This window comes from Variovorax sp. DXTD-1, assembly GCF_003984625.1.
Lineage (GTDB): Bacteria > Pseudomonadota > Gammaproteobacteria > Burkholderiales > Burkholderiaceae_C > Variovorax.
In genome coordinates this window covers 171,117-224,662 of sequence record NZ_RWKH01000002.1, presented here as the reverse complement: position 1 = coordinate 224,662, position 53,546 = coordinate 171,117, and the positions used below count along the sequence as shown (strand labels likewise).

General features: G+C 65.8%; 68 protein-coding genes (2 of these 68 cut by a window edge). 40 read left to right on the top strand and 28 right to left on the bottom strand.

What is annotated here, in order from left to right:
- The 15 genes from EJI00_RS03155 to EJI00_RS03090 all read right to left on the bottom strand — a co-directional run.
- A protein-coding gene (locus EJI00_RS03155) for a hypothetical protein (RefSeq protein ID WP_126746008.1) crosses the window boundary here: on the bottom strand, positions 1 to 98 show its start. Its footprint begins 1,603 nt before the window's first position; only the first 98 of its 1,701 coding nucleotides appear in the window; the start codon lies at positions 96 to 98; its stop codon lies beyond the left edge, outside the window.
- A complete protein-coding gene (locus EJI00_RS03150; RefSeq protein WP_126746007.1) occupies positions 91 to 351 on the bottom strand; it encodes a hypothetical protein in 261 nt (86 codons plus the stop codon). Before EJI00_RS03150 ends, EJI00_RS03155 begins: the two co-directional genes overlap by 8 nt.
- Complete coding sequence (locus EJI00_RS03145; protein WP_126746006.1) at positions 348 to 659, bottom strand: hypothetical protein; 312 nt, start codon at positions 657 to 659, stop codon at positions 348 to 350. The genes EJI00_RS03150 and EJI00_RS03145 overlap by 4 nt, the downstream gene beginning before the upstream one ends.
- A gap of 77 nt (positions 660 to 736) precedes the next feature.
- The gene (locus EJI00_RS03140) at positions 737 to 1,417 is read right to left on the bottom strand and encodes a hypothetical protein (protein ID WP_126746005.1); all 681 of its coding nucleotides are present in this window, start codon (positions 1,415 to 1,417) and stop codon (positions 737 to 739) included.
- A 31-nt stretch (positions 1,418 to 1,448) separates the two neighbouring features.
- The gene (locus tag EJI00_RS03135; RefSeq protein ID WP_126746004.1) at positions 1,449 to 1,991 is read right to left on the bottom strand and encodes a hypothetical protein; all 543 of its coding nucleotides are present in this window, start codon (positions 1,989 to 1,991) and stop codon (positions 1,449 to 1,451) included.
- A gap of 130 nt (positions 1,992 to 2,121) precedes the next feature.
- Positions 2,122 to 2,982 carry a hypothetical protein gene (locus EJI00_RS03130; protein ID WP_126746003.1) on the bottom strand — a complete coding sequence of 287 codons (861 nt, stop codon included), beginning with the start codon at positions 2,980 to 2,982 and terminating at the stop codon, positions 2,122 to 2,124.
- 9 nt (positions 2,983 to 2,991) lie between these two features.
- Positions 2,992 to 3,612 carry a hypothetical protein gene (locus tag EJI00_RS03125; RefSeq protein ID WP_126746002.1) on the bottom strand — a complete coding sequence of 207 codons (621 nt, stop codon included), beginning with the start codon at positions 3,610 to 3,612 and terminating at the stop codon, positions 2,992 to 2,994.
- The gene (locus tag EJI00_RS03120; RefSeq protein WP_126746001.1) at positions 3,612 to 4,616 is read right to left on the bottom strand and encodes a hypothetical protein; all 1,005 of its coding nucleotides are present in this window, start codon (positions 4,614 to 4,616) and stop codon (positions 3,612 to 3,614) included. Before EJI00_RS03120 ends, EJI00_RS03125 begins: the two co-directional genes overlap by 1 nt.
- A gap of 31 nt (positions 4,617 to 4,647) precedes the next feature.
- Complete coding sequence (locus EJI00_RS03115; protein ID WP_126746000.1) at positions 4,648 to 4,836, bottom strand: hypothetical protein; 189 nt, start codon at positions 4,834 to 4,836, stop codon at positions 4,648 to 4,650.
- Complete coding sequence (locus EJI00_RS25010) at positions 4,833 to 5,006, bottom strand: hypothetical protein (RefSeq protein WP_185868048.1); 174 nt, start codon at positions 5,004 to 5,006, stop codon at positions 4,833 to 4,835. The genes EJI00_RS03115 and EJI00_RS25010 overlap by 4 nt, the downstream gene beginning before the upstream one ends.
- Before the next feature lie 112 nt (positions 5,007 to 5,118).
- Entirely contained in the window at positions 5,119 to 5,388 is a 270-nt protein-coding gene (locus tag EJI00_RS03110) for a hypothetical protein (protein WP_126745999.1), read from the bottom strand.
- The gene (locus EJI00_RS03105) at positions 5,385 to 5,780 is read right to left on the bottom strand and encodes a hypothetical protein (protein ID WP_126745998.1); all 396 of its coding nucleotides are present in this window, start codon (positions 5,778 to 5,780) and stop codon (positions 5,385 to 5,387) included. Before EJI00_RS03105 ends, EJI00_RS03110 begins: the two co-directional genes overlap by 4 nt.
- 165 nt (positions 5,781 to 5,945) lie before the next feature.
- A complete protein-coding gene (locus tag EJI00_RS03100; RefSeq protein WP_126745997.1) occupies positions 5,946 to 6,173 on the bottom strand; it encodes a hypothetical protein in 228 nt (75 codons plus the stop codon).
- Positions 6,174 to 6,223: 50 nt separating this feature from the next.
- Positions 6,224 to 6,637 (bottom strand): hypothetical protein, encoded by a 414-nt coding sequence (locus EJI00_RS03095; RefSeq protein WP_126745996.1) that lies wholly within the window; start codon positions 6,635 to 6,637, stop codon positions 6,224 to 6,226.
- 174 nt (positions 6,638 to 6,811) lie between these two features.
- Complete coding sequence (locus tag EJI00_RS03090) at positions 6,812 to 7,348, bottom strand: helix-turn-helix transcriptional regulator (RefSeq protein ID WP_126745995.1); 537 nt, start codon at positions 7,346 to 7,348, stop codon at positions 6,812 to 6,814.
- Here EJI00_RS03090 and EJI00_RS03085 point away from each other — a divergent pair.
- Both EJI00_RS03085 and EJI00_RS03080 read left to right on the top strand, forming a co-directional pair.
- A complete protein-coding gene (locus tag EJI00_RS03085; RefSeq protein ID WP_126745994.1) occupies positions 7,347 to 7,598 on the top strand; it encodes a transcriptional regulator in 252 nt (83 codons plus the stop codon). The two genes, EJI00_RS03090 and EJI00_RS03085, sit on opposite strands and share 2 nt — an antisense overlap.
- Positions 7,599 to 7,601: 3 nt before the next feature.
- The gene (locus tag EJI00_RS03080) at positions 7,602 to 7,826 is read left to right on the top strand and encodes a hypothetical protein (RefSeq protein WP_126745993.1); all 225 of its coding nucleotides are present in this window, start codon (positions 7,602 to 7,604) and stop codon (positions 7,824 to 7,826) included.
- Positions 7,827 to 8,209: 383 nt separating this feature from the next.
- Here EJI00_RS03080 and EJI00_RS03075 read toward each other — a convergent pair whose 3' ends face one another.
- Positions 8,210 to 8,428: a hypothetical protein gene (locus EJI00_RS03075; protein WP_126745992.1), complete on the bottom strand. Its 219-nt coding sequence runs from the start codon at positions 8,426 to 8,428 to the stop codon at positions 8,210 to 8,212.
- 285 nt (positions 8,429 to 8,713) lie between these two features.
- Between EJI00_RS03075 and EJI00_RS03070 the strand changes: the two genes are divergently transcribed.
- From EJI00_RS03070 to EJI00_RS02900, 36 genes are all read left to right on the top strand, one after another.
- A complete protein-coding gene (locus tag EJI00_RS03070; protein ID WP_126745991.1) occupies positions 8,714 to 9,082 on the top strand; it encodes a hypothetical protein in 369 nt (122 codons plus the stop codon).
- Entirely contained in the window at positions 9,079 to 10,104 is a 1,026-nt protein-coding gene (locus tag EJI00_RS03065) for a DUF1376 domain-containing protein (protein ID WP_126745990.1), read from the top strand. Before EJI00_RS03070 ends, EJI00_RS03065 begins: the two co-directional genes overlap by 4 nt.
- On the top strand, positions 10,079 to 10,585 hold the full coding sequence (locus EJI00_RS03060; RefSeq protein ID WP_126745989.1) for a hypothetical protein: 507 nt from the start codon (positions 10,079 to 10,081) through the stop codon (positions 10,583 to 10,585). The genes EJI00_RS03065 and EJI00_RS03060 overlap by 26 nt, the downstream gene beginning before the upstream one ends.
- Positions 10,582 to 11,019 carry a hypothetical protein gene (locus EJI00_RS03055; RefSeq protein WP_126745988.1) on the top strand — a complete coding sequence of 146 codons (438 nt, stop codon included), beginning with the start codon at positions 10,582 to 10,584 and terminating at the stop codon, positions 11,017 to 11,019. Before EJI00_RS03060 ends, EJI00_RS03055 begins: the two co-directional genes overlap by 4 nt.
- Positions 11,016 to 11,543 carry a hypothetical protein gene (locus tag EJI00_RS03050; protein WP_126745987.1) on the top strand — a complete coding sequence of 176 codons (528 nt, stop codon included), beginning with the start codon at positions 11,016 to 11,018 and terminating at the stop codon, positions 11,541 to 11,543. The genes EJI00_RS03055 and EJI00_RS03050 overlap by 4 nt, the downstream gene beginning before the upstream one ends.
- Positions 11,540 to 11,995, top strand: a complete 456-nt coding sequence (locus EJI00_RS03045; protein WP_126745986.1) for a RusA family crossover junction endodeoxyribonuclease — start codon at positions 11,540 to 11,542, stop codon at positions 11,993 to 11,995. Before EJI00_RS03050 ends, EJI00_RS03045 begins: the two co-directional genes overlap by 4 nt.
- A complete protein-coding gene (locus EJI00_RS03040; protein ID WP_260590435.1) occupies positions 11,992 to 12,666 on the top strand; it encodes a site-specific DNA-methyltransferase in 675 nt (224 codons plus the stop codon). The genes EJI00_RS03045 and EJI00_RS03040 overlap by 4 nt, the downstream gene beginning before the upstream one ends.
- Entirely contained in the window at positions 12,663 to 12,839 is a 177-nt protein-coding gene (locus EJI00_RS25005) for a hypothetical protein (protein WP_185868047.1), read from the top strand. The genes EJI00_RS03040 and EJI00_RS25005 overlap by 4 nt, the downstream gene beginning before the upstream one ends.
- Complete coding sequence (locus EJI00_RS03035) at positions 12,836 to 13,387, top strand: hypothetical protein (protein ID WP_126745985.1); 552 nt, start codon at positions 12,836 to 12,838, stop codon at positions 13,385 to 13,387. Before EJI00_RS25005 ends, EJI00_RS03035 begins: the two co-directional genes overlap by 4 nt.
- Before the next feature lie 39 nt (positions 13,388 to 13,426).
- A complete protein-coding gene (locus EJI00_RS03030; protein ID WP_126745984.1) occupies positions 13,427 to 13,984 on the top strand; it encodes a hypothetical protein in 558 nt (185 codons plus the stop codon).
- The gene (locus EJI00_RS03025; protein WP_260590434.1) at positions 13,977 to 15,413 is read left to right on the top strand and encodes a terminase large subunit; all 1,437 of its coding nucleotides are present in this window, start codon (positions 13,977 to 13,979) and stop codon (positions 15,411 to 15,413) included. The genes EJI00_RS03030 and EJI00_RS03025 overlap by 8 nt, the downstream gene beginning before the upstream one ends.
- A gap of 1 nt (position 15,414) precedes the next feature.
- Complete coding sequence (locus EJI00_RS03020) at positions 15,415 to 17,583, top strand: hypothetical protein (protein WP_185868046.1); 2,169 nt, start codon at positions 15,415 to 15,417, stop codon at positions 17,581 to 17,583.
- Positions 17,580 to 17,792, top strand: a complete 213-nt coding sequence (locus EJI00_RS03015) for a hypothetical protein (RefSeq protein WP_126745982.1) — start codon at positions 17,580 to 17,582, stop codon at positions 17,790 to 17,792. Before EJI00_RS03020 ends, EJI00_RS03015 begins: the two co-directional genes overlap by 4 nt.
- A gap of 31 nt (positions 17,793 to 17,823) precedes the next feature.
- Positions 17,824 to 18,639: a hypothetical protein gene (locus tag EJI00_RS03010; protein WP_126745981.1), complete on the top strand. Its 816-nt coding sequence runs from the start codon at positions 17,824 to 17,826 to the stop codon at positions 18,637 to 18,639.
- 17 nt (positions 18,640 to 18,656) lie between these two features.
- Complete coding sequence (locus EJI00_RS03005; RefSeq protein WP_126745980.1) at positions 18,657 to 19,700, top strand: N4-gp56 family major capsid protein; 1,044 nt, start codon at positions 18,657 to 18,659, stop codon at positions 19,698 to 19,700.
- A gap of 46 nt (positions 19,701 to 19,746) precedes the next feature.
- The gene (locus EJI00_RS03000) at positions 19,747 to 20,103 is read left to right on the top strand and encodes a hypothetical protein (protein ID WP_126745979.1); all 357 of its coding nucleotides are present in this window, start codon (positions 19,747 to 19,749) and stop codon (positions 20,101 to 20,103) included.
- A gap of 59 nt (positions 20,104 to 20,162) precedes the next feature.
- Positions 20,163 to 20,609: a hypothetical protein gene (locus tag EJI00_RS02995; protein ID WP_126745978.1), complete on the top strand. Its 447-nt coding sequence runs from the start codon at positions 20,163 to 20,165 to the stop codon at positions 20,607 to 20,609.
- Position 20,610: 1 nt separating this feature from the next.
- Positions 20,611 to 21,267, top strand: coding sequence for a DUF6682 family protein (locus tag EJI00_RS02990; RefSeq protein WP_126745977.1), 657 nt, complete (start codon positions 20,611 to 20,613; stop codon positions 21,265 to 21,267).
- Between the two features lie 51 nt (positions 21,268 to 21,318).
- The gene (locus EJI00_RS02985; protein WP_126745976.1) at positions 21,319 to 22,560 is read left to right on the top strand and encodes a hypothetical protein; all 1,242 of its coding nucleotides are present in this window, start codon (positions 21,319 to 21,321) and stop codon (positions 22,558 to 22,560) included.
- The gene (locus EJI00_RS02980; RefSeq protein WP_126745975.1) at positions 22,557 to 23,060 is read left to right on the top strand and encodes a hypothetical protein; all 504 of its coding nucleotides are present in this window, start codon (positions 22,557 to 22,559) and stop codon (positions 23,058 to 23,060) included. The genes EJI00_RS02985 and EJI00_RS02980 overlap by 4 nt, the downstream gene beginning before the upstream one ends.
- A 14-nt stretch (positions 23,061 to 23,074) precedes the next feature.
- Complete coding sequence (locus EJI00_RS02975) at positions 23,075 to 23,515, top strand: hypothetical protein (protein ID WP_126745974.1); 441 nt, start codon at positions 23,075 to 23,077, stop codon at positions 23,513 to 23,515.
- A 10-nt stretch (positions 23,516 to 23,525) separates the two neighbouring features.
- Positions 23,526 to 23,939, top strand: a complete 414-nt coding sequence (locus tag EJI00_RS02970; RefSeq protein WP_126745973.1) for a hypothetical protein — start codon at positions 23,526 to 23,528, stop codon at positions 23,937 to 23,939.
- A gap of 52 nt (positions 23,940 to 23,991) precedes the next feature.
- Entirely contained in the window at positions 23,992 to 25,542 is a 1,551-nt protein-coding gene (locus EJI00_RS02965; protein WP_126745972.1) for a hypothetical protein, read from the top strand.
- A gap of 7 nt (positions 25,543 to 25,549) precedes the next feature.
- Positions 25,550 to 27,370 carry a hypothetical protein gene (locus EJI00_RS02960; RefSeq protein ID WP_126745971.1) on the top strand — a complete coding sequence of 607 codons (1,821 nt, stop codon included), beginning with the start codon at positions 25,550 to 25,552 and terminating at the stop codon, positions 27,368 to 27,370.
- Complete coding sequence (locus tag EJI00_RS02955; protein ID WP_126745970.1) at positions 27,367 to 28,401, top strand: hypothetical protein; 1,035 nt, start codon at positions 27,367 to 27,369, stop codon at positions 28,399 to 28,401. The genes EJI00_RS02960 and EJI00_RS02955 overlap by 4 nt, the downstream gene beginning before the upstream one ends.
- A 53-nt stretch (positions 28,402 to 28,454) precedes the next feature.
- Positions 28,455 to 28,808 carry a hypothetical protein gene (locus tag EJI00_RS02950; RefSeq protein ID WP_126745969.1) on the top strand — a complete coding sequence of 118 codons (354 nt, stop codon included), beginning with the start codon at positions 28,455 to 28,457 and terminating at the stop codon, positions 28,806 to 28,808.
- Positions 28,805 to 29,392, top strand: coding sequence for a hypothetical protein (locus tag EJI00_RS02945; protein WP_126745968.1), 588 nt, complete (start codon positions 28,805 to 28,807; stop codon positions 29,390 to 29,392). The genes EJI00_RS02950 and EJI00_RS02945 overlap by 4 nt, the downstream gene beginning before the upstream one ends.
- Before the next feature lie 95 nt (positions 29,393 to 29,487).
- On the top strand, positions 29,488 to 29,952 hold the full coding sequence (locus tag EJI00_RS02940) for an HNH endonuclease signature motif containing protein (protein WP_221885021.1): 465 nt from the start codon (positions 29,488 to 29,490) through the stop codon (positions 29,950 to 29,952).
- A gap of 9 nt (positions 29,953 to 29,961) precedes the next feature.
- Positions 29,962 to 30,564 (top strand): hypothetical protein, encoded by a 603-nt coding sequence (locus tag EJI00_RS02935; RefSeq protein WP_260590433.1) that lies wholly within the window; start codon positions 29,962 to 29,964, stop codon positions 30,562 to 30,564.
- Positions 30,565 to 31,491 (top strand): tail fiber domain-containing protein, encoded by a 927-nt coding sequence (locus EJI00_RS02930; RefSeq protein WP_126745966.1) that lies wholly within the window; start codon positions 30,565 to 30,567, stop codon positions 31,489 to 31,491.
- Positions 31,492 to 31,863 carry a hypothetical protein gene (locus EJI00_RS02925; protein WP_126745965.1) on the top strand — a complete coding sequence of 124 codons (372 nt, stop codon included), beginning with the start codon at positions 31,492 to 31,494 and terminating at the stop codon, positions 31,861 to 31,863.
- Positions 31,860 to 32,393, top strand: coding sequence for a lysozyme (locus tag EJI00_RS02920; RefSeq protein ID WP_126745964.1), 534 nt, complete (start codon positions 31,860 to 31,862; stop codon positions 32,391 to 32,393). The genes EJI00_RS02925 and EJI00_RS02920 overlap by 4 nt, the downstream gene beginning before the upstream one ends.
- Positions 32,390 to 32,968 carry a hypothetical protein gene (locus EJI00_RS02915; protein WP_126745963.1) on the top strand — a complete coding sequence of 193 codons (579 nt, stop codon included), beginning with the start codon at positions 32,390 to 32,392 and terminating at the stop codon, positions 32,966 to 32,968. Before EJI00_RS02920 ends, EJI00_RS02915 begins: the two co-directional genes overlap by 4 nt.
- 104 nt (positions 32,969 to 33,072) lie before the next feature.
- The gene (locus EJI00_RS02910) at positions 33,073 to 33,654 is read left to right on the top strand and encodes a hypothetical protein (RefSeq protein WP_126745962.1); all 582 of its coding nucleotides are present in this window, start codon (positions 33,073 to 33,075) and stop codon (positions 33,652 to 33,654) included.
- Positions 33,655 to 34,165: 511 nt separating this feature from the next.
- Entirely contained in the window at positions 34,166 to 35,269 is a 1,104-nt protein-coding gene (locus EJI00_RS02905) for a hypothetical protein (protein ID WP_126745961.1), read from the top strand.
- Between the two features lie 119 nt (positions 35,270 to 35,388).
- A complete protein-coding gene (locus EJI00_RS02900; protein ID WP_126745960.1) occupies positions 35,389 to 37,173 on the top strand; it encodes a hypothetical protein in 1,785 nt (594 codons plus the stop codon).
- Here EJI00_RS02900 and EJI00_RS25315 read toward each other — a convergent pair.
- Positions 37,121 to 37,246 carry a hypothetical protein gene (locus tag EJI00_RS25315; protein WP_260590432.1) on the bottom strand — a complete coding sequence of 42 codons (126 nt, stop codon included), beginning with the start codon at positions 37,244 to 37,246 and terminating at the stop codon, positions 37,121 to 37,123. The two genes, EJI00_RS02900 and EJI00_RS25315, sit on opposite strands and share 53 nt — an antisense overlap.
- Before the next feature lie 62 nt (positions 37,247 to 37,308).
- Here EJI00_RS25315 and EJI00_RS02895 point away from each other — a divergent pair, with 62 nt between their 5' ends.
- Positions 37,309 to 37,545: a hypothetical protein gene (locus tag EJI00_RS02895; protein ID WP_126745959.1), complete on the top strand. Its 237-nt coding sequence runs from the start codon at positions 37,309 to 37,311 to the stop codon at positions 37,543 to 37,545.
- 382 nt (positions 37,546 to 37,927) lie between these two features.
- Here EJI00_RS02895 and EJI00_RS02890 read toward each other — a convergent pair whose 3' ends face one another.
- The 11 genes from EJI00_RS02890 to EJI00_RS02840 form a co-directional block, all read right to left on the bottom strand.
- Positions 37,928 to 38,647, bottom strand: coding sequence for a helix-turn-helix domain-containing protein (locus EJI00_RS02890; RefSeq protein WP_126745958.1), 720 nt, complete (start codon positions 38,645 to 38,647; stop codon positions 37,928 to 37,930).
- Between the two features lie 370 nt (positions 38,648 to 39,017).
- The gene (locus EJI00_RS02885) at positions 39,018 to 39,521 is read right to left on the bottom strand and encodes a hypothetical protein (RefSeq protein WP_126745957.1); all 504 of its coding nucleotides are present in this window, start codon (positions 39,519 to 39,521) and stop codon (positions 39,018 to 39,020) included.
- A 27-nt stretch (positions 39,522 to 39,548) separates the two neighbouring features.
- On the bottom strand, positions 39,549 to 41,570 hold the full coding sequence (locus tag EJI00_RS02880; protein WP_126745956.1) for an ABC-F family ATP-binding cassette domain-containing protein: 2,022 nt from the start codon (positions 41,568 to 41,570) through the stop codon (positions 39,549 to 39,551).
- Positions 41,571 to 41,708: 138 nt separating this feature from the next.
- The gene (prmB, locus tag EJI00_RS02875) at positions 41,709 to 42,590 is read right to left on the bottom strand and encodes a 50S ribosomal protein L3 N(5)-glutamine methyltransferase (RefSeq protein WP_126745955.1); all 882 of its coding nucleotides are present in this window, start codon (positions 42,588 to 42,590) and stop codon (positions 41,709 to 41,711) included.
- Complete coding sequence (dapE, locus tag EJI00_RS02870) at positions 42,587 to 43,762, bottom strand: succinyl-diaminopimelate desuccinylase (RefSeq protein WP_126745954.1); 1,176 nt, start codon at positions 43,760 to 43,762, stop codon at positions 42,587 to 42,589. The genes prmB and dapE overlap by 4 nt, the downstream gene beginning before the upstream one ends.
- A gap of 27 nt (positions 43,763 to 43,789) precedes the next feature.
- Positions 43,790 to 44,938, bottom strand: a complete 1,149-nt coding sequence (locus EJI00_RS02865; protein ID WP_126745953.1) for a PilT/PilU family type 4a pilus ATPase — start codon at positions 44,936 to 44,938, stop codon at positions 43,790 to 43,792.
- Between the two features lie 58 nt (positions 44,939 to 44,996).
- On the bottom strand, positions 44,997 to 45,830 hold the full coding sequence (gene dapD / locus EJI00_RS02860; protein WP_126745952.1) for a 2,3,4,5-tetrahydropyridine-2,6-dicarboxylate N-succinyltransferase: 834 nt from the start codon (positions 45,828 to 45,830) through the stop codon (positions 44,997 to 44,999).
- 43 nt (positions 45,831 to 45,873) lie between these two features.
- Positions 45,874 to 47,094, bottom strand: a complete 1,221-nt coding sequence (gene dapC / locus EJI00_RS02855) for a succinyldiaminopimelate transaminase (RefSeq protein ID WP_126745951.1) — start codon at positions 47,092 to 47,094, stop codon at positions 45,874 to 45,876.
- A 44-nt stretch (positions 47,095 to 47,138) separates the two neighbouring features.
- Complete coding sequence (locus EJI00_RS02850; protein WP_126745950.1) at positions 47,139 to 47,786, bottom strand: LysE family translocator; 648 nt, start codon at positions 47,784 to 47,786, stop codon at positions 47,139 to 47,141.
- 23 nt (positions 47,787 to 47,809) lie between these two features.
- A complete protein-coding gene (gene argA / locus EJI00_RS02845; RefSeq protein ID WP_126745949.1) occupies positions 47,810 to 49,156 on the bottom strand; it encodes an amino-acid N-acetyltransferase in 1,347 nt (448 codons plus the stop codon).
- 40 nt (positions 49,157 to 49,196) lie between these two features.
- Positions 49,197 to 51,191 carry an AAA family ATPase gene (locus tag EJI00_RS02840; protein ID WP_126745948.1) on the bottom strand — a complete coding sequence of 665 codons (1,995 nt, stop codon included), beginning with the start codon at positions 51,189 to 51,191 and terminating at the stop codon, positions 49,197 to 49,199.
- A gap of 475 nt (positions 51,192 to 51,666) precedes the next feature.
- On the opposite strand from EJI00_RS02840, the gene hrpA reads away from it, so the two are divergent.
- Positions 51,667 to 53,546, top strand: partial view of an ATP-dependent RNA helicase HrpA gene (gene hrpA / locus EJI00_RS02835; protein ID WP_260590441.1) — the 5' end (the start) only. The gene runs 1,909 nt beyond the window's last position; only the first 1,880 of its 3,789 coding nucleotides appear in the window; its start codon is at positions 51,667 to 51,669; its stop codon lies off the right edge, out of view.

The window sequence follows — 53,546 nt, the reverse complement described above, 5'->3', positions numbered from 1 at the left end:
TCCGACAGGGTGTTTTTTGGCTCTTCAAGGATGCGCTCCAGAGATGCACGCATCGCTGCGCGCTCATCCAAGCAGCCACGGTTCAGTTCTTCAGTCATATTGAACCTCTTCGATAAAGCGCCGAGCAAGCGTCACGAGTCCTTTTTTCGTGTAGCCACGGTCGATAACCCGCGTGACTTCGTAGCCGTTCTGAATCAGCGACAGCGATGTGTTCTTCTCTTCGGAGTAGACCGACACGTAGCCGAGGGGCGTGCGCACGTAGCCTGTGATGTAGCGGTATTCGTCAGTCTTCGTTTCGGTCAGGCCGTAGCCGTCCGCGCCATGAACCCTGTAGGCGTTTTGGCGGCTCACGATGGCTCCCCCGTAGCGGCAGTAGCGGCGATGGCTGCGGGTGTGTCGGTGAGCACGCGCAGGTACACGTCATGCGGCCTGCCGAAAGACATGGTGTTGCCGTAGGGCTCATCCGTCTCCTTGCCGAGCCATGGGCACTTGGCCTCACAGCAGACCCACAGCGGGCCGAAGTGGTCGTCGTTGATCGCGCCGGCCATGCTGAGCTTTCCGCAGTCGCCGAAGCAATGCTTCTGGATCAGCGGTTCCTGCGTCTTCTCCATCGCGATCAGGCCCCAGACCTTTGTCGGCTCGCCGTCTGCTGCCCACATGCTGCACGCTGACCGCCTTTCGCTGCCGGGCGCGCAACTGCACCGCTCGCCTGCATTGCAATGTCCGGCGCTCATAGTCAGTCCTTGTCCGCGGTGCCAACGAACGCCGATTCCGGCGTCTGCTCGCCGGGTCCGTCGCCAGGAAACGGCCATGCGCCCTCGGGCTCCCCGCTGGTGGCCGCCTTAGGCTTCTTGCCGCGGCGCGCGGCCGGTGGCGGCGCCGGTTCGTCTTCGATGTCGCTCTGCTCGACATCCGGCAGCGCGATCAGCAGCTGCACGTCGCGCGACTTGAACGTCGCGATCTTCCCGAACTCGGCCTCGCTCACGTCATTGATTTCGCACTTCCACTGCCAGGTGGTCGTGCCGCCTTCCTTGGGCGTGATGTGCAGCGCGTCGACCTTCACATCGCCGAGCACGATGTTCGACTTGCCGCCGAGCCCAAAGTCGAAGGTCAGCGTGCAGCCGGTCTGCTCACCAAGCCACGAGAAACGGCCGATCTTCTGGCCGATCTGCGTCAGGTTGGGCAGGTCGCTCACGGGCTCCACGCCGTCGAGCGCCTTCTGGGCATCGCCGCCGGCCTGCTTGGTGTACAGCATGCCGCGCAGGAAGCCGTCCAGCATCGTGAGGGCGCTGTTCGGCAGCTCGGCGGTGAAGGCCAGGGCCACGCCGGGATTGCTGTCTGGCGGCCGGTTCTTCATCGAGAGGATGTCGATGTCGACCAGCTTGCACTTGGTCGCGGTGGGCAGTTCGAAGTTCATGGGTCAGGGCTCCGGTGGTTGAGGGAAGGGGTTAGTAGGGCTTCTGGACCTGGCCCTGGTCCTGCAGGCTCTTCACGCGAAAGAGGTCGTTCAGCATCTGGTCCATGACCGTGCCCATCTGGTTGCGCAGGCCGTCCTTGAGGTGGCCGGCGATGTTGATGGCGTGCTTCTTCATTTCCTCTGAAAAGTTCTCGGCGCAGATCTGCGTCATCAAGAACTCCGCGCGGGTGGTGTGCGTGTAGCTGCTGTCCGTGGGCTTTCCCGATCGGGGGTCAACACGATCCGACCAGTAGCCACTGACCAGCTTGTCCAGCTGCTTGCGAATGCTGGTCTTCTCACCCTCGGGCTGCCCCCAGCTGTTGACGCGCTGGTACTCAAGGTCGAAGCCGTTCTTCACCGCAGCGTCGACGGCGTCTTGCAGCTGTTGCTCGGCGCGAGCAACGAAGATTGCATCGACTCTGCGCTTCACCTCCGCTTGGATGAGTCCGCTCAGATCGTCGTCTTGGCTCAAGATTTCGTCGGCCGCCTGCTTGACGATGGCAGCTTTGACGTCTTCTTCATTGATGTTCAGCATTTCGGATCTCCGATGTGGGTGTGGAAAAGAGTTGCGATTGACGAATAAAAAAGGGCGAGGCTTTCGCCGCTGGCCGGAATAGGAGGGGAGGAGGGAGACGAACAGCCGGCCAGGCACGCCCGGAAAGTGGTTAGGCCGCGCGCACCGATAGCGCGCTCTCGGCCAGGACGGTGACGCCCGGGTACAGCACGCCGGCCTTCTTGAAGGCGCGGGCCTGCTGGCCCAGAAAGGTGGTGTTCGCCTGAACGGCCTCGATGGGCGCCTTGCCCTCGGCGATGGCCTGCACGAGCAGCTGCAGGCTCTCGACCTGCGCGGTATAGGTCATGCGACCCGAGACACCGGCAACGCGCGGCACCAGCGCAATCGAGGGTGGTGCAACGGTCACAACAGAGGCTTCCTGTGCCATGGTGCTGGCCAGGGCCTGCGCCGTTTCGGCAGCCGCGGCATTGGCTTCGGCCTGCTGCTGCAGTTCCTCGGCCTTCTTGGCATCGCCGGCGGCGGCCGCGGCGGCGGCTTCACGCGCCTGGCGCTCGGCGGCTTGCTGGGCCTCCAGTGCCTTGGCGGCCGCGGCGCGCTCTGCAGCCTCCAGGCGCTGGCGCTCTTCGCGGGCAACGCGCTCACGCTCGGCGCGCTCGGCAGCGGCAATGCGCTCCTGCTCGTTTTTCCAGCGGTTGAGCGCCTTGCGCATGGCGCTGTCGGCCTGCTCGATCGCATCCTCGGCCGGCTTGAACCACGCCAGGGCGTTCTTCCATGCCTTGTGGATCGGCCCGGCCACGTCGCTGCGCGCCTGCTCGATCTGCTTCTTCAGCGTGGCAATCTGCACCAGCCGCTCGCCGGCCAGCTCGGCCATGGCGGGCGAGTCCACCTCATAGTCGGCGGCCTCGATGCGCATGGTGTTGGCGCGCTGTACGAAGATCGGCAGCATGGTCGCGTCGAAGGCGACGGCGCCCTTCAGGGTGGCGGGAACGGTTTCGGTCGCGGTATCGGTCATGGTGGGCTTTCAGAACTGCGGTTTGATGGAATGCCGGCTGCACCACGTGCGCAGCGCCAGCAGGGCGGAGAACGTTGCAAAGTCGTCTGCATCGCGGTATTCCTTGCAGACGTAGGAGCCGTCGCCCTTGAGCTGCACGGCATAGCGGCGCTGGCTGGCGCCGTTGAGTGGGTCGTCGGCACGGGCGTAGGCGGCCAACTGCGGGCCCACCGACGGGTAAAGGTTGGTGCTGGTCTTGATGTCGACGACGGCCGCGTGGCGGCGGTGCTCGGGCTCACCTGGTGCGACCAATGTGCCCTTGCGGTCCAGCGTGCCGGCGTAGCGAAGCGTCGGGTGGTACACGCGCTGCTCGATCAGCTTCCACTGCACGCGCCACTCGGCGCAGAACTTGCGCCATGCATCGACGTAGGGCAGCAGCGCCGGGTCAACGTCGTAGTGCTGCAGGTCTTCGCCGGTGTCGACCAGCTCGCACACGTAGTGCACGGCGGTGCCGAACTTCGAAGCCCGGCGCATCACATCCGGATCCACGGCTGCGAAGTCGCTGAGCGGTGCCAGGATCGTGGTCACGCCCGGCACCGGCTTGCCGTCCCAGTAGTAGCGATGCGCCTCGGCGTCGAAGGTCAGCAACATCACGCAGCCTTCGGCAGGAGGTCTTTGATTGCCACGAAGCCGTCGGCGGTCAGGCCTTCAAGCGTCGTCGGGTCCATCGGGCCGACGCCGGCCTGCTCGATCAGCTCGGCCATGTTCAGGTCGTTTGACTTCGCGCGGTTGATCAGCAGCTTCTTCTCGCCGGCACTGGCAAGGATGGTGTTGCCGAGGGTCTGCGGCTTCTTGGTGGCGGTGGCGGCTTGCTTGTCCTGCTGCGCGGCGGCGGCCTGAGCGTCGGCGCCGGCGGCCGGGTTGTCGGCGTCGAGGGGGGCGTCGTCCGAAGCCGGGATTCCGGCATCGGCCGCGGGCGTGATCTCGCCGGATTCGTTGTCGATCACGTCGGCGGGGATCGGCGCAGCGCGGCGGCGCACCGGCGCAACGTCAGGCTTCCCGGCCGGCTCGACCAGCGCGCCCGTCTCGTTGTCGAAGGTGTCGCGCAGCTCGTCGTCGGTCTGCAGGCCCATCGAGATTTCGGGTGCATAGACGCGCACGAAGAATGCCGCGGCGCGGTACTGCAGCATCAGCTCGGGCATGGTCTTCCACTTGCTGCCCGACTTCGTGCTCCAGCCCTCGGCCTTCGCCATGTCGAGCGTGACGGTGGAACCCACCAAGCGCTCGCCGGTGGCCTTCTCGACGGCCCACGCGCGGCAGCCGTATGGCACCTTGCTGCCGTCGAGGTCGAATTCGTAGCGCAACGCCGAGAAGCGGCCCGACTGGTTGAAGCACGCGATCAGGAACTTCGACGACCAGCCGGGATTGCCGTGCACGATGTACAGGTTCTGCATCACCATGAGCGGCGAGGCCTGCATACGGTTGGCCATTTCCAGCGCAACGATGCAGTTCGCCACGTTGTCGCGGTATTGCTGCGGCACGAGCGTCGACGCGGCGAAGGCCTTGCCGATGCGGTTGGCGAGTTCGAAGCCTTCGACGCTGGCGAAGCTGGGCGCCAGGCTGGTGTTGGAGGTGGCGAGTTCAGTAGAGGACATGGGTTCTTTCGGGGTGGTGGTCAGAAAGGGATCAGCGGAAATAGAGGTGCACAGCCACCGCGACGAGCAGCGGCACCAAGGGAAGAAGGAACGGCATCCAGCTGTTCGCGCGCTTGATGTCGTGGCGCTCGTCGGCCTCGGCGATTTCCTCGTTCGTGGGCATGACGAAGGGTTTTTGCTCGGCCCAATGGCCGGGGCGCGTGCGGTGCACGGTGTTCATGGCTTGCCTTTCAGCAGCGGTCCCTGCGCGCGGATGCGCTCGAAGGTCTTGCGGATGTCGGTGGCTGCGGCCGGCACGTAGACGAACCGCGGATCCATCAGGCCGCCGATGGGGGCGGGCGTGGGTGCTGCGACAGAGCGCAAGCGGCGCGGGGTGCTGGCGCGGCTCATGCGAACAGCCCCGGTGCGTCGGTGCCGAACACGAGGCGGTCGAGCATCCAGACCAGGCCCGCGGCGATCAGGAAGGCGAGCAGGTAGCCGGCCATGGTTTCGAGGGCGGCGGTCATGATTGCGCCGCCTTCGCTTCGCGCAGGGCCTTCTGCTCGGCCTGGTGCCGTTCGATACCTGCGAGCAGGGCAATCGCGTCGTTCTTGTGGTCCGCGCACGCGCGGCCGCATTCGTCGTCGCCACGGAACCAGTTCACTTCCACGTCGACACGGAAGCGCGCGGGCTGGTCGCAGGCGCTGCATTTGGGCGCAGCCTTCGGCGGCAGCTTGTCCCATTTTTGCTGTCGGCTCGTGCGGCCGACACGGGGGTAGGACTTGCTGCTCATGCGGCACCGCCCTTCACGCGCGGCTGCGGTACCGCGAAGCCCTGCGGAGCCACCGAGCGCCAGATCGCGCCCGACGGGTCGAGGTCGGCCTGCATTTCCCACAGCCGCGCGAAGTGGCGCGCGCCGTCGGCGTAGTCCTGGCCAGCGGCCATTTCGTAGCGCCATTCGCGATCCGTGGTTTCCTTCAGCGCGGCGATGTACTCGACGATGCGATCGGCGCGCGCAGCTTCGTTCAGGAAGTTCTGCTCGGCAGCCGGAGACGCGAACGGCGAGCGCTGGCGAAAGTTGCGGCCTTCGCGCCAACCATGCGTGTCGACGAGCTCGAGATCGGCTACGAGCTCCTGCTTGTGAAGCTGGCGGCGCGTCGGTGCGCTATAGAGGCTCTTTTGCATGTCCATCTCCTGTTGGGATGGACGTAGATTAGCGGTGCTAAACGAACATGTCAATAGCAAAGCTAAACATTTGAACGCTAGGCGGTTGCGCGCCTGCGGCGAGCGCAAAAAAACCCGCTCGTGGCGGGCTTAGGGGATCGTCAAGTACTGCGTTCTGGTGCAGGGTCAGGGGTCGTAGTTGCTCCGCTGCTTGGCCCTACGCGAAGCGTCGGTCAAACGATCAAGAACTTCGCGGTCGGAAGCGTTCAAGCTGATTTCCTGAAGCTGACGAATGGCCCCTCCGAATTCTTCCTGATGGCGATCCAACTGATCCTGCATCCGGCGAATGTCGTTGTGCTGCGACTTAATAATCGCAAATACGAAGATGCCGCCAATTAAAAAAAGAAATTCCATCGATTGGGAGTTGATCTGCTACGGCATCATGGAAAAAAGGCGGCCACAATCTATTGCCGTGCTGCGGATCCGGGCATGACTGCATTCTGGGCGGCGGCCATCTCGGTCAGGATCTGCTCACGCGTCATATCGACGTTGCGCAGCTTCCATCGAAACTCCTTCACAGCTTGCGGCATCCCCGCGGCCTTCGATTTCTGGTAGATCATCATGCCCACAGAGATCGCAACGGTAAACCAACTGAAGAGTATTGCAGCCAGCCCGAAAATTGCCGCCAGAAGTGCTGAGATGAAGCGCCACGCACCCCCGGCTTGATCGCCGACCGGCACCGGTTCCCCGGAGACCCAGCTGAGGCGCATCCCGACTTTTGCCAGGTTGCGTGACAGTTGCGAATTTGCATTGGCGACGGCCATCATGGTGCTGTAGACCCATAAGATGAAGGCGGCAAAAATGCCCAGTTCGTACATTGCTTCTCCTCTTTCGTTATGGCGTCAATAGCTGGCCGCCTTGTATCAATTTGAGAAAAACTGGAGCCCGAGGCGCCGGATCAGGGTTGCGCCGATGGCCTACATCGGAAACTTTCGCTAACAATCTCAGATGATCTTTGTAAGGTCCTGCGGCAACTTCAGCCATCGCGGGGCTTAAGGGCCGTCCGTGCCCGTGAGCTGCGTTCTTTCCCCCGACAATTTGCGCGCGATGATGGGGATCTGATCCTCAGCGTTCGCCGCAGGGTTTTTCACAAGCAGATCAAGTAGTTCCAGCACGTTGAGCCGGACCGTCATCGGCGCATGGCTGCACGCATCAGCGAGCACCTGAAGAGCCGTTTCAAGAGGCGGGGATGGTGCGGGGACTTCGCCGAGTTTGATATCGCTGGCGCTGGCAACCATCGCGGCTAGGCGCGGGCTAATCTCAGCCAACGTGCATCCAAGAGCTTTGGCGTAGGCGATGCCGGCCTCTAGGCTGATCGGCCGGTTGCCGCTGATATTTTGACTGAGCATCGAAGGACCGCCTGGGATCTTGTGGGCGCGCGCGAACTCGGCCTTGTTCCTGCCTGCAAGTCGCCGCCCCAGCGCTTCACCTTCGCTCTTCGCATCGCTCATCTTGCAAGCGATGCTAATTGTGCTGAGATTTAGCATGGCTTGCCATTTGTGGTTAGCAGTGCTAAATTGCGGCGCCATGAACTCCATCCGCAAAGCCTGTGAGGTGCTGGGCAGCCAAACAGCTCTCGCCAAAGCCCTCGAAGTGACCCCGGCCGCTGTGAATCAGTGGATTTCCGGCGCGAGGCCGATCCCTGCCGAGAAGTGTCCAGCCATCGAGCGTGCAACAAAGGGACAAGTTCGCTGCGAAGACCTGCGCCCCGATGTGGCGTGGGACGTTCTGCGCATGCAGGCCGGAATCGAGCCCGCGCAGGCCGAGCAGGGGGCGTGAACCGTGCTCCCGAAAACCCAGATCCCGTGGCGTCGCCGATCGAAGGCGGCGGCAGATTGCGCCTTCGCTGCCTTCGCTACCGAGGCTGCCGAAGCACTGCTGATCGCCGACGCAAGGATCCACGCACTTGAAGCGTGGGCTTGGGGGCGCCGCGGCAATGCGCCGCAGAACCTGCAGCGCTGGCTCGACGCCCGCATCACGGCCATTGAGGCCGAGCAGGGGGCGTGAGATGCGCAGCACCCGGAAGAAGGGCCCGCGCACCCCTGCGCTGATCCGGGCACGCCGCGCCGGGAGCGTCGAAGAGATGTATCGCGCGACACAGGCTGCTGTGAGCGTGGGTGCGATCCTCAACGCGAGCTGGGCGAACGGCATCGCGCTGCTCAACAGCGGCTTCGACCCCCGCGGCGCCGCGGCGGATGCTATTACTCGCGCAGCCGGTTTTCGCGAGCCACCCGAGCCGGAACCCACCGCCCAAATCGCTCCGACGAAACCGCTTGCACCAACTGGCGGCGCAGCCCGGCCCATATCCGTCACGACGCTCCCGGATGGCAGCGCGCGCATCGAGATTGGGGGGCTGATCGTCGCTGTGGATGCCGACGAAGCTGCCGCTCTCAGAGCGTGTCTTTGGCTGCGTGTTCGTCGAGGTTGCGAATGATCTTGCCCAGTACCTCGTGCATGCGGCGCATGGTCTTTTCCGACATGTGCAGTTCGCTGAACGCATTGCCCGTTGCTGAGCTCTGCGTGACATTCACGACGGCAATGACCCGCGTCATCCCGGCTTCGTACGAAGCTGCCGCGGCTGTCTCGATGTCGATGCTGAACGACTTCATTTCGTCCGCCCCGTGCGGGGTCCAAGTTGTGGTGACCTGGATTCTGCCCCGCACGGGGGGGGCACCCGCCGCAGTCGCCGCCCAGCTCCCCGCTGATAACCAGCGCGCTCAGTGCGGCGAGCGCCACCACAACGACAACGTTCTCCACGCACAGCTCACGCCTAGCGAGGAGGAGCGTGCTGAGCGCATCGAGGTCGGCGTCATGAGTTTGTTTCATGCCCTAGATGCTCTTTTTATTTGCCTTCCCAAGGTCCTCAACAGCTCTCAACCTTGTTGCGTGACAACGTGAACCAACTCTCTCTTCCCCATGAACTGCGCCCCGAAGAGGTGGCTCGCAAGCAGTCGCTCGGCGCCGCCATCGAGCTGTGCGCGGAGGTCGGTGGCTATGCCCTGGACAAGCACCTGCAGATCGAGTTGGGCGTCGACAAGGCTCAGTTCTCCCGCTGGCAGTCCGGCACCGAGGGCGTGCAGTGGCCCAAATTCGTGGCGCTCATGGACAAGTGCGGCAACGACGCACCGGTTCTATGGATGCTCCACCAGCGCGGGTACGACCTGCACAGCGTACGCCGGCGCGAAACGGAAACCGAGCGCGAGAACCGCATGCTGCGTGAAGAGATCACCGCGCTGCGGCGCGTGCTGGGGACTCCGGCATGACGGAACCCCTCGTTCCCATCGAATGCGACCTGCGCGATTTCCCCTACCTGCCGGTCGACGTGCAGCGCCTGCTGACCTCCGAGACATGGGTGCTGGGTAAGGGCGACGAGCGCTCCGCGGCCATGGCGCTCTGGCTGCAGAGCTGGCATCAGGTGCCGGCCGCAAGCCTCCCCGACAACGACCGCATGCTCGGCCACCTGGCCCAGGTCGCAAACTGGAAGCGCGTCAAGCCGCAGGCGCTGCGCGGCTGGGTGCTGTGCACCGATGGGCGCTTGTATCACCCCGTCGTCGCCGAGAAGGCGCTCGAGGCCTGGGTCGAGAAGCTGGTCAACAGCTTTTCAGGCTCCATCGGCAACGCTTCGCGTTGGGGTATCGAGGTCGACACGGCCACCACGCACGGGCAAATCCTGTTCGCGCTGCAGTGCCTGCGCAACCTCGCGCCGCAATCCAAGGTGTTCAAGAAAAAGGCCGTCGCAAAGATCGTGGCGGGATCGCCCCCCGAATCGCCCCCCGATAACGCGGGGGGATCGCCCCCCGATGACGAAAAGCATCGCCCCCCGATCGCAAGAGAAGAGAAGAGAAGAGAAGGGATTAATAAAGCGACCGCCCCGCGCACGGACGCGCGAGACCTCGACCTCGATCCGGGGAAACCCTCGGCCGGCGAAGCCTGCAAGGCCATGAAGCGCGCCGGCATGGCGGATGCCAACCCCGGCCACCCGGAGCTGCTGGCGCTGCTCGACGCGGGGATCACGGTCGACGAACTCGCTTCGGCCGCTGCCGACACCGCGGCCAGCGGCAAGGGCTTCGTGTACGCGCTGCGCACCGCTGCCGGACGCCGGCGAGACGCCGCGAAGGTGGGCGCACTGCCCGGCGCAGCACCCGGCAGGCCACCGGCGACCGAGCCCGAATGGCGCCGAGAGCAGCGCGAGCGCGTGCAGCAGGCCGCCCCATACGCCGCGGCTCGCCGCGACACCACCCAACCGCAGGAGGTCTTCGATGCGCTCCCCCCCGCCACTCGCTGATGAGGCAGTCGACCGGCTGTTCTCGGCCCTCGTGCTGCGCTACGGCACACCGTTCCTCGACCGCTGGCGTGATCTGGACCTGGCTGTCGTGAAACACGATTGGGCGCTGGAGCTGGCGTGCTTCGCCGGCAATCTGCAGGCCCTTCGCTTCGGTCTTGACCACCTGCCCGAGAAGCCGCCGACCGTGATGGATTTCAAACGGTTGTGCCATGCCATGCCGGCGACGGTCGAGGCCGTCCGCTACAGCGGCAACGTGCGCAGCCCGACGACCGCAGAACGCGAGGCCATGCGCGAGTTGTCGGCCCGCATCAAGGCCGGTTCGATCTTCGCCAAGCCTGGCCGCCAGTGGGCTGCCGACCTCATCCGCGACGACAGCGCCGGATGGAGAAACGGCCACACCTTCCGCGCTACCCCCGCGTCGCTGGCCATGGCTCGCGATGCGCTGCGCGAACCGCTGTCCTTCGAGGAGACACAGCCATGAACGCCCCTCAAATCCGGGAGCAAAACCGGAAGCTGACGACCCACAACATGCAGGTGCTGGCCATGCTGCTCGAGCGCGGCCTCATCACCTGCAAGATCGTTCAGCGCGAGCTCGACTTGAGCCCGAAGTACTCGCGCAACATCGTCTGCCGCCTGGTGCGTCAGAAGCTCGCCGAACAGGTTACCGCCAAGGGTTACCAGATATCGGCCACTTACCGCATCACGCCCGCCGGCCGCGCCCGCGTGCAGGCCGCGCAGTTGGTCGGAGCTGAACCCGGCGACCTGGCCGAGGACGATGCCGACGAACTGGCCGAGCGCGCTGTCGCCCGGGCTCGCATCGAGAGCAACCTGGCTCATGCCCGGGTTTCGGTGCCGAACAGCGTGTTTGCGCTCGGGAATTCCCTTTCAAAACCCTACGTTGGAGCATCGGCATGAGCTACACCCCGCGTCCCGGCTCGGTTCCTTTTCGCGTCATCTCGTTCCTGATGCGAAACGAGGGCGAAGAGCTCACCCGCAAGGACATAGCCACGAAGTTCGATTGCGACGGCGCTTCGCTCGACACGGTGCTCGGCGAGGCCATGCGCACCGGACTGCTCGAGCGCTATCGCACCGACGAGGGGATGGCCTGGAAACTCGGGACGCGCCGCATCACGCTTCCCCAGGATATCGAACCGACATGCACGAACCTCCCTGCGTCACCGTTCCGTGTGTCCGTCGATGTCGATCCGACTGCCATCAAGGTGCGAAAAGGCGTGCCGCTAAAGACCGCCACCGAGCAGCGGCAGGAGGCTTTCGACAAGCTGTTTGCGACCTTCGAGGTGGGCGACAGCGCAGAATTTCAGGCCGACTGGTTCGATGAACTCACGCTGCAGGTGAAGCGCTACAGCCGAGGGAAGGGCGTCAAATTTTCGGTGATGCGGCTGACCGAAAGCCTGGCAGGCATGGAGCGCCGCGCATGATCACACTCACCCTCCCGTATCCGATCAGCGCGAATCGCTACTGGCGCACGGCGGTGCGCGGCACCTTCGTGAGCACCTACGTGTCGAAGGAAGCCCAGGACTTCAAGGAGCAAGTCGGATGGCTGTGCAAGGCGGCCGGCATCCGCGCGCCGCTGGTCGGCCGCGTGGCCATCGAGGTGCAGCTGTACCCGAACCGGCCGCAGGACTTCAAGACGCGCATGCGCAAGCTCGGCGCGGCCTGGGATGACACGGTGCAGTGTCTCGACATCGACAACGCCAACAAGGTGCTGCTCGACTCGCTCAAGGGCATAGCCATCGAGGATGACAAGTGGGTGCGCCGGCTGTCGTCTGAGCGCATGGAGCCCGACGAGCACGGTGCGCGCGTGGTGGTGCGCATCGAGCAGCTGGCGGTGCCTGTGGTGCAGGGCGACCTGCTGGGGGCGGTGGCGTGAGAGTCGAAACCATCGGCGACGCAACCCTGTACCTCGGGGATTGCATGGAGATCCTGCCCACGCTGGCCAAGGTGGATGCGGTCATCACCGATCCGCCGTATGGCATCGGCGCGAGCGCAGGCACGGGAAAGTACGGCCGCCAGAAGATTGAGGCCACTGCCGACCTGCGCTGGGATGAAGCCGTACCCCCCCCCAGCGATCTCGCGCTCGTGCTGGCTGCGGGCGATCGCGCTGTGCTGTTCGGTGGCAATTACTTCGAGCTGCGACCCACCCGCAACTACTTGATTTGGGACAAGGGCGCCGGCTTCAAGGGGCGCGACTTCGCCGAGTGCGAACTGGCTTGGTGCTCGTGGGATGGAAATGCCCGCGTCTTGACGTACGACCCTTTGGCGCGGGGCGACTACCGCGAAAAGGTGCACCCCACCCAAAAGCCGGTGGCGGTCATGGCGTGGGCCATTCAGCACGCCGGGCACGCCCCTGTGATCTTGGACCCCTACATGGGCTCGGGCACTACAGGCGTTGCCGCGCTCCAACTCGGGCGCTCGTTCATCGGTATCGAACGCGAAGCCAAGTATTTCGACAGCGCCTGCAAGCGCATAGAGCAGGCAGCGAATCAGGGGCAGTTGTTCGAGCCGGCGGCGCCGAAGCCGCAGCAGGAGGCATTGCTGTGACCTGCGCCAACTGCCAGCACTGGCGCCTCGTCGGCTCGCTCGGCCAAGCCGGCTTCGGCCAGTGCGCCGTGCGGCACGAGCAGCTGCGCACCGCCATCACCACGCCGGCGCAGAGCGTGTGCCGGCTGGGGAAGTTCGCCGCCGCGGCCGTGCCGCAAGGGTCCCTGCTGTGAATTCCCTCATCCTGACGCGCCCGGATGCACCCGTAAAGCGGGTGTCGCTGACCACCGACCGCGTGCTTCAGCTCATCGCTGAAATCCATGCTGCTGGCCGCGCTGCCTCGCGCCAGACGGTGGCCGACCTCCTCGAGGTTCCGGTGGGCAAGGTGGACGAGCATACGAAGAAGCTCATCGAGTCCGGCGCCATCCGTCGCGTCATGCCTGGGGTCTTTGAGCCGGTGGAAAGCATGCCGCCAGCCCGGGCAGTCTCGGTGACGCGCATTCAGGGCGGCTGGGTGAAGATTGAGGTGGGCGACGACATGCTGACCATCACGCTCGAAGAGGAGCGCATGCTCGCCATGTCGGTGAAAGGCGCTGCTGAGCAGTTCCATGCCATGGTGACAGGCCGCGACCTGGCCGACCAGATTGCCGATTTGCGCCGGCGCGACCATGAACAGGCCGAGCGCGCGGCCACAGATAAAGCTCGCATCTCTGCGCTGGAGGAGCAGCTCAGGGTTTTTATGAGCGTTCCGAAGCAACTGCGCATAGACGACCCCCGGTAGGGTTTCCAGTATCCAAGCCGCCCGGTAACCATCCGGGCCATGGATACCAGCGCCACCAAACCGACAACGCCCGATTGGGTATTGATCGAGCGCGACTACCGCGCTGGCGTCAAGGCTCTCCGCGCTATCGCCGAAGAGCACGGCATCACCCACGCGGCAATCTCGAAGCGAGCCAAGCGCGACCGATGGGAGCGGAACCTCAATCCGCGCATCCAAGCCCGTGCCGACGCGCTGGTCGCCAAGGAGGTGACTAGGCAGAAGCATGCGCACGCGACTGAGCGCCAGGTGGTCGAGGCTGCTGCTTCGGACGTTGCCACCGTGCGCCTGCGGCACCGCGCCTACCTCGACCGGCTGAGCTCGCTTTGCGACGGCTTGACCAAGGAGCTCGAGGCCGAGAACCAGAAGGTCGAGAAAGAGCGCGTGGCTCTGACCGTGCGCACGAAGACCATGAAGACGCTGGTCGACGCGGCCGGCACGCTCATCGGCCTGCAGCGCGAGGCCTACGGCATCAAGATCGAACCGGCCCGCGACGAGAACCTCGCTTCGCTGGCCACCACCGAGCTGCTGAAGCTACGCAAGGAGCTGGGCAGTGCATGACGATCTGCGCGGCGCCATGCTGGCGCAGGTTGAAGCGGAACTCTCCAGGCGTCGGCTCGAGCAGTACAACGCCTATGCAAAACAGCGCGCGTTCCACGCCGCGGGCGCGAAGTACTCCGAGCGTCTTTTCATGGCCGGCAACCAGCTGGGCAAGACGGTAGCAGGGGGCGCCGAGTGGGCGATCCACCTAACCGGGCGATATCCGAGCTGGTGGGAGGGCGCCGTCTTCGAGAAACCCGTCACGCTGTGGGCCGGGTCAGTCACGGGTGAATCGACGCGCGACAACCCGCAGCGCATCCTGCTGGGGCCGCCGGCCGTCTCCGAGGCCTGGGGCACCGGAATGATCCCGGCCGACGCCATCAAGGACTACAGCCGCGCCATGGGCGTGGCCAACCTACTCGATAGCGTGGTCGTGCGCCACGGTGGCGGCGGCGACGTGCAAGCCGGCGAATCGGTGCTCTCGTTCAAGGCCTACGAGAAGGGCCGCGAGAAGTGGCAGGGCCCGACGGTCGACGGCGTTTGGTACGACGAAGAGCCGCCGCTCGACATCTACAGCGAAGGCCTCACGCGCACGAACAACGGGCAACGCGGCCAGTTCTCGCAAATGACGTTCACCCCGCTGTTGGGCATGTCGGCCGTGGTGACGATGTTCCTGCTGCCGGCCAAGGATGCCAGCGCCACCGCGCGCCACGTCACCAACATGACGATTGAGGACGCCGAGCACTACACGCCAGAGCAACGCGAGAAGATCATCGCCAGCTACCCCGCCCACGAGCGCGAGGCGCGCGCGAAGGGTATCCCGACGCTGGGCAGCGGGAGAATCTTCCCCGTCGAAGAGGATGCAATCAAGGTTGCACCGTTCCAGGTGCCCGCGCACTGGCCGCGCATCAACGGCATTGATTTCGGTTGGGACCACCCCACGGCCGCCGTCCAGCTCGCATGGGACCGCGATGTCGATTGCATATACGTGATCCGCGCGCACCGCATGCGCGAGGCCACGCCGGTAATGCACGCCGCCACGATCAAGCCCTGGGGCGCCTGGGTGCCCACCTCGTGGCCGCATGACGGCCTGCAGCATGACAAGGGCAGCGGCGAGCAGCTCGCCAAGCAATACGCGGCTGCCGGTCTGAAGATGTTGCGCGACCGCGCCACCTTCGACGACGGCAGCAATGGCGTGGAAGCCGGCCTCATGGACATGCTCGAGCGCATGCAGACCGGCCGCCTCAAGGTGTTTTCCAACCTGGACGACTGGTTTCAGGAATTCCGCCTCTACCACCGCAAGGACGGAAAGGTCGTCAAAGCGATGGACGACCTGCTAAGCGCCACGCGCTACGCCCTGATGATGAAACGCAAGGCCATCGTGCGACCAGTCGAAGCCTCGACGAGTCGCCGCGGCTGGGAGCCTCTCGATGCTGAAGTCGGATATTGAAATGAACGACACCGAAGACAAGCCCGACGACGCACTGCGCGCGCAACTGCTCACGACCCTGCTGGGCAAGCGCCGCGAGGCCGTGAGCGGGCGCCAGTCCTCAGGCATCGAAACCGACTGGCAAGAGGACGAGGAGCACTACCAAGGCATCGACGATGCCAACCGCCGGTATCAGTCGACCTACCGAATGGGCAACCTGAAGGGCTGGGTGGAAGTCCGTGACTCGGATTCCAAGGCACCGACGCGCTCGGTGGTTTTCCTCAACATCACGCGCCCCTATGTCGACGCCGCGGCGGCGCGTGTGTCCGACATGCTGCTGCCGATTGATGATCGGGCATGGGAGATCCAAGCGACGCCCATTCCCAGGCTCGGGGCCGCCGTGCGCCAGCAGCTCATCGACTTCATGGGCGGCGTGTACGACCAGCAGAAAATGGAGACCTTTGTCCAAGGTCAAAAGGACCAAGCCGACAAGGCGGCCGAGGGCATGCAGCGCGAAATCGACGACTGCCTGGTGGAGTCGAACTGGCACGGTGAGGTGCGCAAGCTCATCGAGGACTCGGCGCGGCTGGGCTCGGGTGTGCTCAAGGGTCCGTTTCCCGTCAAGCAGTCGGGCAAGATCGTTCAGCGGGACGCCACCGGCAGCGTGTCGCAGATCGTCATTTCGGAAATCAAACCGGCCTCAAAGCGCGTCGACCCGTGGAACTTTTTCCCGGACCCGGCCTGCGGTGACGACATCCATCAAGGCGGCTTCACCTGGGAGCGCGAATACCTGAGCCGTCGCCAGCTCCTTGAGATGGTGAGCATGCCCGGCTACGACACCGAGCAGATCAGCGCCGCGCTCAAGGAAGGTCCCTCGCAGACCGGTGCGCGCGAAGCGACCGACGGCACCACGATGCGCCAGGATGAGCAGTGGGAAATGTGGATCTTCTACGGCTACTGCGACACCGAGCAGCTGCGTGCCATGGGTGTGGAAGATATCGAAGGCATCGAGGGCGACAAGATCCCGGCGATGGCCGTGCTGGTGAATGATCGTCTCGTGAAGGTCACGCTGTCGGCACTGGACTCCGGCGACTTCCCCTACGACGTGCTGGCGTGGCAGGCCCGCCCGGGCATGCCGTGGGGCATGGGTGTGGGGCGCCAGATCCGCACGGTGCAGCGCATGCTCAATGGCGCCGTGCGCGCCACCATGGACAACTCGGCGCTGTCGGCGGCTCCGCAGATCATCATCGGTAACGGCGTCACGCCGGCCGACGGCGCCTCAGACCTGAGCCTGAAGCCTGGCCGCGTGTGGCGCCTGAACCCGGATAGCGACGCCTCCGACGTTCGCGCCGCATTCAATGCTTTCGTGGTGCCGTCCGTGCAGGCCGAGCTCATGAACGTGGTCGAGTTCGCCCTCAAGATGGCCGAGGACACCACCGGCATGCCCGCCATGCTGCAGGGCATTCGTGGCGATGCACCCAAGACGCTGGGCGGCATGCAGCTGCAGAACAACAACGCATCGAGCGTGTTGCGTCGGCTGGCCAAGCGCTTCGACGACTACGTCACCCGGCCGCACATCGAGCGCTACTTCGACTGGATGATGCAGCACAGTCCCGACGACTCGATCAAGGGCGACATGCAGGTCGACGTGCGCGCATCTTCGGCGCTGGTGGAACGCGATGCGCAACAGCAGTTCCTCATCCAGATGGCCAGCTTTGTGCGTGATCCGGTTTACGGGGTCGACCCGGCGAAGTACTTTGCCGAGCTGGTGAAGGGGCAGCGCATGGACCCCAAGCGCTTCATGCTCTCTGCCGAGGAGCGGGCCCAACAGAGCCAACGACCACCCGACCCGCTCATCGAAGCGAAGGCAGGTGAGGCCGCGGCGCGTGCCACGCTGCTGGCAGCCCAGACGGAAGAAACGAAGGCCAAGACCGCCACCAAGAACGTGGAGGGCCTGTTCGGCGCGACGCAAGCCGCGCAAAACGTGGCGATGAACCCGAGCATTGCACCTGCAGCAGATGCCATGTGGGCGGCCAGTGGCGGCCAGGACGCCACGCCGAACGATCCCGCGATCCCCGTGGTGGACGTGCCAGCGCTGCCTCCCGAGCACAACACCAACCCGCTCACACCCGCAAACCCGGCCAGTCCGAACGTCGGCGTGAATGCCGGCATTGAAGGTGGCGCGCAATGAAGCTCGAGATCGATCCGCGCTCGCCGACCTGGCGCTTTGTCGAACAGCACGCCACCAAGCGGCTGAACGAGCTGCGCCTACGGAACGACCGCATGAGCATGGGCCCCGACGAGACCGCGCACACGCGCGGCCAGATCTCGGCCTGGAAGGAATTGCTGGCTCTGTCCAATGAGGCAGACCCGGCCCAACCCGCTGGCGATCAGGAATGACCCCCGGCGAAAACCAAGGAGAAGAGTGCAAATGGACCCGGAATTGACGCAGCAGAACGAGCAGGACAACGATGCGGCATTCGCCGCGGGCTTTGCCGGTGTTGCTGGCGGTGCTGAGCCTACCGAAGCCCCCGCGCAGGCCAAGCCTGCAGCCGAGGCCGATGGTGGTGCGCAGCCCGCCGCGACCGGCGCACAGCCCGCAGCTGGTGCCAAGCCTGAGCAGCAGCCCAACGCCGAGGAGCAGCCGCGCATTGCGGGGCTGACCGAAACCGAGGTGCGCACGCTGCTGGGCCGTGTGCCCGAGCTCGAGAGTCAGCTGCGCAAGGTAAACGGCAAGCTGGGTGAATACGGCGGCGTGATCCAGGAACTGCGAAAGGCCCCGGCGAAACCCTCGCTGACGCCCGAGCGGATTCAGGAGATCGAAGCCGCAAACCCGGATATCGCCGCCTACGTCAATGCACGCATGCCCACGAGCCAGGAACCCGCGACCGGCGCAGCCCCGCAGCCACAGACGCTGCCGAGCCAACCGGATCTGCAGGCCGAGCTCATGGACCATTTCCACGAGGGCTGGCGCGAAAAGATCGGGTCGCAGGACTTTCAACTGTGGCTCGCAGCGCAGCCGGACGATGTCCGCAACACGTTCAACTCCACCGAAAAGGCCAAGGAGCTGAGCGCGGTCATCTCCAAATTTGACGCCTGGGGCGCTGCCAAGCAGACGCAACAGGCTAAGAGCAGCGCTCGGTTGCAGAACTCCTTGACCCCCGCCGGCACCCCCGGCAAGGCCAAGACTGCACTGAGCGACAACGACGCATTCGAGGCCGGCTTCAAGTCGGTCAGGGGCCTCTGAGCCCAAGGAGTAAAAACATGAGTGGCTTTACCTACGACTCCCCCGCGGGTCGGATCAACAAGATCAAGGGCGAGATCCTCGCCCACGCAGTCGGCGCCGAGGTGCTCGGCATCACCGGCATGCAGCGTCAACTGCCGCGGAACCAAGGGCAGACGGTCGTGTACCGCCGCTACCTGCCTTTCGGCGCCACGGCGGTGGACTTCAACACGCAGAACCGCCCCAAGGCTGATCCGCTTGCCCACATGCTTACGGAGGGCGTCACGCCTTCGCCCGACAGCTTGGTGCCGGTGGACGTGACCACGCGCATCCGGCAGTACGGTTGCCTCTACCAGCTCACCGACCAGACCGCCGATACCTACGAGGACGACGTGCCGGCCGAGATGAAGAAGCATTGCGGCGAACGCATTGCGCTGGTGCGCGAGATGATCCGCTACGGCGTGCTGAAGGCCTGCACCAACGTGCACTACGCCGGCGGTTCCTCGCGCGCTGCCGTGGCCGCGAAGATCACCCTGGCGATGCTGCGCCGCGTGAGCCGCAACCTGCAAGCCAACCACGCGGATCGCATCACCAGCATCCTGGCGCCCTCGGCGAACATCAAGACCTCGCCCGTCGAAGCCTCGTACCTGGTGTTCGTCCACACCGATGCGGAATCCGACGTTCGCGACATCGCCGGCTTCGTGCCCGTCGCCCAGTACGGCGTGCGCAAGGTGGTCAGCCCCTACGAGATCGGCACGGTGGAGAACTTCCGCTTTGTCACCTCGCCGGAACTGGCCTCCTACCAGAACGCAGGCGCGGCCGTGGGCGCAACCGGCCTGTTCAGCACGGGCGGCAGCAATGTGGACGTGTACCCGTTCATCGTGACTGGCGAGGACGCCTGGGGCCAAGTGGCGCTGCGTGGCGGCGACGCCCTCGACCCGACGTACATCCCGCCGGGCACGAAGGACAAGTCGGACCCGCTCGGCCAGCGCGGCTACATCGGCGCCAAGTTCTACATGAGCAGCGTGCTGCTCAACGAAGGCTGGATGGCGGTCGTCGAGGCCGGCGTGTCGTCGCTCGCGTAAACCTCTTGCGGGGGCCTGAGCGCCCCCGCGCATGAAAGGAAAAATCATGGCTGACAACTCCGCGGGCCAGACCCGCACCCCCGCCCAAGACCCGGGCACTCCCGGCACCGCCGTTGGCAAGATCGTCTTCGACGCCACGGCGTTGACCGCGGCCGATGACCTGTTCATCGACTGCGGTTTCACCCCGCGGTACGTGCGCATCCGCAACACCAATGGTGTGACCATCGAGTGGTACGCGGGCATGGCCGAGGCTTCGGCGTTCAAGCAGGACGCGACCGGCGCAGCCACGCTGTCGGCGGCGGTGGGCATCAAGACCGACCCGCGCGGCTTCCGCGTGGCGCAGAACGCGACGCTGGCGGCCGTAGCGGCGTCCAACACGCTGTACTACCTCGCCAAGGTGTAAACCTCGCGGCCGCCCTGGCTTCGGTCGGGCGGCTCTTCATCGTTCCAAGGAGAAAACGCATGCCCAAGGCCCAACAAGTCGAAGCCGCCACCGAATACATCGGGGCCGATTCCGAGCTCACCATCGGCGAGCGCCACCGCGAAACCGACATCATCGACAAGGTCGTGTCCCTCGACGGCGCCGCTCTGGAAGCCTTCATGAGCGAGCCCGTCAAGATCATCATTTCCGAGTCGTCGGACGAAAACGACCCGCAGCTGGTGCAGGTCGGCGTCAACGGCGTCACCCAGTTCATCGTGCGCGGAATCGAGCAGGTCGTGAAGCGCAAGTATGTCGAGCGCCTGGCGCGTGCGAAGCGCACGGACTACGACCAGACCATCGACGACCGTCTCGGCGAGGCAATGAACAAGCTGCGCCGCCGCAACGCACTTCGCTTCCCGTTCACCGTGCTGGAAGACCGCAACCCCCGCGGGCAGGCGTGGCTGCGCGGCGTCCTGGCCGAGGCCTGAGATGACCCTCGAAGAGTTGATCGCGGCATACCGCGACGAGGCCGACGACCATGCCGATCCGCCGTTCTGCTCCGACTCGCAGCTTGTTCGCTTCGCCAACGAGGGGCAGATCGAAGCGGCGCGCCGGGCGTTCGTGCTGGCCGATTCGACCTCGGCGATGTGCACGATCGGCTATGCAGCCAACGACGAAACCATCACGCTCGACCCCCGCATCCTCCAGGTGCGCAGCGCCAGCATCGGCAACGAAGAGGTGCGACTCAGCACCGTGGAGCAGGTTGGCTGCACGTGGCCTTACTGGCGCACCGACACGGCGCGCAACGTGCCGCTGTATCTGATCCGAGGTCTTGACACTGGCAAGCTGCATCTCTATCCGCGTCCAGCGGTCAGCGGCACCATCCAGTTGGCGGTTTACCGGCTGCCCCTGACGACGCTCGAAAACGATTCGGACGAACCGGAACTTCGGCCCGAATGGCACCAGAGCCTCGTCGATTGGATGCTCTACCGGGCCTACAGCCGCCGAGACAGTGAGCAAATCGCTCCACAGCTGTCGGCCGAAGCACTGGCGCGCTTCGAGGCAGAGTTCGGCAGGAGAACGGGCGCGCGCAATGAAAACTGGTCCCGCAACGGCAGCGTGGCCCATCCGGCGCCGCTGGCCTAACCCCCCTCTAGGATTCGACCCGCGGGAACGCACCGGGAACACTCCCGGTCCATGCGCACCGTAAACCTCGGCTCCTTCTCTCCCGGCGTCAACAACCGCCTGGAGCCGACGCGGCTCGGCCGCACACTGCCGGACCGATCGAAGGCGACATACCTGTCCGCCGGCGACAACATCGACATCACGAGCCGCGGCTTTCTGAAGCGGCGCAGGGGCTACGAGCTGGCCACCTCCGGCGTTGCGGCCCATTCGGTCTGGGGCGATGAGACCGAGGGCTACTGCGCCATCGGCAACGACCTGCTGCACCTGGAGCCAACCGGCAGCGGGCTGGTGCCCACGAGCGTGCTCACGAACCTGCCCGAGCTGACGCCGATCAGCTACGCGCGCATGCCGGACGGTGACGCGGTGTGGTCCAACGGCCAGCGCATCGGGCGCCTGCGCGGCACCAGCGCGCTGCCGCTGGCCACGCCGCGGCCGGCCGTCGCGCCTTCCGTGTCGGTCATCCCGGGCGGCCTGCCCGAGGGCCGCTATCAGCTGGCCTTCACCGAGCTGGGCCCACTCGGCGAGTCGGGCTCCACGCCGCCGGTGGCGATCACGCTGCCCGCGAACGGCGGCCTGCGCATCACCGGCCTGGGCGCCAACACCATGATCTACATGACAGGCCCGAACGGCTCGGTCTTCAACGGCACGTTCGCGGACGGCGGCGACATCGTCTCGCTGTCCAACAACGGCCCGGTGCTGCGCTCGCTGCTGCTGGCCGACATGCCGCCTGGCTCCATCGTGCGCCACTACAAGGGCTCGCTGCTCGTGGCGGCCGGACCGGCGCTACTCATCTCGGAACCGTACTACTACGGCTTGTTTTCGCCCTCGAAGGGCTACATCCCGTTTCCGGCGCCCATCACCGTCGTGGAGCCCTGCGAAGGCGGCGTTTTCGTCTGCGCCGACAAGACCTACTGGCTGGCCGGCGGCCTGCTCGACACCGCGCCGGTCGTGGTGCTGCCCTACGGCGGCCTGCAGGGCTCCGGCGGCTCTGTGCGCACGACGGACGGGCAGGGCACGCAGCAAGCCTTCTGGCTGTCGCCGCGCGGCCTGGTCATCGGCACGCCGGACGGCGCCGCCGCCAACGTGCAGGAGCACGCCCTGAAGTTCGGCAACGCCCGCGCCGGCGCCACGCTGTTCCGCGAGCAGGACGGCGCCCATCACATCCTCTGCGCCCGCCAGGAGCCCGCCCGGCCCGTTGGTGCGGCAGCAGCCTCTTTCGCCGTCGAAACCATCGTCAAGGAAACCGACCTATGAACCCCCAAAAAGCTGGCGTGCTGTATCGCACCCTGTCGTGGAGCCCGGATGGCCGGCTGCTCGCAGAAGATCCGCCCACGCTCAACCGCGTGCCCATGGAAGGGCTCAACTTCATGCTGCGCGTGATGTTCAAGCAGGAGACGGTGCCGCCCGACTGGTACATCGGTCTCTACGAGGGGGACTACACCCCGGACGGCAGCGAGACTGCGGCCACCTTTCCGACCGTCGCGACCGAATGCACGGCCTACACGGGCGCGCGGCAGCCCTTTGTCGATGGCGCGGTGGCGGGCGGTGCCACCAGCAACGCGGCCAGCCTGGCCGAATTCCAGTTCACCGCCGACAAGACGGTGATGGGCGCCTTCATGACCTCCGCGGCCGCCAAGGGCAGCACCAGCGGCGTGCTGCTCAGCGTCGTGCGCTTCCCGTCTCCCAAAGTCCAAGTCAACGGTTCGAAGCTCCAGATCTTCGCCGGCCCGACCGCCACTCCCGTCATTGCCTGAAAGGAATCATCACCATGTCCATCAAACTCTCCACCGGCCTCGTCGATGCCATGCTGGTGTCCAACTCCCTCAAGGCGATCTTCGACGCCGGCAGCGAGATCCGCATCTTCGCGGGCCCGGTGCCGCTGGACGCCGACGCCGCCACCACGGGCGCGACGCTGCTGGTGACCATCAAGAACGGCTCCAGCGGCATCACCTTCGAGGCCACGCCTTCGGGCGGCATCCTCGAGAAGAACCCCAGCGAGACCTGGGGCGGCACCAACGTGGCCACCGGGACGCCGACCTTCTACCGCCACGTGCTGACCGCCGACGCGAACGACGCCAGCTCCACGGCGCCGCGGTATCAGGGCACCGTGGCCGTCGCTGGCGCCGACATGAACCTGACCAACTCGACGCTCACGCTGGGCGCACCGCAGACGCTGCCGGCTCACGCAGTCGCACTGCCGCGCGCCTGAAGGGCTATCGATGATCCCGGCGTGGTGTGACCCGACGAGCGACCCGGCCAACCCTGTGGAGGGGTCGAGCGGTTCGGGCAACGTCGAGATTTCATCGCCGTACTACGCTTCGCTCGCAGGCGACACGACGGGCCTTGTGTCTGGAGATGTGCTCTGGACCAGCCAATGGAATGGGGGCGCGCCCGCGCCCGATTTCTCAGGCACCGGCAGCTTTTCCTATCCGTTCTCGTGCGAGGTCGCCATGTGGAGCGGCATGCCCGCCGATGGGACGCTGACGATCACCTGCTGGATTCATGGGGTCGAGCAGCAGACGCAACTGTTTATCACCTTCAATTCCGCTGCCCAGACCGCCGCCTGGGGCATCAGCGTCCCTTTCACGCCGGAGTTCTGGACCGGGTTCGTCAATACCTACGAGGTCCCCTGATGGGCACGCGGACTGTCGGCGCCCACCCGCATCGCACGCAGGAGCGAACCCGATGAAGCCCGTGCGCTACCGGAACGGTTTCGCCAATCAGGGCGGCATGGATGCGCGCTTTCTGGCCGATTCCTCCGACGTGCCGTTCCTGAAGAAGCGCCACCGGCAGCCGGATGGCAGCACAGTGGTGGCGCACAAGAGGGGAGAGTTCTTGGAAGTGACGCGCGAGGGCCAGGCGCTCGACGGCTTCTACAGTCTGGGCAAGATCGACGGCGTGCAGCGCGTGGTCGGGTCCGCGACGGCGCGGGGCCGCTTCAGGAACCTTGGCGTGTTCGCGGACGGCGGCGCGCTCGCGGGCGTCACGGCGATCCTGAACTACGGCCGCGGCCTGGGTTTCGACCAGTCGGCGACGTTGGTGGGCACCGCATTCGACTTCGACAGCAAGCCCTGCAACATCTTCGAGGTGACCATCCACCGCACGCGCGACGGGCGCGACTTCACGCCGTTCTACAGCTATCTGGCCTTCGCGCCTTTCGACAACAGCACCTTCTTCTCGTACCTGTTCGGCGAAGTCTACGGGGGAGCCAATTCTCCAACCGGCGAGCGCAAAGCCTTCAACAATCACGCTTTCATGCGCCTCAACCAAGTAGGGCAGCACGTCATCGCTTTCATGCGCGACGACGGCACCACGCAGACCTTGGGGAGCACCGTTTTCCTCCCCAACCAGCTGGCGTCGGCCGCCAAGGTCAACCGCATGGCGCCGGGCGTCTATTCGATGATGACCAAGTACCTGCGGCCCACCTACCTCGGCTCGAGCGTCGTGGTGGGCGACTGCCCGGGGTTGGCCTTCTCCTTCTCATTCGACGCCGGGGCGACGTGGACCGCTGCAGCATCGGCCGAGCTGTTTCAGGAGTTCTTCGACACGGTGCCGACGCTGCCGGAATCGGGTTACGCGACGCGCTTCAATCAGGCCGTGAACGCCGCCGCGCTGAACATCGGGCAGCGCAGTGCCAATATCGCCATCGCCTACGCCCTTGTGCCCTACGCCGACAACCCGACCACGGACTACGTGATCTTCGGCAAGGTCAAGCTCGGCATCATCGACGCCGCGGCGCGCACGCTGCTGGGCACATTGACGCTCTTCGACGGCGCGCTGGCCGAGGCCGTGGCCTTCTGGGAGGGCGGCGCCCTCGGCGTGAAAGACGGCATGGCGTTTGTCACCAAGCCGGTGGGCAGCGGTGGCGTGGCCGGCCTGCCCGACGAGCCGGCGCGCATGTTCTTCACCCCCGATGGCGTCAGCGTGGTGGAGATGGGCACCTTTCCGCAGCCCAACTACCGCACCGGCCTGGTGTCGGCGCTGTCGCCCACGCAACTGGTGTGTCCGATGTACGACGGCGAGCACTCTCTCTACGAGTCGCGCGACCGCGGCGCGACCTGGACCAAGCGCGCGGTGCTGACCAGCGCGGGCCCGGTGCCGGTCAACGATCCAGAAAACCGCCTCCTGCAGGACTTCGCTGCGCTCACGTTCCTCCGCTTGAACGGCGTCCCCGCCAATTCGACGCCGGGCACGCCGTGGGCGAGCGACTCGCGAATCGCTGCACCGATCCTTTGAGGCCTCCATGACCAACAAACTCATCCGCATTGGCGCCACCTACACCATCCCCGCGGTGCAGTACCAGCCCGCGCGCCCGGCCTACACCAGCACCGAGACCGTGTACGGTCGCACCACGCCGGCGCAGGCCGGGGGCTGGGTGCTGGCTGCGCGCCAGGTCTTCCCGACCGGGAGCGGCATGTCGGGTGCGTACTATGTGTGGGAGCCCTTGTGGATGCCCGCCGTCCCGGCGTCGCAGGAGGTGTTCAGCACCACCGTGAGCCATCCGGCCACCCCGGAGGTGCAGGGATCGGGTGCACGGCGCATCGACAACCCGCCGCTCGGCTGGACGTCGTTCGCCCGCTCGATCACCTCCATCCGGTCCGGCGTGGCCGGTTTCTCCGCGCGCCAGACGAATGCCGGCGCCGCCATCGGAATGTCGACCTCCATCGACCCGACGCCCGGCTATTCGCACATCACGCACGGGCTGCTGCTGTCGAACAGCACCGTGCGCAACCTGCGCACCGGCGCGGACCTGGGCAGCTTCACCACAAGCGACCTGTTCCAGATGGTCGTGGCGCCGTCCGGCATCACCTTCACGAAGAATGGCAGCCAGATCGGCACCGATCCGAACAGCTATGTGCCGGGCTCGCGGCTCTTCCTGTCGGCCGTGCTCTACGGCGCGCTCGACTATGTTGATAGCCCCTCTCTCGTCGAAGACCCGTCGGGCGAGTCGCTGGCCACCTTTCCGAAGGCCCGCGCGCTCAGCGCCGACTACGACTATTCGGAATCGCTGGCCACGTTCCCGAAGATGCAGGCGGAATCGCTCGAGCCAGAGGGCGGCACCGCGGTGTTCCCCAAGGCCCAAGCCTTCTCTTCGGACACGCTCAATTCTGGCGGCTCGCTCGCGACGTTCCCGCGCGCCTCGGCCTACAGCTACGGCGGCACGCTCGAGGTGGTGCCGGACAGCGAGTCCTATGCCCAGTTCCCGAAGGCCGCGGCGATGTCGCTGCTGCTGGTTGGCGGCACTGGCGAGAGCCTCGCCACCTTTCCAAAGGCTTTCGCCATCTCGGCCGACTACCCCTACGCCGAATCGTTTGCCGCCTTCCCGAAGGCCGAGGCTTACAGCTGGGAAGGCCCGGCCGATGTGGCGTACATGTTCGACGGCGTGGTCTTCGATGTCCCGCTTGCTGGTACATCCATCACGCAGGTAGACGCGCGGGACGCCTTCAATTTCGACATCCCCATGACCGGCACCGCGAGCAGCCTCGCGGACGTGCGGGACGCCTTCTACTTCGACGTGCCGCTGTCGATCGCCGGAGGCCTCGACCTGGCCGACATGCGGGACGCCTTCACCTTCGACCTGCCGCTCACGACGCCCGGCGCCGACCTCGAGGTGCACGCGGTCAACCTCGACGGCTTCGGCAGCACGACGTACAGCAACTATCCCTTCAACAGCTTCGCGCGCATCGGTGACCGCTACTACGGTGCCAAGCTCGACGGCCTGTTTCTGCTCGGTGGCGCTGACGATGCCGGCCAGCCCATCAATGCCGCGATCTGCCCGGGCAATCTCGACTTCGGCAGCCCGCAACAGAAGACCATCTCCGAGGCCTTCATCGGTGCCGCGTCCAAATGCCCGCTGAAGCTCAAGGTCGCAGTGCCTGGCAGCGAGTTCGAGTACGCGGCCGAGACCCATTCGGACGAACTAAAACAGCACCGCTTCAAGCTCGGCAAGGGCCTGAAAGCGAACTACCTGATTCCCGTTTTCTACAACCAGGATGGCTCCGACTTCGAGGTGGACAGCCTCGAGTTCGAAGTGGCTGACCTCTCTCGAAAGATTCGCCCATGACCACGCCCATCAATCCAGGCGACATCGTCTCGGTTCCAGATCCGAGCACCGGCGGCGCCGGAGCACCCGTCGTCACGTCGCAGATCATCAATGCGAAGTGGCGCAACGCGGTCATGCTGCTGAACGCATCTTCCGAGCGGGCCGACGACGCCATCGCAATGACCGACCCGGCGCCACAAGCGCCTCTCGTCGAGCTCGACACCAGCTACCTGATGCCGATCAAGCCGGTGTTGCCCGACAACAATCCAGCGGACGCCAAGGCGATCTTCGACGACGCCCGCGCCGACATCCACGACGAGATCACCACGGGGTTCGTGGATTACCTGCAGACCTACTTCCCAGACCGGTCCTACTTCGACAACGCCATTGCTTGGATCAACCGGGCTCTGACCACTGGTGGAACCGGCGTGAATGCCGCTGTGGAAGCCCAGATCTACGAGCGCGGCCGCTCGCGCCTCAGCATCGAGGCCATGCGCGCGAAATCCGATCTCATGCAAGGCTTCGCAAACCGTGGCTTCCCATTGCCACCGGGGGCGCTTCTGCACGCTACGCAGCTGGTCGATCAAGACATGCGCGACAAGCTGGCCGAGCAAAGCCGCGACATCAGCATCGAGGCCTTCCGAGCCGAACTGGAGAACGCACGCTTTGCCGTGCAGCAGGCGCTGGACCTGTGGATGAAGGCCATTGCCAGCGCCGGCGACTACATCCGCACGCTGCTGCAGGGCGACCAGGTCGCGGCCAGCCTCGCCACGGCCATGGTGAGCGTGCGCAGCGATCTGGCGCGCAACCTCGTGGCGCTCTACCAGGCCGAAAGCGCAGCGCTCGAGCCGCGCGTGCGGCTGGCCATTGCCGATGCTCAGATCAAGCAATCGGGCAACGAGGCGAACTTGCGGTCGAAGAACCAGACGCTGAACGACCGGGCACAGGCAGCCATTGCAGCGCTGACTTCTACGACCCAGGTGGCAGCGGCATCGCTGAACGGCATCAACGCCGGCGCGAGCGTCAGCGGAAACGATTCGTCGCAGGTTTGATCGCACCCCAGTAGGGATTGGCGCAGGGCATGCGCGCCGGCAAAGTCCGACCCATGCCCGCAGCCAAGCTCAAGCTCTCCATCGACCAAGGCGCCACGTTCACGAAAACCGTGACGTGGAAGACCGGGAAGCCCGCGCTGCCCGTCGATCTGACGGGTTGCACGGCGCGCATGCAGGTGCGGGAGACGATCCAGTCTGACGACGTGCTGCTGGAGCTTTCCACCACGGATGGCCGCATCACGCTCGGCGGCACCGCGGGCACCGTCAACCTGCGCGTGGAGGCCGCGGATACCGCGATCATCGCGTGGAAATCCGGCGTGTACGACCTGGAAATCCAATTCGCCGATGGCACCGTGCGGCGCCTGTTGTCCGGTTCGGTGACGGTCTCGCCCGAGGTGACGCGATGAACGGCTGCTGCCCTCCCGACATCCTCGACATTGGCGAGCCCGAGCTCGTTATCGACGAACAGGTCATCGTGGTGATCGATTCGGTCGAGCAGCCGGCAGACGTGCTCGAAACGGCCGCCGATGAGATCGTCACGGTGGACGGCGACGACACCACCATCGTCACACGCGAGCCGGAAATCACGCTGCTCGATGTGGGCACGCAAGGCCCACCCGGACCTCCCGGTGAGATGGGCGCCGCAGTGGTCGAGTTTCCGGCCGCAGTACCGCTCGGCGGCAACCGTGTCGTGCGTGTCCTGGGCGGCGAGGCCGTCTACGCCGATCACACCACCGTAGCTGACGCGAACCTGGTGCTGGGCATCACCCGCGGCGCCGTAGTGACCGGTGCGCTGGCGCAGATCCAGACCAGCGGTCTCATGACCGAGTCGTCCTGGGCATGGACGCCTGATCTTCCTGTCTTCGTTGGCCCGGTAGGGACGCTCACGCAGACCTCGCCGCTGGCCGGCTTCAACCTGATCGTCGGCATTGCCACGGGCCCGACGCAGATTTTCATCGGGGCGCGCATGCCCATCGTTCTCCAGGAATGAATATGCACTGCAGGTGCTGCACCAAGGAAATCCGAACTCGTATGGCTCGCGGCCTGTGCAGCCCGTGCTATCAGCGCGAGCGGCGAAACGGCACCTTGACGACGTTCCAGAGCACCAACGACATGACCGTTGAGCAGCGCGTGGCGCACTACTCGAAGGTCGATCCAAACACCGGTTGCGTCGAATGGCAAGGTGCCAAGAGTCACGGGTACGGCGTTCTGGGGTGCGGCGACAAACTGGTACTCGCACACCGACTCTCCTATTCGCTGCGCCACGGCCCGGTCCCAGCCGACCTTGTTGTACGCCACCGCTGCGACAACCCGGCGTGCGTCAACGTCGAGCACCTCGAGATTGGGACGCACAAGGACAACGCCGACGACAAGGTGGAACGCGGCCGCAGCCTGAAAGGCGAGCACTGCCCGAGTGCAAAGCTGATTGCGGAGCAGGTGGCCTCGATCCGCCGCGACACGCGCACGCACCGAGCGATTGCCGCTGTGTATGGCGTCACGCACCGCTGCATCGGGAACATCAAATCTCGCGCCACGTGGGCGCACATCTAGGAGAGAACAATGGGTACTTTGAGTTCGAAGCGCTTCATCAAGAACAACGCCGGCACCCTGACCGAAGAAGCCGCGCTCACCACTTCGGCGGGCGCTGGCGATGCCGACAAGCTGCCGGCGCTCAACGCGAATGGCGTCCTCGATGCGACCATCGTCAACTCAAAGACCAGTTCGGCCGGTGCCGGTGATGGCGGCAAGGTGGTGGCGCTCGGCGCTGATGGGCGCATCGACAGCACCATGATGCCAGTGGGCATCGGCGCGGATACGGCCAGCATCACGACCAGCGAGGCGCTCTCGGCCGGGGATCTGATCAACATCCACAACAGCACTGGCGCGAAGGTGCGCAAGGCGGACGCGACCACGGCTGGCAAGGAAGCGCACGGATTCGTGCTCGCCGCGTTCGGTTCTGGCGTGGCTGCGACGGTCTATTTCGAGGGCACCAACACCGCGGTGTCCGGCCTCACGCCTGGCCCACAGTTCCTGGCGACCACGGCGGGCCTGTCCGCGGGGGCCGCGCCCAGCGCCGCGGGCAACGTGGTGCAGCGCGTCGGCGTCGCAACCTCGGCCACGACTCTCAACTTCGAGGGCGGCCCGCCCATCGTGCTGGCGTAAATGGCTGACCAGAAGCCTCTTGTTCTCGTCTCCGGTGGCATTCGCCAGATCGCTACCGGCGACACCGTTCCAGTAGCGAACGGCGGCACGGGCGCGACCACGGCGGCGAACGCGCGGACGAATCTCGGAGCTGTGAGCAAGGCCGGTGACTCGATGACGGGAAACCTCACCATCGCGCCGCTCACGGGAACCGCTGGACTCATCCTCAACGTGAACGGCATGGCGACCAACAACGTTGCCATCTTGGGTCAGGACAGCGGTTCGACGCGCTGGGTCATTGAATTGGGGGCGAGCAGTTCGGGAGCCTTCGTGCTCTCGCGTTTCAATGGCGCGACCTACCTGAATTCGCCCATTTCGATCAACTGGAGTACGGGCGCGATGACCTTCATCGGCGCCACGACCTTTGTAGGCCAGATCGCCAGCGAGACTACCGCGCGCATCAATGGCTACTTTGCAAAGCAGGGGGTCAGCGGGGCATTCGGCGGAAACTCCCATAACTGGAATTGGACCGGTAGCGCAATTCAAGCGTGGGTTGACAGCACGAACGTGGGCACGGTCAGCCTCACCTCCGATGAGCGCGTCAAGCACAGCGTGTTCGATCTGACCCCTGACCGTGCTGCATATCTGCTGATCCGTCCGAAGACCTTCCATTACAGAGACATCGGCATCTTTACGGATAACGGTGAGCACTGGGGGTTCTCGGCGCAGAACCTTCTGACGTGCATGCCCAAAGCTGTGCACGGCTCGCCCGACGCGACGCTGGAAGACGGCACACCCCGACCGATGAGCGTCGAAGACCGGCCCATCCTGGCCCAGACGGTTCTACAGGTGCAGGCACTGATCGCCGAAAACACCGAGTTCCGTGCGCTCGTGATGGCACTTACCGCGCGCCTGGACGCGCTCGCTCCTCCTTCGGAGATCCTGTAAATGAACCCGCAATCCGTCATCTCCGAAATCAACGCGCCGATCCTCAAGGCTGGCACGGCCATCACGGCCGCAGTCGGCGCCAACACCAACACCGTGGAGAACGCGGCAATCCAGGTGGCCACCACGCTGGTGCAGACCAGCGCTGATCCGTGGTGGTTCTGGTTCGTGGTCTCCATCCCGTGGGGCCCGATCGCTTCGTTCCTGGCTGCGATCTACACGTCGATGCTCGCGGGCGAGTGGCTCTGGAAGAAGACGATCCGGCCGCTCCTGACCCGCTGGGGGTTCATGAAGCCGCCGCCGCGCCGCGTCTACACCGCGCAGGAGATCGCCGACGCCGCGGCGCTGCTCGACGCCGAGGGGGCGCAGCGATGAACCCGGTCCTTCGCAAGCGTCTTCTGGTGGCCGGCGCCAGCGGCACGCTCGCAATCGCTGCGGTCCTGCAGGCCTGGTACGAGGGCGAAGGGCCGACCGTTCGGCAGCCGAGCGGGGAGGTGCTCTCCGTGCCGTATCGGGACACGGGCGGCATCTGGACGGTGTGCCGCGGCGTCACCGGGCCCGAGGTCATCCCGACCAAGCGCTACACCGCAGGCGAATGCCGTGCCATGGAGGCCAAGCACCTGGCCATCGCCGAGGCCGCTGCGCGCCGCTACATCCGCAATTTCGACCAGCTCAACAAGTGGCAACAGGCCGCGCTGATTGACTGGTTCTACAACCTCGGCGCGAACGAACAGACGCTCGGCTCTACGCTGCGCGCGAAGTTCAACCGGGGCGACATCGAGGGCGGCTGCGATGAGCTTTCGCGCTGGGTGAAAGGCCGCGTGCGGGGCGAACTCGTGACGCTGAACGGCCTGGTAGATCGCCGCGGCACTGGCGAAGAGCTGTGCCTGCATTGGGGGCCATGACGATGCCAGACCTCCGCAACATTGCAATCTGGCTGCTGCTCGCGCTGGCCGTGGCCGGCTGGGGCGTGGGGTGCGCCGAGCGCACGCGCGCCGGCTTGGTGACCAACCAGCGCGACGAGGCCCGCGCAGAGCGCGACGCCGCGCGTGGCGAACGCAACAGCCTGTCGGCCGCCGTCACTGCGCAGAAGGCCGAGGCCGCAGCCACGCTGCGCACCTTGCAGGCCTCGGTGCTGGCCCAGCAGAAACGAATCGATGAGGCCCACGCGGCCCAGGAGAAAACCGATGCAACGAATCTTTCGACTCTCGCTGAGCTGCGTGATCGCCTGCGCCGTGAGCGCCTGCAGCGCGCCTCAGAAGATGCCCGACGTGGGAGCGGTGGTGGTGGCGCCCCAGGTGCGCCAGGCGCCGGTGCCGACCATCGTGCAGCAGGTGGGGCCCAAGCCGCCGGGCTACTTCCAGCAGCGCCTGATCGAGAGGCGGATGAGGAAGCCGACGCTTACGACGCCGACCAGATAAACGCGGCGTATGCATCCTGCAGGGCTGATGCCTTCGGCGCGCGTGGGCTGACGCGGTAGGTCGCGCTCGCGTGGGAGTGCTCCCCCAGTAGGGTTTGGGCACAGAAGGCCGTGGCAGTGGAATACCCGCCATCGACTTAGCGTTCACAACCTCGGGAATCATCATGGACCTGCGTATCCCCTCCGGCATCGGCGTTGACGAACTCCTGAAGGACATGGGCGACGGCACGTATGCGCGCGTCGTCTCTGTTGCGAGCACGGGCGGCGGCGGCGCTCCTGCCACCATGGCCGATGGCGCAGACGTGACGCAAGGTGCCAAGGCCGATGCCGCGGCCACCTCGGATACTGGCGCCTTCAGCCTGATCGCGCTCGTGAAGCGTGGGCTGCAGAACTGGACGACCCTGCTGGCGCGCTTTCCAGCATTCACCCAGAGCTGGAGCTATGCCGCGGCGGCCGGCGGCATCGTGGACACCACGGCCGTTGCGATGAAGACCGCCGCCGGCGCTGGCGTCAGGAACTACCTCACCGGCGCTTCCATCCAGAACGCCTCGGCCACGGTCGATACGGAAGTCCTCCTGCTCGACGGCGTGACAGCCATCGCCCGCTTCTTTGTGGGAGCGGGTCAGTCCGTCACCGTCACCTTCCCGTCGCCCCTGAAGTCGTCCGCGAATGCCGCCCTGAACGTCCAGTGCGTCACTACGGCGGCGCAGGTCTACGCCAACGCCCAGGGCTTCGTCGCGCCTTGACCGCGCCAGCGCGCACCCCCTTAGCGTTTGCGCGCGTGACGCCATCGGCCGAACATCAGGCCACATGAAAGGCTGACACATGGCGACCGAATACCCTCTCACTGCCCCCCGGCGCCCGCTGAGCGCAACCTCATCCGCGCCCCCTCCACCAGCGGGTGCTGCTCCCGAAGGGGGCGGCGCAGTCTTGGGGTTCTTTCCTCAACTGGGGCGCCATCAATTTCGGTCCAACACCATGGACGCCCAACTTCGCACCGGCTGGCAATCCACGGCGCCTGGACAGTTCGCGCCCGCGAAGCCACTGAGTCAGTCCGCAATTCCGCCAGTCCCGAGCCGGTTCGACGCAACGACGGACCCGCGTAGCACCCTCTATGCCGGTTCGCCTGCTGACGCGGCGCCAGCCGCGAGTCCACCGAGCGCGACCCCCCTCAGCGCGGCGGCCACGCTCGCGCCACCAGCTTCCGCCGCCCCTGCGCCTATACCGCTATCGCAAGCCGCAGGGCTTCCCGCTGGCGTGACGCGCGCCGGCAGCAGCTACAGCGGCACAGACATCGCCGCGCCCGCCGGTTCGTCGCCTGGCGACCCGACGCGCCCCAATTCCCTGGGCTCCGCAGCCGACACGCAGGCGCAACTGGCGAATCTGCAGAGATCGAATGCCAGCGTGCCGCAGGGCGGTCTTTCGGTGATCGACAACGGTGGCCCCGACCGCAACGCCGACTTCAACGACTCGGCGCAACTGCGGACGGTGCTGGCCCGCGGTGCGCCTCCCGGCCGCAATGGTGCGCAGGTGTTCGCGCAGCAGGTGGAAGGCGCGGCGATACCGCTTGCCCAGCGCGCGCAGCAGCAGGCGCTCCAGACGAAAGAGCAGGGCGCGAACCAACGTTCGACGCTCGAACAGCAGGGCCTCGCAGCGCGCGCGCAAATCACGGATGCGCGCCAGCAGGAGTCCAATTCGATCGATCGCGCGCGCCTTGGCATCGAGGCTGCGCGTGCCGGCAGCGCCGGGGTTCCGTCTGGTTACCGCATGCGCGCCGATGGCTCTGGTCTCGAGTTCATTCCGGGTGGGCCCGCCGACCCATCCTCCAAGGCCGGCGGCGGCAAGCCATTGACCGAAGGCCAGGGGAAGGCACTCCTGTTCGGCACGCGCATGCAGGCCTCGAATCAGATCCTGGCCGATCTGGAGAAAGGCGGGAAACTGTTCTCGACGCCGGGCGCCAACACGGGATACGGCGTTGGTGCAGTGGTCAACTTGGCAAACTCGAAAGAGGGGCAGCAGCTCGACCAAGCGAAGCGAGATTTCCTGAACGCCGTGCTGCGCCGTGAGTCAGGCGCGGTGATCGCCGACACGGAATTCGCCAGCGGCGACAAGCAGTACTTCCCGCAGCCGGGCGACAGCAAGGAGGTCATCGAGCAGAAGCGAAGGAACCGCGAGCTCGCCACGCGCGGGATTCTCGCGGAGGTGCCGGGGGCTGAAGAGCGCGTAGCCCAGGTGCGCGGCGCGGCCGCTGCGCCGGCCGCTGCCGGCCGGCCGCCACCGCCAGCGGCTGGCGCGCAAGAAGATGGCTACACCTTCATCGGGGGAGACCCTGCCGATCCGAAGAGCTGGAGGAAGTCGTAATGGCCGCCCCGTGGGAGAAGTACCAGGGGCGCCCGGGCGCGGAGCCTGCAAGCGCTGAGGCTACTGCCGCTGGCCCGTGGACACGCTACGGCGCACCAGCGGCGGGGGAGGGCGGTGGTGTGATTGAAAACACCGGTGTCGGCTTGATGCGCGGCCTGAGGAACGTCATCGACAAGCCGGCCGAACTGCTGGCCGGCGTTTTCTCTGACGCGGAGGCGGAAAAGGTTCGCGCGGGAAACGCGGAGAACAAGGCAGCAACTGACCGCGCCTACGGGGGCAGCACCGCCTACAAGGTGGGGCAAGTGGGCGGCGAAGTGCTGGCCACCCTACCCGTGGGCGGTGCGTTGGGTGCCGGCGTGCGGGCTGCCGGTGTGGCAACTGCCGCGCCGCGCGCCGTGGCCTTGGGCGACGCCATCGCCTCCGGCGGCCTACGCGCTGGGGGTGCAGGTCTCGCCACCCGGGCCGCGGGAGGCGCCATCAGCGGCGGTGCGACGGCCGGGCTCGTAAACCCCGATGACGCGGGCGCAGGAGCGGCCATCGGCGCTGCTGTACCGCTGGCAGTGCGCGGGCTGGGGCAAGTGGGCCGTGCCATTGGCGGCGTGGCACGGCCGTTCTATGGCGCGGGCCAGGACCGGATCGTGGGCAATGCGCTGCGCGAGTTCGCTGCGGATCCTGACGCCGCGCGCGCCGCGCTGGCCAGCGCCAGCGAGGTGATCCCGGGTTCTGTGCCCACTGCAGCTATGGCCGCTGGAGATACCGGATTGGCTGGCCTGAGCCGGACGGTGCAGGCGACGAATCCCACGTATGCCGCCGAGCTCACCGCGCGCCAGACTGCGCAGAACCAAGCGCGTACCGCGGCGCTCGATGATGTCGCCGGCAACCCTGGCAAGATGTCCTTGGCGAAACAGGCGCGCGACGACCTCACTGGATCGATGCGCGACGATGTGCTCAAGCGAGCGGGCGATGTGGCCGCCGAAGGCATCCTGACGCAACTCGACGGCATGCTGGCCAATCCCGACAACGCCGGGCAGCTCGCGCAGCAGGCGCTCGGCCAATTCCGCAATCGCATCGGCAGCCTGGCTGCTGCTGACGGCACCGTGAATGCCCGCGCCCTGTACGCGATCCGCAAGGACATCAACGAGGTTTTGGGTGGGAAGCTGCAAGGCGAGGCGGGGAATCTGCGCTACGCCGCCGGCCAGTTGAAGGGCGTGAAAAGCCTGATCGACGATGCGATCGACACGGCCAGCCGGCGCACCACGCTGCCGGGATCTCGTGAGATCGGCCCACTGGCGCAGCGAGTCGGCCCCGAAACAGGGGGCGTCACGAGCGGCAGCGCTCAACCCACCTGGCGCCAGTATCTCGAAACCTACGCGCGCGAGAGCCAGCCCATCAACCAGATGGAGAAGCTGAGCGATGTGCTTCGGACGCTTCAGACCGGAACCGTCGACACGCAGGGCAATGCGATCCTGTCGGCCGCCAAGCTGAACAACCTTCTGAAAAACCAAGGCGCGGACCTTGCGCGCGAGCTGACGCCCGATCAAATGGGCTTGCTTCGGCGACTGCAAGCCGACCTGAACGCAAGCCAACTCGCCAGCAATGCCGGGCGCGCCGTGGGTTCGAACACCGTGCAGAACCTGGCCAGCGATGGGCTGCTGCAATCGGTCGTCGGGCGTGGCTTGTCTGGCTCACCGGCAGCCCAAGGTCTGGCCGGTCGCGCACTGAACATGGTCTACGGCGGGGCGAATGCGCAGATCCAGGAGCGGCTCGCGCAGGCGTTGCTGGATCCGCAACGAGCCGCTGCGCTCATGCAGCCGAAAGGTCCGATTGGCCGCAGCGTGGCCGCGGCGCCGCTCAGTCTCGCGGCTCGCGCTGCTCCGGTCGCCCTGACAAGTCCAGGCCGTTGATGCCGCAATAGATGCCCCACCCGAGCGCGCCCACGCCGATGAGGATGAGCTTGATGGTGAGATAGGTGGTCATTGGGCTGAAATGTAGCTGAGTCGAAAGGTGGCGCGAAGGGGTCTCCGCGCTATGCTGGCGCCATGTCCGATTTCTACGCATCCAGCGGCATCCTGGCCAAGGTTCCGGGCGACGTGATAGGGGCCACGTCCATGAGCTTGCCGAAGCCGGGCCCCGGCCAGCCGCCCGAGCGCTTTGCCGAGGTCGACCACCACCTCGGCCGCGTGCGCATCACCTACAAGCTGTCCAGCACCACGCATCACAAGAGCACGAATTGGTACTGGAAAGCTGTCTTTGCGGAGCTGGTGGAAGGGGGTTAAAGATATTCCGCAAAAAAGAACAGGCCCGCGCGGGCATTGGCTTTGCGGCCATCGATATCCGCTGAATTGCGGAACACTTTTTTGCCTAAGTGGTTGATAGAATTGGGAATCTCGGTGGCCTTTTAATCCGTTGGTCACTGGTTCGAATCCAGTACGTCCTACCACCCGAATCGCGTGAATATTGAAAGCCTGCTGTCGAGAGATGGCAGGCTTTTTGTTTTTCGCGCTGCACGCAGCCCGCGGCAAAAAAAACAGCCCGCACAAGGGCGGGCTGGAAGGTGACCTGCTGGAGGAGGGAGGATCAGAGAGGATGCAGGCCACGGGGAGAAGGAGCCTCTACTGTGCCCGCCGAACCTGCACGCAACCTGACCTGGCGCGTGCGTCAGTCTTCGTCTTCCCACTTGCCGATGACGGTGCCGAGCACGGTGAAAGCCATGCGGATCGGCTCGTGCCTGGGGTTCAACGGCAGCAGCCAGCGGCGGCCGTCTTCTTCCTTGAAGACCTTGAACGTGACCTCGTTGTTCGACTCGAGCCTGGCGATGATGCGTTCGCCGTCCGCGGGCGCTGTTCGCAGCGCGTCGACGAAGATGATCGATTCCGCGGGGTAGCTCTTCAGGTGACCGTGCGGAGCGGTCATGCTGTCGCCGCGTACGCGCAATGCATAGGTGCTGCCGGCGCTGTGATGTGCAACGCAGGGAATCCATCGCTCGGCATCGATCGGACTTCGGCCGGCGCCGCCGGTCCATGTGGCCGCCTGCGTCCAGGCAAGGAGCGGCACCGTACCGGGCGTGCCCGGGCTGAATGAAGGGCTCGAGGGCGGCGTTCGCGTGACGCGGTACGGGCCGGGAGGTTCATTGGCGTTGTCTCGGGCCGGACGCAACTGCACTTCGTCCCATGGAGCGGGGCCGTCGCCGGTGTCAAGCCAGTTGGGGTCGACGCGATACGCGCGAGCGAGGGCGAGCAGGCCCATCGAGCGGCCGGTGTCGCCCCGTTCGATCTTCGAGATGTTCGACTGCTTGACGCCCGAAGCGGCTTCGGCCTGCTTCTGAGTCATCTTGGCGTATTTGCGTGCTGCCAATGCACGCGCTGCAATAGTCTCCATGGCGCAGATTTAAGCGCAGGCGAATATTCAACTTGGACTCTAGAATAGTTGAAAGGGAGTATTTGCCATGAAACCACGCAAGTTGGTGCTGGCGCCGAAAGCCTCAGGGCCAACGCAAAAGCAGACGGAAAAACGAGCACACGGCATGAAGCCGCGCCGCGGTCAGGTTCATCCCATGGGCTGACCATGCAAAGGCCATCGACACCGGGCCTGTGGCTCGACCGCGCGCTTTGCGCGCTATTGGCACTGCTGTCTGCCGCAGCGCTCTTCTACGGAATTCGCCTGCGGGACTACGGCTTGGGTGGTCTGGCCATTTCGGGCCTGGTCACCGCGGCTTGCGTCGGCCTTGCTCTGTTCGACGACTGCGCCTTCAGGCGGGCGCATGCGGTTCGGGAGGCGATAAGGCGAGGGTCGAGCTGACGCGCACGCAGTCCTTGATGTGCTGCTCGCCCAACGCACGCAAGGCGGCATAGCCGAGCGCGGCCGAGACGATCTGCCCGGCTATCGGCACGTACTTGGCGGCCTGCTTGGCTGTGAGCTTCACGCCGGCATGCCTGGCGAGCTTGATCAGCAGGTCGCGCGTGACCAGCCGGCCTACCAGCAGGGCGCCAACCGTCGTGGCAGCCTTCTGGATGCGCTCGCGCTGGTGCGGCGCGAGTTTTTCGACCTGGGTGACCGAGAGGCCGAACTCGGCGCTGATCTGCGGCACCAGCCGCGAGAGCAGGGCGGCATCGGCCGCCCAGTCGATACCGGGCAGCGGAATGGCGCTGGCGGCGGCGGCCATCAGGGCCTTGCGACCGATCAGGCGGCGGCTGCGGTGGACCGCGGCAATGAGCTTTTCGTCACCTCGGGCCAGTTCGATGGCGGACGGCATGGCGCGTGTCTCCTTTGCAGGTTCGGTTCAGGCCGCCAGCGCCTCGAGCTGGTCGGACAGGGCCAGCCAACGCTCCTCGAGGCGGCCGATTTCTTCGTTGAGGTCTTTCAGCCGCTTGCCTGCTTCGGCAATTTCAGCCGACGGCAGCGGCTGCGCAAGGCGCGCCTCGAGCGCCGTGCGTTCAGCACCTGCCGCGGCCAGGCGTTCGTCGATCTGCGCAATTTCGCGCTTGATCGGCCTGGCCTGGTCGCTGCGTTGCTGGCGACCCTGGGCGTCCTGCTTGCGCTGCTGCGGGTTCTTGCCGGCGGCCGCGGATTCGCTCTCGGTGGACGACGGCGCCGCGGGCGAGGCCGCAGCAGGCGCCGCGGCACTTGCAGCCTCGCGCACGGCCACCTTGGCCTCTTCGCGCAGCCGCTTGGCCTCGTCGAGCAGGTAGCGCTGGTAGTCGTCGAGGTCGCCGTCGAAATCGGTGACCACGCCGCGGCCCACGAGCCAGAATTCGTCGCACACCGAGCGCAGCAGCGCACGATCGTGGCTCACGAGCATCAGCGTGCCTTCGAACTCGTTCAGGGCCACGGCCAGGGCCTCGCGGGTGGCCAGGTCCAGGTGGTTGGTGGGCTCGTCCAGCAGCAGCAGGTTGGGGCGCTGCCACACCATCATCGCGAGCACCAGGCGCGCTTTTTCACCGCCGCTCATGGTGCCCACGGGCTGCTTCACCATGTCGCCGCTGAAGTTGAAGCTGCCCAGAAAGCCGCGCAGGGCCTGCTCACCGGTGGCCTCTTTCACGCTGCTGCCGAGTTCCCGCGCCATGCGCACCATGTGCTCCAGCGGCGTGTCTTGCGGGCGCAGCACGTCGAGTTCCTGCTGCGCAAAGTAGCCGATGTTCAGGCCCTTGCCCTCGGTCACCTGGCCGGCCAGCGCGCCCATTTCGCGCGCAATGGTCTTCACCAGGGTCGACTTGCCCTGGCCGTTGGCGCCCAGAATGCCGATGCGCTGGCCCGCCAGCACCGAGCGGCTGACTCCGCGCAAGATGGTCTTGGGCTCTTCGCCTTCGATCTCATAACCGAAGCTCGCATTGCTGATCGAGAGCATCGGGTTCGGAATATTGCCGGGCTCCTTGAACTCGAAGGTGAAGTCGGCTTCGGCCAGCAGCGGCGCCACGCGCTCCATGCGCTCCAGCGCCTTGACACGGCTTTGCGCCTGCTTGGCCTTGCTGGCCTTGGCCTTGAAGCGGTCGATGAACTTCTGCAGGTGGGCGATCTTGTCCTGCTGCTTGCTGAAGGCGACTTGCTGCTGCTCCATCTGCAGCGCGCGCATGTCCTCGAACTTGCTGTAGTTGCCGCCGTAGCGCGTGAGCTGGGCGTTGGCAATGTGCAGGGTCACGTCGGTCACGGCGTCGAGAAACTCGCGGTCGTGGCTGATGACGATCATGGTGCCGGCGTATTTCTGCAGCCAGGCTTCGAGCCAGACGAGCGCGTCCAGGTCCAAGTGGTTGGTGGGTTCGTCGAGCAGCAGCAGGTCGCTCGGACACATGAGCGCGCGGGCCAGTTGCAGGCGCATGCGCCAGCCGCCCGAGAAGCTGTTCACGGGCTCGTCGAGCTCGTGCGACTTGAAGCCCAGGCCAAGAATCAGCGCCTGCGCGCGCGGCACTGCGTCGTGCTCGCCGGCGTCGGCCAGGTCGGTGTAGGCGTGGGCCAGTTCCATGCCGATGTCGCCGTCATCGGGGTTGGCCTCGTAGGCGGCCTCGATCGCGGCCAGCTTCTCGCGCAGCTCGGTCAGGCGGGTGTCGCCGCCCACCACGAATTCGGTGGCCGATTCGTCGGTTTCGGGCATGTTCTGCGCCACCTGGGCCATGCGCCAGTGCTTGGGCACCGAAAAGTCGCCGCCGTCTTCGTGCAGCGTGCCGTTGAGCAGCGCGAACAGTGTCGACTTGCCTGCGCCGTTGCGGCCCACCAGGCCGACCTTTTCACCGGGGTTGAGGGTGACGGTGGCGCCGTCGAGCAGAACCTTGGCGCTGCGGCGAAGAATGACGTTTTTGAGAGTAATCATGAAATAGGAACCGTAGGGGCGATTATCCCGCCCAGCCCCGGGCGGCCTGGCACAAAGGGGCATAGGGGCGAAGAGCGCCCGTTAAAGGGGGCCGCAGCGCAGGCTGCGGAAAAGCGGTGGGGGCTCGACCGGGCGCAGCTAACGCGCGCCGGCACCGGCCAGCAAAGCGGCTCGGGTGACCAGCAGGACCTGGTCCTCGCCCGCCGATGTTTCGAGCCACACCACCTCGAGCTGCGGAAATGCCGCCTCGAAGTAGTCGCGCTCGTTGCCGATTTCAAGCACCAGCACCGCCTGCTCGCTCATGCGCGAAGGCGCGTCGGCGAACAGCTGGCGCACAAAGTCCATGCCGTCGGTGCCGCCGGCCAGCGCCAGTTCAGGCTCGGCGCGGTATTCGGCGGGCAGGGCGGCCATGCTCGCGCTGTTCACGTAGGGCGGATTGCACAGCACCAGGTCGTAAGGGCCGGCCACTTTCTTCAGGCCGTCCGATTCGATCAGCGTCACGCGTGCGTCGAGCTGATGCCGCGTCACGTTGATGGCGGCCACCTCGAGCGCTTCCACCGACAGGTCGGCGGCATCCACCGTTACGTCCGGATAGGTCAGCGCCGCGAGCACGGCCAGGCTGCCGTTGCCGGTGCACAGATCGAGCACGCGCTGTGTGTGTTCGCCCAGCCAGTAGTCGATGCTGCCGTCTGCAATCAGTTCGGCGATAAAGCTGCGCGGCACGATGGCGCGCTCGTCCACGTAAAAGGACACGCCCTGCAGCCAGGCCTCCTTCGTGAGGTAGGCGGCAGGCTTGCGCGTGGCAATGCGCTCTTCGATGAGTGCGTGCACCTTGCCGGCGTCGGCCGGCGATACGGGGCTGTCGGCCACCCCGTCCAGTTCGTCCAGCGGCAACTTCAGGCGCCACATCACGAGCCAGGCGGCTTCGTCGAAGGCGTTGGCGGTGCCGTGGCCGAAGGCGACGCCGGCTTCTTCCAGCCGCTTGGCGCCGGCCTCGATCAGCTCGATGACGGTGCTCATCGGGCCAGCGACGCTTCGAGCCGCTCCAGCGTGCGCTTGTAGATGTTCTTCAGCGTCTCGATCTCGGCCACGTCGATGTGCTCGTCGATCTTGTGGATGCTGGCGTTGACCGGACCCAGCTCGACCACCTGCGTGCAGATCTTGGCGATGAAGCGCGCATCGCTGGTGCCGCCGCTGGTCGACAGCTCGGTCTGGATGCCGGTTTCATCGGCAATGGCCGCCTGCACCGACGCCACCAGTTCGCCCGGTGTGGTGAGAAAGGGCAGGCCGCCCACGGTCCACGCGAGCGTGTAGTCGACGCCGTGGGCATCGAGCACCGCGTGCACGCGCTTCTGCAGCGATTCGGGTGTCGACTCTGTCGAAAAGCGAAAGTTGAAGTCGATGACCGCGCTGCCCGGAATCACGTTGCTCGCGCCGGTGCCCGAGTGGAAATTGCTGATCTGCCAGCTGGTGGGCTGGAAGTACGCATTGCCCGCGTCCCAACCGCCGGCCGCGTTGATGGCCACCAGTTCGGCCAGCGCGGGCGCAAAGGCGTGCACCGGGTTTTTCGCCAGGTGCGGATAGGCGATGTGCCCCTGCACGCCGTTGACCGTGAGCTTGCCGCTCATGGTGCCGCGGCGGCCGTTCTTGATCATGTCGCCGCAGCGCTGGACGGCGGTGGGCTCGCCGACGATGCAGTAGTCGATGACTTCGCCGCGCGCGGCGAGGGCGTTGCATACGACGACGGTGCCGTCGATGCCCGGGCCTTCTTCATCGCTGGTGAGCAGCAGCGCGAGCGTGAGCTTGGGGTCGGGCATGGCCTTGAGAAATTCTTCGATCGACACCACGAAGGCGGCGACCGAGGTCTTCATGTCGCAGGCCCCGCGGCCGTAGAGCTTGCCGCCGCGGTGCGTGGGCGTGAAGGGGTGGCTGGTCCATTGCTCGACCGGGCCGGTGGGCACCACGTCGGTATGGCCCGCGAACACCAGCGTCTTGGTTGCCCTGGCGCCAGTGGGGCGGCGCACCGCCCACAGGTTGGTCACGCGAAAGTCGGCCGGGCCGCTCTCGATGGTTTCAAGCGTGAAGCCCAGCGGCGCCAGCCGTTCGCCGATGATCTGTTGGCAACCCGCATCCTCGGGGGTGACGGAGGGGCGCGAGATGAGTTGTTCGGCGAGCTGGAGCGTACGGGACATCAGAAAAAAGCCAGGGGGCCGGGTCGGTCAGAACTTCACGTCCAGCGTGATGTCGGTAAAGGTGGGTTCGTCGACCTGGTCCGTCAGGTGGCGGTCTTCGGTCTTGGGCTTGGGCGCGGCGCGGTTCTGCAGGCGCCACATCAGGTTGGTGGGCGAGTCGGCTTGGGCCAGGCCTTCCTCGCGCGTCACGCGCTCTTCGGTGATGAGGCGGGCAATGTCTTCCTCGAAGGTCTGCGAGCCTTCGGCCATCGACTGTTCCATGGCCTCCTTGACGGCGGAGAAGTCGCCTTTTTCGATCAGCTCGGCCACCAGGGCCGTGTTGAGCATGACTTCGAGCGCCGGCACGCGGCCGCCGGTGGGCGTGCGCAGCAACCGCTGCGACACGATAGCGCGCAGGGCCGAGCCCAGGTCGCCCAGCAGCGTGGGGCGCACCTCGACCGGGAAGAAGCTCAGGATGCGGTTGAGCGCGCGGTAGCTGTTGTTGGCATGCAGCGTGGCCACGCACAGGTGGCCCGACTGCGCATAGGCAATGGCTGCCGTCATGGTTTCGCGGTCGCGGATTTCGCCGATCTGGATCACGTCGGGCGCTTGGCGCAACGCGTTCTTGAGCGCCACCTGCAGCGACTCGGTGTCGCTGCCCACGTCGCGCTGGTTCACCAGCGACTTCTTGTTGGTGTAGGTGAACTCGATGGGTTCTTCCACCGTGAGGATGTGGCCCGTGGCGTGCTCGTTGCGGTAGTCGAGCATCGATGCGAGCGTGGTGGTCTTGCCCGCGCCGGTAGCGCCGACCATCAGGATCAGCCCGCGCTTTTCCATGATCAGTGTCTTGAGAATGTCGGGCAGGTTCAGGTCGGCAAAGCTGGGGATGGTCGAGGCGATGTGCCGCACCACCACCGCATAGCTGCCGCGCTGGCGCATGGCGCTGATGCGGTAGTTGCCGGCGCCTTCGAGCATCACGGCCATGTTGAGTTCGCCCGTTCTTTCCAGCTCCTGGATGCGGGCTTCGGGCACCACTTCGGCCAGCAACGCGAGCGGCGCGGTGGCGGGCAGCACCTGCGCATTGATCGGCACGCAGGTGCCGTTCATGCGAATCAGCACCGGAGAGTGGGCCGAGAGGTAGATGTCGGAGGCCTTGCGCTCGGCCATCAAACGAAGAATTCGCTCCATCATGTTCATCGGTCTCTCTCCTCGGGTGCTGTTGTTTTCTAACGGGACAAAGGCGGGAGCCTGTCGATCAGTCGCGCAGCAGGTCGTTCAGGCTGGTCTTGGAGCGCGTTTGCGCATCGACCGTCTTGACGATGATGGCCGCGTAGGTGCTGTAGTCCTGGCCCGACTTGGTCTTCTTGGGCAGGTTGCCGCTGATGACCACGCTGCCGGACGGCACGCGGCCGAAGAAGGTTTCTCCGGTGTCGCGGTTGAAGATGGGTGTGCTCTGGCCGATGTACACGCCCATGCCGAGCACGGAGTTTTCTTCGATCACCACGCCTTCGACCACTTCGGAGCGGGCGCCGATGAAGCAGTTGTCTTCGATGATGGTCGGGCCGGCCTGCAGCGGCTCGAGCACGCCGCCGATGCCGACGCCGCCCGACAGGTGCACGTTGGCGCCGATCTGCGCGCACGAGCCCACGGTGGCCCAGGTGTCGACCATGGTGCCTTCGCCCACGTAGGCGCCGATGTTCACGTACGAGGGCATCAGGATCGCGCCCTTGGCGATGTAGCTGCCGCGGCGTGCCACGGCCGGCGGCACGATGCGCACGCCCGATTCCTTCAGCTCGCCGGCCGACAGGTGCGAGAACTTGGTCGGCACCTTGTCATAAAAGCCGAGCGAGCCGGCCTGCATCTGCTCGTTGTCCTTCAGGCGGAACGACAGCAGCACGGCCTTCTTGATCCACTGGTGCACCGTCCACTTGCCCACGCCTTCACGCGTGGCAACGCGCAGCTTGCCGTTGTTGAGTTCGGAGATCACGTGCTCGACGGCGTCGCGCACTTCGGCGGAGGCGGCACTGGGCGAGACATTGGCGCGGTCTTCCCACGCGGCGTCGATGATTTGTTGCAGTTGCTGGGTCATGAGAGGGTCTCGGGTAAAAAATGGGAGCCGGGAAAGCAGCGGTTCAGCGCTGGCCTTTTGCACCGGACTGGACGAAGCGGACGATGCGTTCGGCGGCTTCCACGCATTCGGCAGTTTCGGCCACCAAAGCCATGCGGATGCGGCCGCGGCCGGGGTTGGGGCTGTGCGCCGTGTCGCGCGCCAGATAGCTCCCCGGCAAAACCGTAACATTGTATTGAGCGTAGAGCTCGCGGGCGAAGGATTCGTCGTCGCCAGCCCACACTTCGGGCACCCCCGCCCACAGGTAGAAGCTGGCGTCCGGCAGCCGCACATCGAGCACCGGTTCAAGCAGCGGCGTGACGGCTGCAAACTTGGCGCGGTACTTGGCGCGGTTTTCGACCACGTGGGCTTCGTCGCCCCAGGCCGCAATGCTGGCCGCGGCCACGGTGCCGCTCATCGCGCTGCCGTGGTAGGTGCGGTAGAGCAAGAAGCTCTTGATGATGGCCGCATCGCCCGCCACGAAGCCGCTGCGCAGTCCCGGCACGTTGCTGCGCTTGGACAGCGAGGTGAGCGCAATCAGGTTCTTGAAGTCGCTGCGGCCCAGCTTTGCGGCGGCTTCCAGGCCGCTGAGCGGGGGCTCGTCGCGAAAGTAGATCTCGCTGTAGCACTCGTCGGCCGCAATCACGAAACCGAAGCGGTCGGACAGTGCGAAAAGCTTTTTCCATTCGTCCAACGGCATCACGGCGCCGGTCGGGTTGCCCGGCGAGCAGACGAACACCAGCTGGGTGCGCTCCCAGACCGCCTCGGGAACGCTGTCCCAATCGACCGCGAAATTGCGCGACGGCACGCTCGGAACGTAGTACGGCTCGGCGCCCGCGAGCAGGGCCGCGCCTTCGTAGATTTGATAGAACGGATTGGGCGAAACGACCACCGGCGCGGGCGATTTGCTGGCGTCGACCACCGTTTGCGCCAGCGAGAACAGCGCCTCGCGCGAGCCGTTGACCGGCAGCACCTGCGAGGCCGGGTCGAGTTGCAAGGCGTAGCGGCGCTGCAGCCAGTCGGTAAAGGCGGTGCGCAGCTTTAGGTTGCCGGCGGTTGCGGGGTAGGCCGCCAGTGTCGACATGCTGGCCGCCAGCGCCTCCTTGATGAACTCGGGCGTGGCGTGCTTGGGCTCGCCGATGCCCAGGCTGACGGGCGCGTAATCGGCATTGGGCTTGACGCCCTCGAAAAGGAGCCGCAGCCGCTCGAAGGGGTAGGGCTGAAGCTTGGAAAGCAGGGGGTTCATGGAGAGCGATTATCGGCGACGGGTCGCCGTCCGCTCCGGCCTGCTCAGGTGCCGCTGCGCCGGTAGAACGCCAGCGAGCCGGCCAGCGCCAGCAGCATCGCGCCGCAGGTGCGGTCGATCCAGCGGGCCGCTGAGGCGGTTAGCAGCCGCATCGCCCGCGCGCCGACAAAGGCATAAACCAGCATGACGGCTGCATCGAGCGAAGCGAACAGCACGGCGATGATGGCGTACTGCATGCCCTGCGCAGCCGCCGGGTCGATGAACTGCGGCATCAATGCCGAGCAGAACAGGTAGCCCTTGGGGTTAGTGACCGCCACCAGGAACGACTTGAGGAAGACCTTGCGGCCCTCCTTGGGTGCCCCGGACGAAGGGTCGCCCGCGGCGGCCCTGGGCGCGTCGAAGCTGCCGCCCTTGGAGCGCAGCATGCGAATGCCCAGCCATGCAAGGTACACGGCGCCCACCCACTTGAGCATGGAGAACCAGAACTCCGAGGCGGCCAGCAGTGCGCCAAGGCCGAGGGCGACGGCGCCGACCAGGACGAAGTCGGACAGCACGGCGCCCAGGATGCCGGGCAGTGCGCCGCGCACGCCGCGCCTGGAGCCGTTGCTCAGCGCCAGCAGCACCGTAGGGCCGGGCGTCGCAATGGCGGCCAGCGCCACGATGGAGAACAGCAGGGCGGTGGCGAGCGTCATGGCGGCGGGCTTCCTTTATGGGTTCAGATTTTCTTGACCAGCACCTGGCTCTTGCGGTCCCAGTTGTACTTGCGCTTGCGGGCTTCGGGCAGCCAGTCGGGGTTGACCTGCTGGAAGCCGCGCTTGAGGAACCAGTGCATGGTGCGCGTGGTGAGCACGAAGATGCTTTCCAGGCCCATGGCCTTGGCGCGATGCTCGATGCGCTTGAGGATGCGCTCGCCATCGCCTTGCGATTGCGACTGGGGCGATACGGTCAGCGCCGCCATCTCGGCCGTGCGCGCCTCGGGGTAGGGGTAGAGGGCCGCGCAGCCAAAGATCACGCCGTCGTGTTCGATGACGGTGTAGTGGCCCACGTCGCGCTCGATTTCGGTGCGGTCGCGCTTCACCAGGGTGCCGTCGCGCTCGAAGGGTTCGATCAGCTGCAGGATGCCGCCGATGTCGTCCACCGTGGCTTCGCGCAGGCTTTCGAGCTTCTCGTCGATGACCATGGTGCCCACGCCGTCGTGCACGTAGATTTCGAGCAGCAGCGAGCCGTCGAGCGCAAACGGCAGGATGTGGTTGCGCTCCACGCCGGCCTTGCACGCCTTGACGCAGTGCTGCAGGTAAAACGCGGTGTCGGTGGGTTTTTGCGGCGCCGGCAGCGAGGCCAGCAGCTTCTCGGCCGCGGCGAGCGGCAGCTCGGTGTCGATGGGGTTGTCTTCGCTCTCGGGCAGTTCGCTGTCGATACGGATGCCCGGAATTTCGGTCAGGAAGATCAGCTTGTCGGCCTGGATCGAAATGGCCACGCTGGTGGCGACTTCTTCCATCGTCAGGTTGAACGCCTCGCCGGTGGGCGAAAAGCCGAAGGGCGACATCAGCACCATGGCGCCGAAGTCGAGCGTGCGGCGGATGCCGACCGCATCGACCTTGCGCACCAGGCCCGAATGCTTGAAGTCCACGCCGTCGACCACGCCGATGGGCCGGGCGGTAATGAAGTTGCCCGAGATCACGCGCACCGTCGAACCGGCCATCGGCGTGTTCGGCAGGCCCTGGCTGAATGCGGCTTCGATCTCGTAGCGCAACTGGCCGGCGGCTTCCTGGGCGGAGTCGAGCGCCACCTCGTCGGTGATGCGGATGCCGTGCGAATAGCGCGCCTCGTGCCCCTTGGCGGCGAGTTGCTCGTTGACCTGCGGGCGGAAGCCGTGCACCAGCACGATCTTGACGCCCATGCTCTGGATCAGCGCCAGGTCTTGCGCAATGTTCTGCAGCTTGCCCGCCGCAATCGCCTCACCCGCCAGGGCGACCACGAAAGTCTTACCGCGGTGCGTGTGGATGTAGGGCGCGACCGAGCGGAACCAGGGCACGAAGGTGAAGTTGAAAACGGTGGACATGGAGCGTGATTGTGCATTCTTGAACGAAGGTTCGCGCAGCTCAGGCCAGCGCGCGCAGCAGCCGGGCGGCACTGGCTCCCGGGACTGGGCCGCCCGGCGCCTGGGGAGGCTCCGAACCGGGCAGCTTGCGCGCCCTGAAGGTGGCCAGCAGCGCGGCATAGGCGTCGGTCGATTCACCCGCGTCGGCGGGCAGGTCGAGCATTTCGGCCAGTTGCAACGGCGCCACGGAGCCTTCGCGCATCAGGGCATCGACCACCGCCATGAACGCGGGCGTGTGCGCCTCGAGCAGTGCCAGCGCGCGTGCGTGCTCCTGCGCGAGCAGCGCTTCGATCTCGGGGTTGGTGGCCTTCAGGTCGGTGTTGAGGTTGTCCTCGGCATCGTTGGCCACGTCGGTGCGGCTCAGCCGCGTGCCGAAGGCGTAGTGGCGCACGTACTGCGCGGCGAATGCGGTGGCTTGGCGGAAGTCTTGCGACGCGCCCGAGGTGCAGGCCTGTTCGCCGAACACCAGTTGCTCCGCGGCCCGGCCCGCCAGTCCCACACAGATGCGGTCGCGCAGGTTTTGCCGCGACCATGCCTTGCGGTCTTCGTAGCTGTTGTAGCCGCCCTCGAAAGATGCGACGTTGATCTTGATCTCCTGCGGCGCACGGCCGAACAGCAGGCCGTAGGCCACGCCGTGGCCGGCCTCGTGCACCGCCAGCAGCGCCCGAAAGTCTTCGTTCGAGCGCTGCTTGAGCCGGTTGAGCTCGAGCGTGACCGCAAAGCTGCGGCGCACCTCGCGCTTGCCTTCCCGATACCGAGCCACGATGCAAGCCTTGTCACCCGCCGTTTCCAGCGACAGCCACACCGGCTCTGCACCGCCCGCGCCTTGCTCCAGTGCCCAGAGTGCCGCGTTGACCAGCGTCGCGCTCAGGATCGCGTGGATCGAGGAGAACAGCGGGCGCGTGCCCTGTGCCGGGAAAACGGCGTTGGCGTAGATCTGCTCGTACACACTCGACTCGAGCATGAAGCGCACACCCGAGCTTTCACGGATCTCTTCCACGTAGCGGTCGCAGATCGAAAGAATCAGCTGCACATAGGTGGCCCGGCTGAACGAGGGGTAGATGACGTGGTTGTTGCCCAGCCGCGCCACCTGCTCGGGCTTGAAGCGTTCGGACAGCGCCTTCTTCACATCGATGAGAGAGAGCTTCTTCGTCAGCGCATGGAAGATGTCGGCGTCGGTGTCGCAGTCTTCCACGCGGCGCGCGGTTTCGGCATACATCTCGTCGAGGTTGCCCGAGACGAACACCAGCAGCTTGCTGTAATCAGTCTCCCAACTCTGCTGCGTGTCGCGGAAGGCGCGCAGCCGTGCATGCACCTCGGAAGGCTTCCAGGCCATGATCTGCAGCAGCGTTTCGGGGAGTTTCAGGCAGCGCTTGATCTCTTGCGCTTCCCAGGGCGCGAGGTGGAGCTTTCGCTTCTTCGCCTTCTTCTTGTCGGGCGGACCGTCGCGGTCTTGCTCATATTCGGCCTGGGCGAGCGAGGCCTCGATTTCGCCGAGCATCGAGAGCGCCGGCGGCAGCCGGCCGTCGGACAGCAGTGCCCACACGTCCTGGTAGCGCTCGACCCTGGCGTCGTTGCCGTTGCTCTCCAGCGTGCGAAAGCGCTGGAACTCGTCGAGCACCAGGATGCCCGGCGTGCCTTCGTCGATGCCCGATTCGGCCAGCATGGCCGAAATCGAACCCCGGCTGCTGTAGCCCGAGCCATGGCTGAAGCCGTCCATCTGTACCTCGATGAAGCGGTCGTAAAAGCCCAGGTGCTGCGCGAGCCTGCGCACCAACTGAGTCTTGCCGGTGCCCGTGAGGCCCCAGAGGCACACGATGACCGGGCGGCTGATGAGCTGCGGAAACACGTACCACGCCCGCAGTGAATCGATCACGCGGTCGATGATGTCGTCGATGCCGAAGAGCTCGGTCTTGAGCGCCTGGGCAACCGCTTGCAGGTGGAGCGTCCGCTCGGAGAGCGCCGCATGCAGGTCTGGATGAATGTCGTTGGACATGGAAATTCTTGGATGAAAAACGGAAATGAAGAAGCCGCCGCTCCCTCGGGGGCGAGGAGGCGGCAATGCAGACGCTGTGTGAGGGTCGGTTGCTGCGCTTCGGCCGTGGAAGCGAGCAGGGCGTCCGGTGCAACGGACGCGCGGGCTTCTTCAGGCCGGACGCGGCAGCTCGACCCCGCCATGCACCGGGGCATGGCTTGCGCGGCGGCTGCGCAGAGTGGGGGGTACGAGGAAGGAGGTCATGGGCGCAATCGTAGCGGCGGGTTGCGCGGGAGTAAAGACTATTTACTCCGCCTGTTGCGTGGCAGCCAAGCAATGTGGGAGGCGTGCAACAGTGGCGGTGCGCACCGATAATCGACGGTTTGCCCGCCGCGCCTCGCGAACAGCTTTTCCCTTGACGACCACGACACCTTCCGCTCCCCTGCGCATCGACTTTCCCGAATCGCTTCCGGTCTCCGGCCGGCGCGATGAAATCATGGCCGCCATCGAGGCGCACCAGGTGGTGATCGTCTGCGGCGAAACGGGCTCGGGCAAGACCACCCAGCTGCCGAAGATCGCGCTGGCGCTCGGCCGCGGCAAGCTCAATGCGCCGCCGGGCAAGGGCCGCCTCATTGGCCACACGCAGCCACGGCGCATTGCCGCGAGCTCGGTGGCCAAGCGCATTTCCGAAGAGCTGAAAACGCCGCTGGGCGACGTGGTCGGCTTCAAGGTGCGCTTCCAGGACCGGCTGAGCCGCGACGCCTCGGTCAAGCTCATGACCGACGGCATCCTGCTGGCGGAAACGCAGACCGATCCGCTGCTGAAGGCCTACGACACGCTCATCATCGACGAGGCGCACGAGCGCTCGCTGAACATCGACTTCCTGCTCGGCTACCTGCGTGAGATTCTTCCGCGCCGGCCTGACCTGAAGGTGATCGTGACCTCGGCCACCATCGATGCCGACCGCTTTGCGCAGCACTTTGCGTCGGGCAAGGGGCCTGCGCCGATCATCTATGTGTCCGGCCGCACCTTTCCGGTCGAGCAGCGCTATCGGCCCTTTGAAGAGTCGCGCGAGCACGACCTGAACGACGCCATTGCCGATGGCGTCGACGAGCTCTGGCGCGATCCGCACAACGCGGGCGACATCCTCGTGTTCCTGCCCGGGGAGCGCGAAATCCGCGAGGCGGCCGACCATCTGCGCCGCCACCTGAGCCACCAGCCGCTGCTGCGCAATGCCGAGGTGCTGCCGCTGTTCGCACGGCTGTCGGGCCCCGAGCAGGACCGCATCTTCGACGGCCACACGGGCCGGCGCATCGTGCTCGCCACCAACGTGGCCGAAACCTCGCTCACCGTGCCGGGCATCCGCTACGTGATCGACACCGGTACGGCGCGCGTCAAGCGCTACAGCTTCCGCAGCAAGGTCGAGCAACTGCTGGTCGAGCCGATCAGCCAGGCTGCAGCCAACCAGCGCGCGGGCCGTTGCGGCCGCGTGGCCAATGGCATCTGCATCCGGCTCTACGACGAGAAGGATTTCGAAGGCCGGCCGCGTTTTACCGATCCCGAGATCCTGCGTTCATCGCTGGCCGGCGTCATCTTGCGCATGAAGTCGCTGCGCCTGGGCGACGTGGCGCGTTTTCCGTTTCTCGAAGCACCTTCGCCGCGGGCGATTGCGGACGGCTACCAGTTGCTGAACGAACTGGGCGCGGTCGACGACGCCAACGAGCTCACGGCCACGGGTGCCGAGCTGGCCAAGCTGCCGCTCGACCCGCGCGTGGGCCGGATGATCCTGGAGGCCCGCACACGCGGCGCGCTCGAAGAAGTGCTCGTCATCGCATCGGCCCTCAGCGTGCAGGATGTGCGCGACCGGCCGATGGATGCGCAGCAGCAGGCCGACCAGGCGCACTCCAAGTTCGACGACGAGAAGAGCGAGTTCAGCGGCTACCTGCGGCTGTGGAAATGGATTGCCGATGCGCGCGGCGGGCACGGGGATACACATAAGCTGAGCAACCGCCAGTACGAGCAGTTGCTGCGCCAGAACTTCATCAACATTCGCCGCGTGCGCGAATGGCGCGACATCCACTCGCAGTTGCTCACGGTGGTCACGGAGCACAAGTGGCGCATCAACGCCGAGCCCGCCGGCTACGAATCTCTGCACCTGTCGATGCTGGCGGGCCTGCTCGGCAACGTGGGGTGGAAGCTGGAAGACGACGAGGCGTATCTCGGTGCGCGCGGCATCAAGTTCTACCGCCATCCGGGCGCGCACCTGAAGAAGAAGCCGGGCCGCTGGATTGTTGCGGCCGAGCTGGTCGAGACCACGCGGCTCTTCGGCCGCGGCATTGCCAACATCGAGCCGCAGTGGCTCGAACAGGTGGCCGG

Bases quoted from the DNA above. Each gene is read 5' to 3' on its own strand.
- EJI00_RS03145 (WP_126746006.1), bottom strand. From the start codon at position 659: ATGTGGGCAGCAGACGGCGAGCCGACAAAGGTCTGGGGCCTGATCGCG.
- EJI00_RS03140 (WP_126746005.1), bottom strand. From the start codon at position 1,417: ATGAACTTCGAACTGCCCACCGCGACCAAGTGCAAGCTGGTCGACATC.
- EJI00_RS03135 (WP_126746004.1), bottom strand. From the start codon at position 1,991: ATGCTGAACATCAATGAAGAAGACGTCAAAGCTGCCATCGTCAAGCAG.
- EJI00_RS03130 (WP_126746003.1), bottom strand. From the start codon at position 2,982: ATGACCGATACCGCGACCGAAACCGTTCCCGCCACCCTGAAGGGCGCC.
- EJI00_RS03125 (WP_126746002.1), bottom strand. From the start codon at position 3,612: ATGTTGCTGACCTTCGACGCCGAGGCGCATCGCTACTACTGGGACGGC.
- EJI00_RS03120 (WP_126746001.1), bottom strand. From the start codon at position 4,616: ATGTCCTCTACTGAACTCGCCACCTCCAACACCAGCCTGGCGCCCAGC.
- EJI00_RS03115 (WP_126746000.1), bottom strand. From the start codon at position 4,836: ATGAACACCGTGCACCGCACGCGCCCCGGCCATTGGGCCGAGCAAAAA.
- EJI00_RS25010 (WP_185868048.1), bottom strand. From the start codon at position 5,006: ATGAGCCGCGCCAGCACCCCGCGCCGCTTGCGCTCTGTCGCAGCACCC.
- EJI00_RS03110 (WP_126745999.1), bottom strand. From the start codon at position 5,388: ATGAGCAGCAAGTCCTACCCCCGTGTCGGCCGCACGAGCCGACAGCAA.
- EJI00_RS03105 (WP_126745998.1), bottom strand. From the start codon at position 5,780: ATGCAAAAGAGCCTCTATAGCGCACCGACGCGCCGCCAGCTTCACAAG.
- EJI00_RS03100 (WP_126745997.1), bottom strand. From the start codon at position 6,173: ATGGAATTTCTTTTTTTAATTGGCGGCATCTTCGTATTTGCGATTATT.
- EJI00_RS03095 (WP_126745996.1), bottom strand. From the start codon at position 6,637: ATGTACGAACTGGGCATTTTTGCCGCCTTCATCTTATGGGTCTACAGC.
- EJI00_RS03085 (WP_126745994.1), top strand. From the start codon at position 7,347: ATGAACTCCATCCGCAAAGCCTGTGAGGTGCTGGGCAGCCAAACAGCT.
- EJI00_RS03090 (WP_126745995.1), bottom strand. From the start codon at position 7,348: ATGGCGCCGCAATTTAGCACTGCTAACCACAAATGGCAAGCCATGCTA.
- EJI00_RS03075 (WP_126745992.1), bottom strand. From the start codon at position 8,428: ATGAAGTCGTTCAGCATCGACATCGAGACAGCCGCGGCAGCTTCGTAC.
- EJI00_RS03065 (WP_126745990.1), top strand. From the start codon at position 9,079: ATGACGGAACCCCTCGTTCCCATCGAATGCGACCTGCGCGATTTCCCC.
- EJI00_RS03060 (WP_126745989.1), top strand. From the start codon at position 10,079: ATGCGCTCCCCCCCGCCACTCGCTGATGAGGCAGTCGACCGGCTGTTC.
- EJI00_RS03055 (WP_126745988.1), top strand. From the start codon at position 10,582: ATGAACGCCCCTCAAATCCGGGAGCAAAACCGGAAGCTGACGACCCAC.
- EJI00_RS03050 (WP_126745987.1), top strand. From the start codon at position 11,016: ATGAGCTACACCCCGCGTCCCGGCTCGGTTCCTTTTCGCGTCATCTCG.
- EJI00_RS03045 (WP_126745986.1), top strand. From the start codon at position 11,540: ATGATCACACTCACCCTCCCGTATCCGATCAGCGCGAATCGCTACTGG.
- EJI00_RS03030 (WP_126745984.1), top strand. From the start codon at position 13,427: ATGGATACCAGCGCCACCAAACCGACAACGCCCGATTGGGTATTGATC.
- EJI00_RS03020 (WP_185868046.1), top strand. From the start codon at position 15,415: ATGAACGACACCGAAGACAAGCCCGACGACGCACTGCGCGCGCAACTG.
- EJI00_RS03015 (WP_126745982.1), top strand. From the start codon at position 17,580: ATGAAGCTCGAGATCGATCCGCGCTCGCCGACCTGGCGCTTTGTCGAA.
- EJI00_RS03010 (WP_126745981.1), top strand. From the start codon at position 17,824: ATGGACCCGGAATTGACGCAGCAGAACGAGCAGGACAACGATGCGGCA.
- EJI00_RS03005 (WP_126745980.1), top strand. From the start codon at position 18,657: ATGAGTGGCTTTACCTACGACTCCCCCGCGGGTCGGATCAACAAGATC.
- EJI00_RS03000 (WP_126745979.1), top strand. From the start codon at position 19,747: ATGGCTGACAACTCCGCGGGCCAGACCCGCACCCCCGCCCAAGACCCG.
- EJI00_RS02995 (WP_126745978.1), top strand. From the start codon at position 20,163: ATGCCCAAGGCCCAACAAGTCGAAGCCGCCACCGAATACATCGGGGCC.
- EJI00_RS02990 (WP_126745977.1), top strand. From the start codon at position 20,611: ATGACCCTCGAAGAGTTGATCGCGGCATACCGCGACGAGGCCGACGAC.
- EJI00_RS02985 (WP_126745976.1), top strand. From the start codon at position 21,319: ATGCGCACCGTAAACCTCGGCTCCTTCTCTCCCGGCGTCAACAACCGC.
- EJI00_RS02980 (WP_126745975.1), top strand. From the start codon at position 22,557: ATGAACCCCCAAAAAGCTGGCGTGCTGTATCGCACCCTGTCGTGGAGC.
- EJI00_RS02975 (WP_126745974.1), top strand. From the start codon at position 23,075: ATGTCCATCAAACTCTCCACCGGCCTCGTCGATGCCATGCTGGTGTCC.
- EJI00_RS02970 (WP_126745973.1), top strand. From the start codon at position 23,526: ATGATCCCGGCGTGGTGTGACCCGACGAGCGACCCGGCCAACCCTGTG.
- EJI00_RS02965 (WP_126745972.1), top strand. From the start codon at position 23,992: ATGAAGCCCGTGCGCTACCGGAACGGTTTCGCCAATCAGGGCGGCATG.
- EJI00_RS02960 (WP_126745971.1), top strand. From the start codon at position 25,550: ATGACCAACAAACTCATCCGCATTGGCGCCACCTACACCATCCCCGCG.
- EJI00_RS02955 (WP_126745970.1), top strand. From the start codon at position 27,367: ATGACCACGCCCATCAATCCAGGCGACATCGTCTCGGTTCCAGATCCG.
- EJI00_RS02950 (WP_126745969.1), top strand. From the start codon at position 28,455: ATGCCCGCAGCCAAGCTCAAGCTCTCCATCGACCAAGGCGCCACGTTC.
- EJI00_RS02945 (WP_126745968.1), top strand. From the start codon at position 28,805: ATGAACGGCTGCTGCCCTCCCGACATCCTCGACATTGGCGAGCCCGAG.
- EJI00_RS02935 (WP_260590433.1), top strand. From the start codon at position 29,962: ATGGGTACTTTGAGTTCGAAGCGCTTCATCAAGAACAACGCCGGCACC.
- EJI00_RS02930 (WP_126745966.1), top strand. From the start codon at position 30,565: ATGGCTGACCAGAAGCCTCTTGTTCTCGTCTCCGGTGGCATTCGCCAG.
- EJI00_RS02925 (WP_126745965.1), top strand. From the start codon at position 31,492: ATGAACCCGCAATCCGTCATCTCCGAAATCAACGCGCCGATCCTCAAG.
- EJI00_RS02920 (WP_126745964.1), top strand. From the start codon at position 31,860: ATGAACCCGGTCCTTCGCAAGCGTCTTCTGGTGGCCGGCGCCAGCGGC.
- EJI00_RS02915 (WP_126745963.1), top strand. From the start codon at position 32,390: ATGACGATGCCAGACCTCCGCAACATTGCAATCTGGCTGCTGCTCGCG.
- EJI00_RS02910 (WP_126745962.1), top strand. From the start codon at position 33,073: ATGGACCTGCGTATCCCCTCCGGCATCGGCGTTGACGAACTCCTGAAG.
- EJI00_RS25315 (WP_260590432.1), bottom strand. From the start codon at position 37,246: ATGACCACCTATCTCACCATCAAGCTCATCCTCATCGGCGTGGGCGCG.
- EJI00_RS02895 (WP_126745959.1), top strand. From the start codon at position 37,309: ATGTCCGATTTCTACGCATCCAGCGGCATCCTGGCCAAGGTTCCGGGC.
- EJI00_RS02890 (WP_126745958.1), bottom strand. From the start codon at position 38,647: ATGGAGACTATTGCAGCGCGTGCATTGGCAGCACGCAAATACGCCAAG.
- EJI00_RS02885 (WP_126745957.1), bottom strand. From the start codon at position 39,521: ATGCCGTCCGCCATCGAACTGGCCCGAGGTGACGAAAAGCTCATTGCC.
- EJI00_RS02880 (WP_126745956.1), bottom strand. From the start codon at position 41,570: ATGATTACTCTCAAAAACGTCATTCTTCGCCGCAGCGCCAAGGTTCTG.
- prmB (WP_126745955.1), bottom strand. From the start codon at position 42,590: ATGAGCACCGTCATCGAGCTGATCGAGGCCGGCGCCAAGCGGCTGGAA.
- dapE (WP_126745954.1), bottom strand. From the start codon at position 43,762: ATGTCCCGTACGCTCCAGCTCGCCGAACAACTCATCTCGCGCCCCTCC.
- EJI00_RS02865 (WP_126745953.1), bottom strand. From the start codon at position 44,938: ATGAACATGATGGAGCGAATTCTTCGTTTGATGGCCGAGCGCAAGGCC.
- dapD (WP_126745952.1), bottom strand. From the start codon at position 45,830: ATGACCCAGCAACTGCAACAAATCATCGACGCCGCGTGGGAAGACCGC.
- dapC (WP_126745951.1), bottom strand. From the start codon at position 47,094: ATGAACCCCCTGCTTTCCAAGCTTCAGCCCTACCCCTTCGAGCGGCTG.
- EJI00_RS02850 (WP_126745950.1), bottom strand. From the start codon at position 47,786: ATGACGCTCGCCACCGCCCTGCTGTTCTCCATCGTGGCGCTGGCCGCC.
- argA (WP_126745949.1), bottom strand. From the start codon at position 49,156: ATGTCCACCGTTTTCAACTTCACCTTCGTGCCCTGGTTCCGCTCGGTC.
- EJI00_RS02840 (WP_126745948.1), bottom strand. From the start codon at position 51,191: ATGTCCAACGACATTCATCCAGACCTGCATGCGGCGCTCTCCGAGCGG.